The following is a 56150-nucleotide window of genomic DNA, read 5'->3' on the forward strand; positions in this document are numbered from 1 at the left end:
TCGGCGGTCCTCCCGGGCAGCCTGACCCCCACTGCGCCGACCGGCCGGCTCGGCCGCCCGGCGTGACTAGACTCGCAGGTGGCGTCGAGCGGGGGAGCATGTCCAGGTGAGTTCGGACCAGCTCCTCGTCACACTGGACCGGGGCAGTTCGGTGCCGTTGCAGCAGCAGCTCTGCGACCAGATCAGCGGGTCCGTGCGGGCCGGCCGGCTGCGCCCCGGCGACACGGTGCCGCCCAGCCGCGAGCTGGCGCACCAGCTCGGGGTCTCCCGGACGGTGGTCACCCGGGCGTACGAGCTGCTGCGGGCCAACGGGGTCCTCACCTCGCGACGCGGTTCCGGCACACGGGTCAGCGCCGCCCTCACCGACGCGCCGCCGCCGGCCCAGCGCGCCGCCCGCGCGCATCTGCGGCCCGAACCCCCACTGCCCACCGACGCCGGCAGTCCGCTGTGGAAGCCGTGGGAACCGGCCCCGATGAACCGGCCGGACGGGACGTACGACTTCCGGCACGGCACCCCGGCGCTGGCCAGCTTCCCGGTGGCCCGGTGGCGGCAGTCGCTCGCCGACGCGGTGAGCCGGGCCGACGCCGTGGCCCTGGGCTACGGGCCGGCCGAGGGCGCGCCGGCGTTGCGTGCCCAGATCACCGCGCTGCTGCGGCGCAGTCGCGCGCTGGACGCAACCCGGGAGAACACGGTGGTGACCAGCGGCGCCACCCAGGCCATGGACATCCTGGTCCGGCTGCTCGTCGGCCCCGACGACGTGGTGGTCATCGAGGACCCGAGCCACACCGTGCTGCGGCAGATCTTCGGCTACTCGCGGGCCGCGGTGGTGCCGGTCGGCGTCGACGACGAGGGTTTGCGGGTTGACGAGATCGAGTGCCGGGTCCGCGCGCACGGCCTCGACCCGGCCCGGGTACGCCTGGTCTACGTCACCCCGTCGCACCAGTTCCCGACCGGATTCATCATGTCCGAGCGGCGGCGGCGAGCGCTGCTGCGCTGGGCCCGCGAACACGGCGCCACGGTGCTGGAGGACGACTACCACAACGAGTTCACCTTCGCGCAGGAGCGGTTGCCGTCGCTCGCCGCCGACCCGCAGGACGCGGACGTGGTCTACGTCGGCAGCTTCAGCAAGACCCTCTTCCCCTCGCTGCGCATCGGGTACGCGGTGTTGCCGCCGCACCTCGTCCGGTCGTTCCTGGGCGTCAAGTGGATCACCGACCGGTTGACCCCGACGCTGACCCAGGAGGCGCTGGCCGAGTTCATCTCCTCCGGCGCGTACGCCCGGCACATCGGCCGGATGGACCGCCTCTACCGGCAGCGACGCGCCCGGCTGCTGGAGGCGCTGTACGAGCACTTCGGCGCGGGGGTACAGATCTCCGGCACGGCGGCCGGGCTGCACGTGCTGGTGACCCTGGGCGGCGCGCCCGACGTCGGCGAGGCCGAGATCGTGCGCGCCGCCGCCGCGCGGGGCGTACGGGTCTATCCGGCCTCGGGCTACTTCGTCACCCGCCCGCCGATCGAGCCGACGTTCCTGATCGGGTACGCGGCGCTGCCCACCGCCCGGATCACCGAGGGAGTGGCGCTGCTGGCCGCGGCGGTGCGGGACGTGACGGCTCGGTGAAGCGAGGCCTGTGGAACCGGGCATGCTGGGCGTACGGGACGGTGCAGTCGAAGACGGCCTTCGCCGTACGTCCGTCGGCCGACAGCGACGGGGAGTAGCCGGTGTGCTGGCTCGGGTCGAGTGGGAAGCCCTCCCGGTCCGGCAGCACGAGCAGGTCCTGGTCGGCCTGGAAGCGGGTGACCATCGCCCACCACAGGTCCTGGTCGGATTCGATGTCGACGTCCTCGCCCACGCACAGCACCAGCTTGGCCATCCGGAACTGCTCCAGCACCGCCTCGGCGGCGGCGCGTACCGCGAGGTCGTCCTCCGGGCCGCGCTTGGCCGGCCACTGGAGCACCACCATGAGCTGGCCACCGCCCGCGGTGTGGCAGTGCGCCGCCAGGGCCGGCGTCCCCCGACGACGCAGCAGGTCCAGCACCGCGGCCTCCATCCCGAAGCCGAGCAGCACCGACTGTTCGTGCCCGGGCCCGGAGACGGCCTGCAGGATCGGGCTCTCCCGGGCGGTGATCGCGGTGACCTGGATCAGCGGCAACGAGGGGTGCGCCCGACCCTGGTAGCCGAGGAACTCCGGCGTGGCCACCGAGCCGTGCGCGCTCTCCGGCACCCGGTCGGCCCGCAACTCGCCCTCGATGACGTACTCGGCGTGCGCGATGAACTCGGCGTCCACGGTGGCACAGGGCAGCAGTTCCACCGGCTGACCGGCGAGCGCGCCGGCCACCGCCAGCTCGTCGACCTCGGGCGGGACCAGCGAGGTGGGGCAGCAGGAGGACAGCAGCACCGCCGGGCTCAGCCCGAGGTGGATCGCGATCGGTAGCGGGCGCCCCCGGCGCAGAGCGGCCTGGTGCGCGAGCTCCAGGTCCCGTCCGGGCACCATCCAGATGGTCAGCGTGTCGGGCCCCTGCACGCACATCCGGTGCACGGACAGGTTGCGGACCCCGGTGTCCGGGTCGGTGGCGAGCACCGCGCCGAGGGTCAGGTAGGGCCCGGCGTCCTCGTCGGTGAGCACCGGCACCGGCAGCGCCGTCAGGTCCACCGGCAGCGTCTCGCGCGGCCAGCGGGACGCATCGGGGGCGGGCACCGGCGGGCGGGGGGCGGCCACCGCGTCGAGCAGCCGGTGCGGCAGCTCGGCCGGCGTGCAGCCGAGCAGGCCGGCGGCGCGTCGGCGGGTGCCGTAGAGGCCCATCAGCACCGCCCGGGTCGAGCCGTGGTCGGGGCGTACCCGGTCGAACAGCACCGCCGGTCCGGCGCCGGTGGGCGGGGCGGCCGGCGCGCCCGCCCAGCGGGCGTAGTGCGCGGAGACGCCGTAGCGGGCGGGTAGCTCCGTGGCGACGCGGACCAGCTCGCCCGGTAGCGGGTCGAGGCTGGCCAGGGCGTGCCGCAGGTCCACGGGCGGGCGGTGGCTCATCACTTCTCCGCCACTGGCCCGGCGGCGCGGCGGGCCCGCAGCATGTCGAGCTGCATCCGGGTCAGCTCGTCGATGAGCGCACGGTAGGTGCCGACCGCGACCTCGGGCGGAATGCCCTGCCGGGACGCCAGGTCGTGCACCCGGCCGAGCACCTGCCGTGCCCGCTCGGGTGACCGGACGGTCGCCTCGTCCGTCTTGTGGGCGGTCAACTCCTGCACCACCCGGGTCCGCTCGGCCAGCAGGGCGACGATGCGCTTGTCGAGCGCGTCGATGGCGACCCGCAGCTCGGCGATCCGGGCCGGGCCGTCGGCGCCGCCGGCCGGCGAGGAGCCGGCCGGCGGCGCGATCAGGTGCTCGTCGCTCACGGCTGCGGGACCTCGTCGATGACGAAGACGACCGTGGGCTCGGCGTCGCTGCCCTGGGACCGGTGCTCCTCGTCGTCGGGGATGACGAAGCCCATGCCGGGTCGGCACGGCACCGACCGGTCCCGGAAGTGGATGGTGAACTCGCCCTGCAGGACGTAGCCGGTGTGCCCGCGCAGGCACCAGTGGTGCTCGTCGAAGCCCGGCGGCAACTCCAGCAGGCGCAGGCGCTGACCCCCGACGTACGAGATCTTGACGCGCCCCTCGGCGCCCGGCTTGTCCCACCTCTCCCACTCGGTGGCCGGGAAGTCGATGCCGACCGGCGCGGCGACCTGCTCAGTGGACATTCTCGATATCTCCTCTGGTGTGGGCGGGTTCGGCGCGGCGGGGCCGCGGAACGCGTTCGTTGCGGTCGCGGCGCGGGAGGACCGGCCCACCGTCGACCCGCTGGTGCTGCTTGAGCAGCTGCACCATGTCGAGCATCCGGTGCACCATCCGCTCCAGCGCGTCGACGCCCTCGACGTCGGTGAGGCCGGGAGCGCCCGTGGTGTTGCGCAACAGGACGGGGAACCCGCTGCCCACCAGGATCATCCGGTTGAGCAGCAGGTTGTTGACGATCTGGTTGTGCACCGAGGAGTCGCTGTATCGACGCCCGGTCACGATGATGCCGCCGACCTTGTCGGCCAGCGGCCGGGTGAAACGCAGGTAGCCGACGCCCGCCCGCTCGATGAAGACCTGCATGAGGTGGGCGAGGCCGAAGCCGTGCACCGGAGCCGCGTAGATCAGCCCGTCGGCGCTGGCCATCTGCTCCACCAGGGCGGGGACGTCGTCGTCCACCTGGCAGGGCAGCGTACGGCTGTTGCAGTCGCCGCACGGGCTGCACGGCGAGATGCGGTGCTCCCGTAGGGCGATGGTGCGCAGTATCGCGCCGCGCTCGGCGATCAGCTTGCCCGCGTACGCGACGGCGTGGTCGGTGTTGCCACCGGCCCGCTCCGATCCGTTGATGGCGAGGATGGTCGCTGCTTCGCTGTGCAATGGCACCCCCGGTGCTCGTCTCCGCAGGGGGTGGACGCCGTGGTGGCGCCCACCCCCGGCGAGGTCAGTCCGTCAGTTTTCCGGCGAAGTAGTCGATGTAGGCCTGCATGTCGAAGTGGCCGTGCCCGGAGAGGGAGAAGACGATCGCCTTCGACTCGCCCGTCTCCCGGCAGCGCAGCGCCTCGTCCACCGCCACCCGGACGGCGTGGGTGGACTCGGGCGCCGGCACGATCCCCTCGCTGCGGGCGAACAGCACGCCGGCCTCGAAGCAGGCGGTCTGCGGCACCGCCCGCGCCTCGATGAGGTCGATGTCCCGCAGTGCGCTGACGATCGGGGCCATGCCGTGGTAGCGCAGACCACCGGCGTGGATCGCCGGCGGGTGGAAGTCGTGGCCCAGGGTGTGCATCTTGGCCAGCGGGGTGAGCCCGGCGGTGTCGCCGAAGTCGTAGTCGTAGCTGCCCTGGGTCAGCGACGGGCAGGAGGCCGGCTCCACCGCGATGAACCGCACGGTCGGGCCACCGCCCAACTGGCGTCGCACGAACGGCAGGGCCAGTCCGGCGAAGTTGGAGCCGCCGCCGGCCGCGCCGACCACGATGTCCGGGTAGTCGTCGGCCATCGCGAGCTGGAGCAGCGCCTCCTGCCCGATGATCGTCTGGTGCATCAGCACCAGGTTGAGCACCGAGCCGAGGGCGTACTTGGCGGCGCCGCCGCTGGACATCGCCGCCTCCACCGCCTCGGAGATGGCCAGGCCGAGGCTGCCGGTGGAGTCCGGGTCGGCGGCGAGGGCCGCCCGGCCCGCTTCGGTACGGTCGCTCGGGCTCGCGGTGACCGACGCGCCGAACGTCTCCATCAGCCCCCGGCGGTACGGCTTCTGGTCGTAGCTGATCCGCACCATGAAGACCTCGCACTCGAGGCCGAAGTACGCGCACGCCATCGAGAGCGAGCTGCCCCACTGGCCGGCGCCGGTCTCGGTGGTGAGCCGCTGCACGCCGTCGAGCTTGCTGTAGTACGCCTGCGGCACGGCGGTGTTCGGCTTGTGGCTGCCGGCGGGGCTGACCCCCTCGTACTTGAAGTAGATCCGGGCCGGCGTGTCGAGGGCCTGCTCCAGGCGACGGGCGCGCACGAGCGGACTGGGCCGCCACTGCCGGTAGATGTCGAGCACCGGGCCGGGGATGTCCACGTCCCGCTCGGTGGTGAACTCCTGCTCGATCATGCCGGTGGCGAAGAGGGGTTCGAGGTCCGCCGCGGTGATGGGTTCCCGGGTGCCGGGGTGCAGCATCGGGGGCAGCCCCTTGGGCAGGTCGGGAACCACGTTGTACCAGGTCGTCGGAATGTCACTCTCGGGCAGCACGAACTTCGTCGCGGTCATGGCCTCTTCCGATGCGGGGTGGGGTGTCAGGGACTTGCGGTGGCCGGTTCGGCGAGTGCCGGCGCGGGCCGGACGGCCGGTCGGATCCGCAGCACTGCGAACGCGACCATGCCGACCACCGGGGTCAGCAGGAGCAGCAGGAGGACGGGGTGGTGTCCCTGGGTCTGCCAGACGAAGCCGAGACCCATCGGCACGACGAGCCGGGCCGAGCTGAGCACGAAGGCGTTCAGGGCCATGAAGCCGCTGACGCGGTGCTCCGCCACGTGGTCGGCGATGTAGGTGGGCACCACCACCGACGCGATGATCTCGCCGAGGGTCCAGACCACTGTGGAGAGCAGCACGGCGGGCAACGAGAACGCGAACACCAGGACGGCCATCCCGGTCGACCAGAGCAGGCCCGCCACGATCAGCAGGACCCGGGTCGAGTACGCCTTGATCCGCTTCTCGATCAGCAGGCTGGCGCTGACCACGACGACGCTGTTGATGGTGTAGACCGCGCCGACCAGCGCCACCGACGAGTGCAGCACCGTGGTGACCGCGAGGGGCAGCGTGTACTCCAGGCCGATCAGCGGCGCGACGTAGCAGAACGAGACGAGCACCAGCACCGCCACGTCGATGTCGCGCAGCAGTCCGGCACGGCCGGTGCTCGCGGTCGTCGACGCCGTCGGGGCACGCCTGGTGTCCGCCGGTACGAAGAGCCAGATGGTGGCCGCCGCGAGCAGCCCGAGCAGGATGTTCCCGGCGAACATCAGCTGGTAGGAGAACGCCGCCGCGAACCCGCCGAGCAGCGGGCCCACCCCCATGCCGAGGTTGTTGGCGAGGTAGCTGACCGTGTACGCGAAGGGCCGCTCACCGGGCTCGGTCAGGTCGGCGATGAGCGTGTTCGCGGCCGGTGAGAACATCCCCATCCCGACCAGCGCGACGAAGAGCAGCGCCGCGTACGTCCAGGTGGGGCCGTCGAGCAGGGCGAGGCCCAGGTAACCGACAGCGTTGAGCAGCAGGCTCGTCACCAGCGCGGCGCGTCGCCCGGCGCGGGCGCAGATCGGGCCGCTGAGCAGACTGCCGGCGAGCAGGCCCGTGCTGCCCACGGAGATCAGCACGCCCGCCTCGCCGGTGCTGAGGTGCCGGCTCTGCACGAGGTAGACCGCGAGCAGCGGGAACACGAACATGCCGGCCCGGTTGATGAACGAGGCGTAGACAAGCATCCGCAGCGGACGCGGCAGTGCCCGGAACCGGGTCAGCCACATGACGGCTCCCCCACCGGCTCGGTGTGCACCTCGAAGGAATCCCGGATGACCTTGAACCGGGCGCGGACGTCGTCGAAGTCCCGGCCCTCGCAGACGTACCAGCCGAGCACGTCGTTGGAGGCGGTCGGCACGGCGAGCACGTCGCCCACGGCCTTCCACACGTCCGCGTCGCGTACCGAGTCGAGCGCCCGCAGCTCGTCGGCAGTGGTGATCGCGGTGATCCGGCCGTACCTGTCGGAGCACAGGTATTCGGTGCCGATCTCCGGGCCGAGGGTGGTCGTCGGCACGTGCTCCGGGTCCAGTTCCAGGCGGCACCACTCCCCCGCCAGGTTGATGCCCCGGCCGGCCTGGATGGCGGGGACGATCGAGCCACCGCCGGCCCGTGCGGCCGCCTCGCCGAAGACCACCTCACCGTCGTCGCGGAGGAAGAACTCCACGTGCGCCACGCCGGTACGCATCCCGAAGCCGCGCAGGACCGTGGCGCTGGCGGCCAGGATGCGCCGCTCCGCCGGGGTCAGGTCGTGCTTGCGGGAGACCGTGCCGCCGGGCTCGTCGCGGAACTCCAGGACGGAGTACGTGTAGCGGGAGAGCTGCTCGAAGACGACCTCGCCGTCGCGCAGCAGCGAGTCGACGTGGTACTCGGCCCCCCGGACGTACTCCTCCACCCGGTAGTCGTGCCGGTCGTCGGCGATCAGCGGCCACACCCGGGCCAGGTCCTCGGCGGAGTCCACCCGGTGGGTGTCGCCGCAGGCCCAACCGGCGTACGGCTTGATCACCACCGGCCAGCCCACCTCGGCGGCGAACTCGGCGACCGCGCCGACCGTCTCGGGGCGACAGGAGCGGGCCACCGGCACGCCCAGCTCGCTGGCCCGGCGGTGCATCACGTTCTTGTCCCGGAAGGTCAGGGCCTCCTCCGGGTCGAGCCCCTCGATGCCGTGGTCGCGGCGGCAGTGCGCTGCGGTCAGCACGTCACCCTCGAAGAGCGGGAAGATGCGCCGCACCGGGTGCGTGGCGACGATCGTCGCGACGACCGAGCGGACGGCAGCGGTGTCGTCGAGGTCGGCGTGGTAGCAGGGCAGGTCGGCGGCCTCGGCAGCCGGCTGCCCGGTCGGCAGCAGCGCCACGGTGGCCACGCCCCGCTCGGCGGCGGCGGCCACCACGCTGCGGAACTGGGCCGCGTACCGGCCGGCCGCCGGTCGGTAGATGACCAGGATCGCGCGGTTCACGACCGGCTCCCACTGTCGCTGCCGACCGGGCCCGCGGTGCGCAGGACGGCGCTTGTCGTCGCGCCGTCGAGCACCGCCTCCTGCCGCGTGCCGTCGGACAGGTCGTTCAGGGCGGCGGCGAGCCGGGCCAGCGCGTCGACCACCTCCGCGCGGCCGCCGGGGTGGGCCGACTCGACGGTGAGCAGCAGCCGGTGCCGGCCCGCGTCGGTGCGGACCAGGTGCCCCTGCCGCCAGTTCCAGCGCCGGGAGTGGGCTCGCCCGTCCGCGTCGGCGTAGACGACCTCGCCCGGTTCGGGCCGCTCCGGCGCGTCGGGCGCGCCGAGGGGCAGGAACGTCTCGGTGCCGTCGGCCGGGCGGACGACCAGGTAGGTGATGCCGTCGACCGCGCACGAGGCCACCGGCAGCGCCGCGTCGAGCGAGACGGCGTTGCAGAGGTCGACCAGGGCGTTGATCCGGGGCAGCCGGTCACCCTTGGCGACCCGTCGGGCGATCGACTCGGCGGCGCAGGGGAACCGGTTCGGGTTCACCCCGACCGTCCGGTACGCCTCCCGCCACGCGGCGATGCCCGGCAACTCGGCCACCCCCGCCCTGTCCAGGCCGGCCGCGTGCAGCGTGTCCTCCGCGGCGGTCAGCAGCGCCGACACGGTGGGTGGCGCCGGGGCGACCTCGACCGCCGACACGGCGAGCACGCCGAGCACGTAGTCCGGCACTGCGGTCAGCACCCGGTCGTCGATGCGGACGGTGAGGGTGTCCGCACCGTCGCTGAGCTGGGTCATCGTGATCCTCGTGAGGTTCGGGTCCGATTGTCGGTCCGACCGTACGCAGCGCGACGACCACCGGGTGTGGCCAATCCGGGGTGATCCGGTGAGGCCAATCCGGCGGTCGTCGGCGGGTCGTCGCGACTGTCGGCACGGGCCCGCGCGCCGAGCAGCGTGGTGCCCACCGCCAGCACGCAGAGCGCGGCGCCGACCGGCCCGAGCAGGTCGAGGGCGTCCGCGCCGCCGTGGCGCAGCAGCCGGTTACCCAGGAAGCCGCCGAGGGCGATGCCCACGAACGTGGCCGAGGAGTTGAGGGACAGCAGCAGCGGCCCGGAGGTCGGCGCGACAGTGAAGAGCCGGTGTTGCTGGGCCGGCTGCGTGGCCATCGCGGTGACGCCCCACGCCGCCATGGCCAGCGCGGCCGGCAGCAGCGCCTGCCGGGTCAGCGGCAGTGTGACAAGCACCAGGGCGAGCCCGGTGATCGAGACCACGAGCACCGGCAGACCACCCCAGCGGTCGGTGGCCCGCCCGCCGAGCACCGTCCCGGCGACCGCCGGCACACCGAAGACGAGCAGCAGCACCGCGAGCAGGGTTCCGTCGCCGTCGGTGGCCGGCGCGAGCAGCGCCCCGACGTACGTCAGGGCGAGGTAGCCGCCGGTCATGAAGAGCGCGGTGGTGAGTACCGCCAACCCGACGCGGCTCTCGCGCGCCGGGGCGAGCCGGGCGGCAAGCGACGGGCCGGGCGGCAGCGCCAGCCTCGGCAGGCCGACAAGCACCGCCACCGCGCAGGCGGCGCCGAGGGCGGCGAGCAGCCAGAAGGTGGCCCGCCACTGGAGGTCGGCGGCGAGCCAGGTGCCGAACGGCACCCCGACCACGGTGGCCGCGGACAGGCCGCCGAGCACCACCGCCATGGCACGGCCACGCCGCTCGGGCGGCGCCGAGGCGGCCGCCGACGCGGTGGCGGCCGGCACGTAGAGCGCCGCGCTGACCGCCGTGAGGACGCGGGCCAGCAGCAGCAGCGGCAGGTCCGGCGCGAGCGCGGAGGCGACGTTGCCCACTGTGAACCCGACAAGCGAGACCACCAGCACGGTACGTCGCGGCACCCGGCCGGTCAGCGCGCCGAGCACCGGGGCGGCGAGGGCGTACGCGAGGGCGAAGACGGTGCTCACCCAGCCGGCCGAGGCGACGCTCACCCGCAGCGTACGGGCCACCTCGGGCAGCACCCCCGCGACGACGAAGGTGTCGGTGCCGATGGCGAACGCCCCGACGGCGAGCAGCGGGACGACAGGCACGGACCGCCGCATCACGCCACCCCCGCCGGCTGCCCGGCGCGGTAGCGGACGGCGTCCCCGGCGACGACCTGGCCGCCCAGCAGCACCAGCTCGATCGCCTCCGGCCGGCCCAGCACCGTGATGTCCTCGGCCGGGTCGCCGTCGGTGACCACCAGGTCGGCCAGCCGACCCGGCTGCACCGTGCCCGCCTCGTCGCCGCGCCCGGCCAGCCGCGCGCCGTTGGCCGTGGCCCAGGTCAGCACCACAGGCGCCGGGATACCGGCCATCGTCACGTACGTCTCCAGCTCCTCGGCGTACCGGCCGTGTGGGGTCCACGCGAACCCGAAGTCGTCACCGGCCACGATCGGGATGCCCATGTCCACCATCAGCGGAAGGATGCGCAGGGTGTTCTCCACCTCGGCCTGGAACTCGAGCGTCTCCAGGTACTCCGGGGTCTTGCCGTGCTGCGTGCCGGTGGTGAGCAGCCGGTACGGCTGGTGCAGGCTCGGCACCACGAAGATGCCCCGCTCGGCGATCGCCTCCAGGGCCGCGTCGTCGGCGTACGTGGCGTGGTCGATCACGTCGACCCCGGCGGCGATGGCGTTGCGGATGCCACCCAGCCCGCGCGAGTGGGCGCGGATCCGGACTCCCCGCTCGTGTGCCGCCCGCGCCGCGATCACCAGCTCCTCGGCCGTGAACAGCAGCTCGTGCGAGCGCCCGTTGGGAAACGTGTCGTCGCCTGTGGAGAAGACCTTGATGATCTCCGCGCCCTGTTTGACCTCGGTGTCGACGTACTCGATCAGCTCTTCCGGGGTGTCGGCCAGCCGCATGAGATCGCTCGGGATGCGTTGCTTGACCGCCGGGTTGCGGCGCTCCGGCGGACCGGACACCATCAGGTCCCGGCTGCACGGGGTGATGCGCGGGCCGGGCAGCTGCCCAGCGTCGATCGCCCGGCGCAGCGCCATGTCGATTCCGGACACCGAGCCGGCGCCGACGAACGCGGTGTAGCCCAGCCGCAGCATCGCCGCCGCGTTGGCGGCGGCGCCGAGGGTGACCTCCGGGATCGTGTACTTGAAGAGCATCTCCCGGCCGTCGAGCACGTTCAGGTACGCGATGTGGGTGTGGCCGAGCGTCATCCCCGGCATGACCGTCCGGCCGTCGAGGTCCAGGACGTCGATGTCCGGGTCGTGCAGGGGCGCCTGCGCCTCGGGCAGGACGGCCACGATGCGCTCGCCGTCGAGCAGCACGCTGTGGTGCGGTCGGGAGGCCACGCCCAGTCCTTCCTGGACCGTGGCGCGGTGCAGCAGCATTCGTCGGGACACGAGGTGTCTCTCCGGTTCTCTCGGTGTCTGGTGTCAGCGGCGGCCGAACAGGGTCCACACGATCTCGGCGCCCGGGCGGCGGGCCACCCACCGCAGGCCGTGGCCGTCGACCCCGGGCGCGTTGGTCACGGCGAGGTCGGCGCCGCCGGCCGCGAGGATCTCGGCGGCGTGCTGGGTGGAGTCGGCGTCGACCCACCGGACCTCCCGGTCCCGCAGGCCCGGTGGCGCGAGGTCGGTGAAGATCCGCCGGACCTCCCAGAGGGCGGCCACGGCGAGTTGGCCACCGGACTGGTCCGGCCCGCGGTCCGGGTGGGCCGCGATGCCGTACTCCGGGGTGGCCTGCGCGAAGTAGGCCTCCAACCGCAGGTCGCGGTGCCAGTGGAAGCGGGTGAGCCCCTGATAGGCGCTCGGCACGAGGGCCTGGTCGACCCGCCGGTCCACGAGCGCCGCGAGCACCGCGTCGAAGGTGTCGGACAGCTCGACACGCAGCCCGTGCCGCTCGGCGAGGAACACCGCGGTCAGGTGGCTGGACGTTCCGGGCGGGCCGAGCGTGGCCAGCGTGGTGCCGGGCCGACTCGCCCAGCCGTCCACCACGCTGCGCCAGCGCCGCCCGTACGCCTCGGCGAGCGGCCCGGGCAGCGCCGGCACCCGCTCGTCGGCGACGGTCTCAGGTGGTGTAGCCACGGTTGCCCGCCATCCGCTGCGCCACCTGGGTCTCGTGGTCGGCCTCGACCCGTCGGTCGATGATCCGGGCGGCCTTCCAGCTCACGAAGGCACCGGTGCTGACGATCGGGTCGAGCCCGTCGGTCAGCTCCACCTCGACGGGCACGCCGAGCGCGGCGGCGGCCCGCTCCCGGACGCCGTCGGTCACCCCGGCGGGGTCGTCGACAAGTTCCTTGAGCAGTTCCAGGCGGACGGTCAACCGGTCACCGCCGGCGGCCGGGTCGTGGTCGATCACCACCTGGTAGCCGCCCGAGCCGGTGACCCCGGAGAGGACTGCCATCTCGATCTGGCCGGCGGTGAAGCGCCGCCCGCCCAGCTCGATGCGGTCCAGGGTGCGGCCGACGATCTGCACGAGGTCGCCGGCCATCTCGCAGTCGCAGTCGGACGCCTCGACGATCACCGCGTCGCCGGTGCGGTAGCGAACGAGCGGCTTCACCCCGTCGACAAGCATGGTGACGGTGAGTTCCCCGCTGCCGCGCGGGCCGTGCGACGCGCCCGTCTCCGGGTCCACCACCTCGATCAGGTAGTTGGTCTGGGAGAGGTGCATCCGCTTGTTCCGGCAGGCGGTGGCGATGACGAACGCCTCCTGCGAGCCGTACAGGATGTTGTAGACGTCCGCGCCCCAGACGGACTCCAGGTTGCGAGCCAGCGCCGGGGTGCACATCTCGCCGGTGACGAAGAGCAGCTTGACGGCGAAGTCCTCGCGCAGCCGGTAGCCGTAGTGCTCGGCCGCCTTGGCGAGCATCATGGCCACGCCCGGCGTGCAGCAGACGACCTCCAGCTCCAGGTCCTTCATGAGCTGCAACGCCTTGGCGAAGCCGATCACCGGCGAGTACGGCCAGATCTTCGCGTTGAGCGAGCCGACGTTGCGCGCGATGTCACCGAGGGTGTCGCCGAAGGAGTGCACCTCGGTCGGGCCCATCAGCCCGATCCGCGGCGCGTGGTCGCCGAAGTGGTGACGGAAGATCGACGCCCACGACTCGGTGACGTGGGCGTTGCTGGCCACCACCTCCCGGCCGTCGCGCGGGCACGGGGTCGCGCGGCCCGTCGTGCCCGTCGTCTCGTAGAAGAAGACTCCGTCGGCCAGCGGCCGGCTGAGCACGTCGAGCATCTCCTCGCGCAGGTGCGTCTTCGTCGTGAAGGGCAGCCGGTCGAGGGTCGCCGGTGTGATCGTGGCGAGGTCGACGTCGGCCAGGTGCCGGGCGTAGAACGGCGAGCCGGTGCTCACCTGGTCGAGCACCGTCCGCAGTTGGCGATCCCGCCAGGCGTCCAGGTCGGCGGGAGTGAGGGTGCGGTCGTAGAAGGACTTGTGCAGGGCCAGGTAGTCGACGGCGAAGTCAGCCGCCGGTCCGGTGGTCGGAAGCCACATGGTCGGGATCCTCTCCAGGGTGAGCCGGCCGCGGTGCGAATCGGCGGGCGGGCGGTGACGCGACCTCAGTGCAGGCCGCCGTTGACGTCCAGCACCGTGGCGGTGACGTAGCTGCTGGCCGGGTCGGCGAGCCAGGCGACGGCCGCGGCGATCTCGGCGGGTGTGCCGAACCGGCCGACGGGGATCCGGGCCCGGTAGTCGTCTCGACGCCGCGCCGGGATCCGAGCGGCCATCGGGGTCTCGACCAGGCCGGGAGCGACCGCGTTGACCCGGATCCGGTGCTCGGCGAGCGCCCGGCCGAGGCTGTGGGTGAGCGCGATGCACGCGCCCTTCGACGCCCCGTACGCCGCGTCCGGACTGCCGGACTGCCCGCTGATCGAGGCGACGTTCACCACCGTGCCCGGCCGGTCGGCGCCGATCAGGGCGCGGGCGAACGCCTGTGTACAGAAGAACGCCGCGCCCACGTTGACGTCGAACACCTGCGCGTACGTCTTCGGGTCGTAGTCGAGGAACGCTCGGGCGTGGTAGACGCCGGCGTTGTTCACCAGCACCGTGGGCAGCCCGAACCGCTCGTGGATGCCCGCGAAGAGCTGCTGCACCTGCTCCGGCACGGCCACGTCGGCGACAAGCGACGCGTACGCCGTCGGATCCCCGGCAGGGTCGACGTCCACGCCGAGCACCCGGTGCCCGGACGCGGTCAGGGCCGCCGTGACGGCCCGACCGATGCCGCCCGCCGCGCCGGTGACCACGGCGAGGGGCGACGATTCGTCGGTCATGACGCTCCCGCCGTCAGCGCCGCCGACGCGCCACGCAGGAAGTTGTCGAACAGCCGCAGCCCGTCCTCGGTGAGCACACTCTCCGGGTGGAACTGCACCCCCTCGACCGCGAGGGCCCGGTGTCGTACCCCCATCACGTAGCCGTCGTCGGACGACCGCGCGGTGACGTGCAGGGCCAGCGGCGGCGGGTCCGCGACGATGAGCGAGTGGTAGCGGGTCACGGTGAGCGGGGCTGGCGCGCCGTCGAAGACCCCCCGACCGTCGTGCGTGACGACGCTTGTCTTGCCGTGCATCAGGTGCTTGGCCACCGCGATCGTCCCGCCGTAGGCGAGACCGATGGCCTGGTGGCCGAGGCAGACGCCGAGCAGCGGGACGTGGCCGGCGAAGGCGCGCACCAGCTCCACGTGCCCGGACTCGGCGGGGTGACCCGGCCCCGGGCCGAGCACCACCGCGTCCGGTCGCAGGGCCGCGAGCTCGTCGCTGGTCCGCGTCCGGGAGCGGACCACAATGGTCCGCGCGCCGAGCGTCCGCAGGTACTGGTCGATGATGTGGGTGAAACTGTCGTACGCGTCGACGAGCAGGACCTTCACGACAGCAGCTCCGCACCGGTCAGGGCCCAGTAGGTGGCGCTCATCTTGGCCAGCGTCTCCCGCCACTCGTCGCCGGGTGTGGAGTCGGCCACCACACCGGCGGACGCCTGGGTGCGGTAGCGGCGGCCGTCGTGCACGGCGGTGCGGATGCAGAGCGCGAGGACCGCGTACCCGCGGACGTCCACCAGCCCGACGGCGCCCGCGTAGACGCCCCGGGGCTCGTCCTCCAGGCCGTCGATGATCTCCATCGCCCGCAGCTTCGGCGCGCCGGTCATGGTGCCGGCCGGGAAGGTGGCGCAGATCGCCGCCCACACGTCGGCGTCGTCGGCGAGCTGGCCGGAGACGGTGGAGACCAGGTGGTGCACGTACGCGAACGGCTCGACGTCGAACATGGCGTCGACGCTGAGCGTGCCGGGCACGCAGACCCGGCCGATGTCGTTGCGGCACAGGTCGACGAGCATGACGTGCTCGGCGCGTTCCTTCTCGCTGGCGGCCAGCTCGGCCACCCGCCGGCGGTCGGTCTCCGGGTCGGCGGCCCGGGGCGCGGTGCCGGCGATCGGCCGCATCGACAGCCGGCCCTGTTCGATGCGCAGGAACAGTTCCGGGCTCGCCCCGATGACGGTCCGGCCGGCCCACGGGGTCAGGTACATGTACGGCGACGGGTTGCGGTGGCGCAGCCGCCGGTAGACCTCGAGCGGCGTGAGCGTGGTCTCCACGTCGATCCGGTGGCCGATCTGGATCTGGTAGCTGTCCCCGACCTCGATGTGGCGCAGGCACTGCTTCACCCGGGCGGCGAACGTCTCCTCGTCGACGGTGTCCCGGACGAGGCTGGGCGCGGGGGCGGCCGGGATCTTCGGATCATTGACCGGCAACTCCGGCAGGCTGAGCGCACCGTCCTCCGTCGGCAGGTGCGGGCCGGTAGCCGAGAGCCGCCGCACCGTGCCGGCCCGCAGGTCCCACCAGACGGTGTGCCGGAACAGCGCGAGCGTGCAGCGGGGGATGTCGTCGACCACCCGGTCGACGGAGAGCTCGTCCATGTCCCGCGCGGCCTCGTACGCGAGGGTGGTGAGGAAACCGAAGGCGAAGCTGTCGGCGGGGACGCTGGTGCGTACCGCGAACGCCCGCTGCACGGCCCGGACGGCGGCCCACACCTCGGGCGGCCCGGCGACCGGCCAGACCCGCTGGGCGCCGAGGTGCCGGACCGGCTCGCCCAGGACGGCGGTCAGGACGGCGGCCAGGGCGTCGCCGAGCGCGCCGTCGGCGGTCACCTCCAGTCGGTCGGCGATGAACCGCACCTCGGCGAGAAGGCCCCAGCCGACGGCTGCGGCATAACGGTCCTGAGCGGGACCGTCCAGACTTTCGAAGAGATACAGATCGTTGTCGGCGCAAATTTCCGCGAGTGCCGTATAGAGCGACAATGGATCGACCGACGGCAGTGTGAGAGATGTCACCTCGATGGGAATTGAGTCGGCCAATGGTGTACGGGTGGCCGCCACCGAATGCGACCTGATGGGCCACGTGATGAGCTCGGTTGACAATAGGGACACTTGCGGAACCCCCTCTGAACAGCCCGATTTCCGCGCCATCGTTGGCGCGGAGCCCGCCGACGACGCGGCAGGTCGGACCCTTCCCCCCCAGACGAAGGACTCGCACGACCACGCTGACACCGGCAGTGGAGACGTCCGCATTGGACATTCTCGGAACGTACGCCCTGATTCGCCGGTCAGTGAGTGGTTGCGCGCCCGGCCAACACTTTCCACAGGCACAGATCATGCTGTCCATACCACTTCGACTATCTCGGAGCGGACCACTTGTCCCTGAATCTAAGCCTGTCAATTGACGCGCAATCACGTGAAACGCTGGCGGTGCAGCTCCGTAACGCATTCCGTACGCAGATCGAGGAGGGGGCGCTGCGTCCGGGCACCCGCGTGCCGTCGAGTCGGCAGCTCGCCGCCGATCTCGGGGTGTCCCGCAGTGTGGTCGTCGAGGCGTACGAACAGCTCTGCGCCGAGGGCTACCTCGTCTCCCAGCACGGCTCGGGCACGTCAGTGGCCGCGGCGGCGCGTACCGATGTCGGCTCGGCGCTCACCCCGGACGACCGCACACCCGCCGCGCCCGTCTGCGACCTGCGCACCGGCGGCCTGCACGACTCCACCTTCCCCCGCCAGGACTGGATCCGCGCGGTCAGCGCGGTGGTCACCTCGGCCGGCCGCCGCGAGCTGGGGTACGCCCCACCGTCGGGCCTGCCGGTCGTCCGGCACACCCTCGCCGGTTACCTCGGCCGGGTACGTGGCGTACGCAGCCGACCCGAGCACCTCATGATCACTTCAGGCTTCGCGCAGGGGCTCGCGCTGCTCTGCCGAGAGCTACGCGACCGGGGCCACGACACCCTGGGGGTGGAGGACCCGGGGCACCCTGGCGAGTGGGAGTTCATCGCCGAGGCCGGACTGCGCCCGGTGGGCATCCCGGTGGACGGCGACGGCATCCGGGTCGACGTGCTGGCCGCGAGCGGGGTCCGCGCCGCGCTGGTCACCCCGGCGAGCCAGTTCCCGACCGGGGCCACGCTCAGCGCGCAACGCCGGGCGCACCTCGTCGCCTGGGCCGAGGAGGTGGACGGCTACCTCATCGAGGACGACTTCGACGCCGCCCTGGTCGCCCCGGCGCAGCGGATGCCGGCGCTACAGAGCCTCGCGCCGGACCGGGTCATCTACGCCGGCAGCGCCAGCAAGGTCCTCGCCCCGGCGCTGCGCCTCGGCTGGCTGGCCACACCACCCGACCTCACCGCGGGCGTGGAGAGGGTCCGCGCCGGCTGGGACATCGGCTGCTCCGGTCTGGAGCAACTCGCCTTCGCCCGGCTGATCGACACCGGCGCCTTCGACAGGCACCTGCGCCGACTCGGCGCCGACGTCCAGAAACGCCGTCAGGCGGTGCAGCAGTTCGTCGCCCGCCACCTGCCCGACGTCAGCGTCCTCGGTCAGCACGGCGGGCTCCAGGCGTACCTGGTGCTGCCCGCGCGGTGCGCCGAGGAGCCGTTGGTGCAGGCGGCCCGCCGTCGGTCGGTGCTGGTCCGCGGTGGCCGCTTCTACGCCCTGCGCGCGGACGGCAGGCCGCCGGCGCTGGTCGTCGGCTACTCCGGGGTACGCGGCCCCGAGCTGGTCCGGGGTCTGGGCGGGATCGCGGCGGCGTACCGGGAGACGACCGGCCGCGGCGGTTGATCACTGGTTGCGCCCGGCCGGGTCGGCTCGCGCACCATGAACACGTCGATCGGGTCCTCGGTCTCGACGGTGAAGCCGTGCCGCTCGTAGAACCGCCGGGCCGCACTGCCCCGCAGCACGTTCAACCGGACCCGGGCGCCGTCGCGGTCGCACCGCTCCAGCAGCCCGCGCAGCACTGCCGCACCGATCCCGCCGCCCTGCAGATGGGGTGCCAGGTAGAAGTGCTCCAGCCAGTGGGCGTCGTCGGCCGGCCGCAGCGACACGCAGCCGGCGAACGCGCCGCCCACCTCGATCACCCAGGTGTGCGCGGGCGCGAAGCCGTCCCGCAGCCGTTGGCGCACCCGCTGCTCGTCGTAGCGTCCGAGCCGTTCCAGATCCGCCCGCAGCACCACGGCCCGCAGCTCGGCCACGGCCTCGACGTCCGCGGCCGACGCCTGCCGAACCGCCCAGTCCCCCATGATCGCCAGGCTACGCCGGGACCGCCTGCCCGCTGGCGTCACGTCAACTGGTGGCCCGGACCGCCTCGATGATCGACTCGGCGACCTCGCCCGGCCGGGCCACCGTCATCGCGTGCGAGCCACCGACGACCTCACGCTGGCCGCGCGGGGCAGCCCGCTCGGCCATGAACCGGTGCACGGCGGCCGGGATGTTCTTGTCGGCGTCGCCGAAGACGAACCAGCTCGGCAGGGATCGCCAGGCAGGATCGCCGGTGAGCCCGTCGCTCAGGGCCTGCTCGGTGATCGGCCGCTGGGTCCGGGCCATCAGCGCGGCGACGTCGGCCGACGAGTCCGCGGCGAACTGCGCGTGATAGGCGTCCTGGCCGATCGCCATCTCGTTGCCGCCGGACGACAGCGGATACTGCACCAGAGTGTCGGCGAGCGTGCTGCCGGGAAACTTCCCGGACAGCGACAACCCCGACTCACCGGTGTCCGGGGCGAAGGCGTTGACGTACACGAGGGCCCGCACCGAGGTCTCACCCGCCGCGGCCTGCGTGATGACCATGCCTCCGTAGGAATGACCGACGAGGACGACAGGGCCGCCGGTCCCGCGTGCCACATCCCGCACGTACGCGGCGTCGCCCGCGACGCTGCGCAGCGGGTTGGCGGCGGCCACTACGTTGTACGCGGCGCCCAGCCGCTCGATCACGCCGTTCCAACTCGACGAGTCGGCGAACGCGCCGTGCACGAGGACGATGGTGGGCTCCGGATCGGGCATGACACGCACTCCCTTGCTCCGTGACAGTGTTCATCCGCCGGCCGCGCCGACGGGGCTGATTACCCGTTCCGTGGCCGTGAAACGTCAGGTCCCACCGCGCAAGCCCTCTGGTGTTCCGTAATCGGCTTGTGCCCGGTGTCGAGGGCTGCTTCCCTGTCGCCCGTGACCGAACTTCGAACGGCGCGACTGCGCCTGCACGCCATCGACGCGGCGGAGGGCCAACGCATCGTCGCCCGACGTCCCGAGGCCGACGACGCCTGGGCCGACGACTATCCGTTCGACGGCGACATCTACGGGGTCCGGGCCTTCCTCGACGCCACGGCCGCTCACGGGGACCAGCGTCCCTTCGGGCACTACCGGATCACCCGGGCCACCGACGGGAAGGCCGTCGGTGGCATCGGCTTCAAGGGTCAGCCGGACGACGGATGCGTCGAGGTCGGCTACGGCCTCTCCCCGTCCGCGCGTGGTCACGGTTACGCGGCGGAGGCACTCGCGGCCCTGCTGGACGTCGCGGCCGGTCACGGGCTGTCCCGCGTGGTCGCCGACACCACCGCGGACAACGTCGCCTCCCAGCGGACGCTCGAACGCGCCGGGTTCCGCCGCCTGGCCAACAGCGGCGACCTCCACCGGTACGAGGTCCTCCTCGACGCGACCGGGCGACCGATTCGGACGCGGTAGCCCGGCCCTCCTCCTCCGCTGTGCCGCACCCGCCGGACGGGAACCCCCGACGACCGGAACATCTTGACACCCGTCGATGTTAGCGCCAACACTTAGGGCCGTTACCTGGGCGCAACGCCCTCGTCATAATCCCGACCCGCGGGCGCTGCTTCCCAGCGGGTGCCGCGGGTCGATCGCCGCTCCCGCGGCCGGTCGACTCTCGCGCACAGACGTCACGGAGGACAGATGCCGCTGCGACTCCACCGCACCGAGGCAGCCACCCGCCGACCCACCGGCGCCTGGCGTACCGGTCGCGGAGGCTCCCGAGGCCCACGAGCGGCCCTGGCGGCGGTGCTGGTGGTGTTCGCCGTGGCGGCGGGCCTGCCGATGGCCGGGCCCGCGCACGCCGCGCCCGCCGTCACCTATACCAATCCGCTGGCGAACCAGCGGGCCGACCCGCACATCTTCCGGCACACCGACGGCTACTACTACCTGACCGCGACCGTGCCGCAGTACGACCGGATCGTGCTGCGTCGGGCGACCACCCTGCAGGGGTTGGCGACGGCGTCGGAGACGACGATCTGGAGCAGGCACACCAGCGGAGAGATGGGCGCCCACATCTGGGCGCCGGAGATCCACTTCATAAACAACAGGTGGTACGTCTACTTCGCGGCGGGCCGGACCGACGACGTGTGGCGCATCCGGATGTACGTGCTGGAGAACGCCAACGCCAATCCGCTTACCGGTTCCTGGACCGAACGCGGCCGGATCACGACGCCCTGGGACACGTTCAGCCTGGACGCCTCGACCTTCGTGGCCAATGGGGTGCGCTACCTGACCTGGGCGCAGCAGGAGCCGGGAATCTCCACCAACTCGAACGTCTACCTTGCCCGGATGGGCGCCAACCCGTGGCAGATCACCGGCACGGTGACCCGGCTCGTCGTGCCGACGTACGACTGGGAGACCCGCGGCTACCGCGTCGCCGAGGGGCCCGCCGTCATCCAGCGCGACGGCCGTCTCTTCCTGACCTACTCGGCCAGCGCCACGGACGCCAACTACTGCCTCGGGATGTTGAGCGCCTCCGCCAGCGCGAACCTGCTCGACGCCGCGGCCTGGAGCAAGAGCCCCAACCCGGTGTTCACCACCAACGCGTCCACCGGCCAGTACGGCCCCGGCCACAACTCGTTCACCGTCTCCGAGGACGGGCAGAGCGACATCCTCGTCTACCACGACCGCAACTACCGCGACATCAGCGGTGATCCACTCAACGATCCGAACCGCCGGACCAGACTGCAGAAGCTGTACTGGAACGCCGACGGCACCCCCAACTTCGGCATCCCGGTGCCCGACGGGGCAACCCCGGTCCGGCTGCGGTCGCACGACCTGGCCACCAGCTACATCCGGCACTACGACTACCGGGCCCGGGTCGAGCCGAACGTCACGAACCTCGCCGACTCCCAGTTCCGCATCGTCGGCGGCCTCGCCGGCGCAGGATCGGTGTCGCTGGAGTCGACCAACTTCCCGGGCTACTACCTGCGTCACTACGGCTTCGCCCTGTCCATCGCGCGCAACGACGGGTCGTCGGTCTTCTCCAGCGACGCGAGCTTCCAGCGCCGAGCGGGCCTGGCCGACAGCGCCGGGCTCTCCCTGGAGTCGCAGAACTACCCGGGCCGGTACGTGCGCCACCGCGACGGCCTGCTCTACCTGGAAGCGGTCGGTACGAGCGCCGAGCGCGCCTCGGCCACCTTCCACCTGGAATAGCCGCCCATCGCGGACCGGCACGTTGTCGGTCCGTCCCCTACCCCGACACCGTCGGCTGCCGGTCATCGCGACCCGCCGACGCCGATTGGAGCACCCGATGACCTGGCGACCCACCATTGCCGTACTGGCCGGTCTGTGTCTCGCGACCGCCGCCGCCCCGCTGCCCGCCGGTGCGGCCGCCGGTTCTGTGAGCGCTCACACCACGGCCGCCGCCGCGCTCGCCGGCCCGCCCGGCACACCGCCCGGCGCCTGCCCGACGGGCGCCGTTTACGGCTCGCCGCTGCCGTCGGGCTCCCTGACCGCGACGAAGATCCGGAGTGGATTCAACTTCCTCGAAGGGCCTGTCTGGGTCGCCGACGGCGGCTACTTGCTCTTCTCCGACATGGCCAACGGCACCGGGCCCTACAACGTCCAGCCGTCCACGATCCGCCGGTTCACTCCGCCGTCGACCTTCGACACGTTCATCGCCAACGCCGGCAGCAACGGTCTGGCGCTCAGCGCCGACGGCCAGCAGATCATCGCGGCCACCCACGACCAGCGGAGCGTGTCCGCGTACCGGTTGAGCGACCGCAGCCGCAGCACCGTCGCGGCGAACTACCAGGGCCGGGCGTTCAACTCGCCCAACGACGTCGCGGTCCGCTCCGATGGCGTCACCTACTTCACCGACCCCAACTTCCAGCGCGGCAACCGTCCGGACCAGATGAACGGGCGTACCAGCGTCTTCCGCGTCGCCAACGGTCAGGTGTCCCTGGTGGACAACCAACTGCGCCAGCCCAACGGCATCGCGCTCTCGCCGGACGGCGCCACGCTGTACGTGGGCGCCTACTCGGAGAACAAGATCTACAAGTACGTCGTCCAGCCCGACGGCAGCATCGGCGCGCGCAGCGTCTTCGTGAACTACATCGGCGGTCCGGACGGCGTCACGATCGACTGCGCCGGCAACGTGTACTGGGCCGCGGGCGGGGACTCCCTGGTCCACGTCTACTCCCCCACGGGCGCCCAGCTCGGCACGATCCGGCCCGGCTTCTCCGGTACGACGAACGTGGCCTTCGGCGGGCCCGACCGGCAGACGCTCTACATCACCTCGGGTCCGTGGGGCGACTCCGGCCTCTACAGCGTGCGGCTCAACGTCCCGGGCTACCCGTACTGAGGGGCGACCACCGGCGTCGTCTGCGGCACGCGGTGAACGGCCGCTGTCCGTAGACTTCGCCGGTGCAGATGATCTCCACACAGCCTGCCCCCCTGTCGACGGACGCCGGCGTCCTGCGGGACGCCATCGCGCGGGCACGAACCGGTCTGGTCGACCGGGAGGTGGTCGCCGAGGTCGTCGTGCTGTGCGCGGTCGCCGGCGAGCACGTGCTCGTCATCGGCGCGCCGGGCACCGCCAAGTCCGAGGCCGTACGCCGAACGGCCGACCAGCTCGGCGGCCGGTACTTCGAGTACCTGCTCGGACGATTCACCGAGCCGAGTGAGATCTTCGGCCCGGTCGACCTGCGCCGGCTGCGTGAGGGGTTGGTGGAGTTCGAGACGGCGGGCATGCTGCCCGAGGCCGAGGTGGCGTTCCTGGACGAGGTCTTCCTCGGGTCGACGGCCGTCCTCAACACCCTGTTGGGGATTCTGAACGAACGGGTGTTCCGGCGCGGATCGACGCACCTGTCGTGCCCGCTGCGGGTCTGCGTCGGCGCCGCCAACAGCCTGCCCGACGACCCAGCCCTCGCCGCGTTCGCGGACCGGTTCCTGGCTCGCGTCTTCGTCACTCCGGTCGTCGACGCGCGACTCGACGAGCTGCTGGAGGTGGGATGGGGCGCGGGTTCCCGGCCGTCCGATCCAGTGGGATCACTGCTGCCGGCGGTGGACCGCCTGTCGCGCGCGGCCCGGGACTCTGACCTGACCGGTGTACGAGGCCCGCTGGCTGCCGCGCTCCGTCGGATGCGGCAGGCGGGTGTGCCGCTCAGCGACCGCCGGGCGGTGCGCTCGCAGCGTCTGGTGGCCGCCGCGGCGGCACTGGACGGCCGCACCGCGGCCACCGTCGACGACCTCTGGGTGCTTCCACTGATCGCGCCGACCCTCGACGCGCAGGCGTCCGCCCGGGACGTGCTGTCGGACCTGGTGGAGCAGGGACGCAACGGCAGTCTGGTGTACGCGGCGGAGGAGTTCGCCCGGGGCCAGCAGGCGCGTGCCGCCCGGCTGGTCGAGACCGGCCGTCGCCTGCTCGACGAGGTGGGCAGCGGGCCGTTGGCGTACGACGACCGGTTGCGCGTCGAAGCCACGCTGCGGGAGATCGACGCCGGGTTCGTCCTGGCCGACGCCCCGCAGGCGCTACAGGACACGCGCGGCCTCCTGGTCGCCGCGATCCAGGCATGAGCACACCTCCGCTGCCGCTGCGGTGGCATCGGCGTGCCACCCCGCTGGACGCGGCAGCCGTGGCCGCGTCCGGGACGGTGGTGGCCGGGCTGCGCACGGACACGCTGCTACGCGTGGCCGCCGGCGCGCGCCTGCGCGCCTGCGCCGGGCGAGACCAGAGCTGGCTGGTCGTGCTCGGCGACCAGGTGGACCTGCCGTGGGCCGACGGGGCCGTCTACCTCGGCTGGGACGGTGGCGTGCTGGTGCCGACGCTCGCCGAGCCCTCGCCGTGCGCCGACCTGCTGCGCGAGCCGCTGCGCCGCCACAGCGACCCGCAGGCCGGCCTGATCGCACTGCTACCCGGCCTGGTCCTGGCCGGCCCGCTGCCCCGGGAGCCGCTCGACCCCGCGCGGCTGGGGTCGACATGACCGGTCGCCTGACCCTTCCGGCGTCACTGGCTCCCTGGGCGCCGGCGCTGTCCACTCTGACGAGCGACGTGGCGCTCGCCCTGGGTCCGCTGGTCCGTCAGATCGACCACCTGTGCACCGCGCCCGAGGACGGCTCGTCCGACGACGGCCAACCCGACGGATACTCCGGGCTGGCGTCCCGCGGCACCATCGAGCGGCTGCTCCCGTCGCAGTTGCTGCTGATGCGGGAGCTACCGGACGAGTTCGTCCGCCGCGCCGCGGGCGGGGAGTTGCTGTACCTGGCGCCGGCCACACGCGCCGCCGCTGTGCGTGGACGGGTGGTCGCCCTCGTCGACACCGGCCCGGGGCAGCTCGGCGCCGCCCGACTGGTCCAGCTCGCCGCGCTCGTCGTGCTGCATCGACGGGCTGCAGCGCAGGGGCGCTCGTTGGTGATCGGACTGCTCGGTGAACGGACGGGCGACTGGCGCGACGGTGACCTGGGCAGCCAGCTCGCCGGCTGGCTGGCCGCCCGCCGCGCCGCCGACCCGAGCCCGTCGACAGTGCGGGAATGGTTGGAGCATCTCGACGCGGCCGATCAGGCGTGGCTGCTGACCGGGCCGCACCTGGCCGACCACCTTCCCGACCGCAGCCGGGTGCTGGTCAGTCACGAGCAGGAGTGGGACGTCGACGGGGTGAGCGTCGTACGGGTCGTCGTCGGCGAACGGCACCTCGATCTCCCGCTGCCGCGCGGCGAGGTCGCGCTGCGGGTCCTGCGCGGCAGCGGCTTCCGCGACGCCACCGACGGCGTCGACGCCGGTGCCGGTCCGCTGCGCGTGCCGACGTTCCCGAGCGCCGCGCCCTACCTGATCGCGCGTGGCCACGGCCCGACCGAGGTCGTCTCGGTCCGGGTGCCGGCCGGACGGCCGCGACGACATCAACTGCCCGGTCCGGCGCTGGCAGCCGCCTGGTTGGGTCGCCGGCTCGTGGTCCTGACCTGCGTCGACGAGACGCTACGAGTGGTCGTGATCGGTAAGGCGCTGGGCCGGCTGCAGGACCTCGCGGTGCCCTTGGCGACTGTCGGCGTATCGGCCGACGAGGTCGAGCGGGCTGCGGAAGGGGCACTGTCGCCACTGCACTTCCAGCGTGGCGACCTGCTCTGCGCGGTCGGCGGCGGCTGGTGGAGCCTGTCCACCACGGGCAACCACCGGCTGTCGTCGTACGTGACGGTCGCCCCCGGCAGGCAGCTCGACGTCCCCCGCGTGGCCTGGCGGGCCGGCGCCCACCTCGAGGTCACGGAACTGACCGGCACGACACCGATTCCCGCCAGCGCCCAGGTCGTCCTCGGCGGCGGGTCGAGGATCGCCTGGTCGCTGGACGCCACCACCTGGCGCCTCCACGACGCGTCCGGCCACGTCGGCGACGTGCAGGTTCCGGAGGAGACCACTGTCATCGGCGTGGTCGACCTCGACGGCCCGCAGTTGGTGACCCTGTCCAGTGGCGGCCTGGTCGTGCGTCTCGTCTCGCCGGATCGGACCCGGACACTCACCCGCTGGTCGGGCGGAACCGGTGCGCCAGCACTGCATCCGAGCGAGCCCTGGCTGGCCGTACCGCGCCCGGACGGGCTGATCGAGATCGCCGACCTCGCCGCGGACCACGTCCTGCGCACCGTCCGGAGCACCGGATGAGCGCGTTCCGTGGCCAACTCCCGGCACGCGCTTTTCTGCTCGACGTACGCCTCATCGGGTGGGCCGAGGCGCGGCGACGTGTCGTCGAGACCTGGCAGCCCGGCGCGGCGCTTGTCGAACTGCCCGGTGACGCGTGGCTTCTGACGTTCGACCAGGCGATCGAGGTACGCGCGGAACTGGCTCCCGGCCTCGTCCTCGTCGACACGGGCGGAGTCCTGCACCCCAGCGGCACGACCCCCGGGGACGCCGAGCCCGGGGACGTGCTGATCCCGCGCGCGGGCGCGACGACCAGGCTCAGCCGGGCCGACCTGGCACCCGTCGACCGCGATTCCTGGATCGACCTGACCAGCCTGCGTGTCGAGCCACTCACGACACTGGACCGCCCGGTCGTCGCGGCGGCGGCGCCAGCGCCCTGGCAACCACCCCCGCCCGCACCCGACCTGCGCGCGGTGGCCGGTGTCGCGTCGCCGCCGCGGCGGACCCGCCGGCTGCTGGCCGCGTCCACCCCACCGACACGTCGAATTCGACTCTCCGGCCCCGCCGCCGGGAAGCTCGTCGCGGTCGGCGCGGCGCTTCTCGTGTTCGGTCTCGCCGTGCTCGTCGCGGCACCGCTGCGGGCGGTGGTCATCGGCGCCGGGACGGCTCTGCTGTACGGCCTGACCGGGGCTATCGCCTCGGGCAATGCCCACTCGACGGGCGGTGACGTCGCACCGGCCGGTCGCGGCACGTCGTCGGGTGGCCGGTGGAGCGCGCTGCTCACCCGACTCGTGCTGGCCATCAGCGCCGCCCGGCTGGCGACCAACGCGCAGCACCGCTACGTCCGGCGGCTCAGCGCCGCATTCGAACGCCGGGACTGGGACGCCGCCCTGCGTGCGGCGATCTCGGTGAGCGGCGGCGGCGGACGCCCGACACTTCGGCTGCCCCGGCCACGCACCGGCGATCTCCTACCGCACCCCCATCTCGCGGGCGGGCCGGCGATCCCGCTCCACGCCGGAGCCCAGGCGCACCTGCGCACGCTCTACCAGCAGGCGGCCACGGAGCTCGACCGCGCCGGACGTGTCGAGGAGTCCGCGTTCATCCTCGCGGATCTGCTCGACCAGCCGGCCGCGGCGGTCGCACTGCTGGAGCGGCACCGCAGGTACCGACTCGCCGCCCTGCTCGCGGAGGGACGGGACCTCGATCCGGACCTGGGGGTGCGGCTGTGGTGGCAGCTGGGCGACCGCGACCGGGCGCTGCGGGTGGCGCGGGCCCGGGGCGCATTCGCCGGGGCCGTCGAGCGCCTGGCCCGCGTCGACGCCGAGGCGGCCCGCCAGTTACGCGCCGAGTGGGTACGGGCACGGCAGGCAGCCGACGATCATGTCGGTGCCGTCGAGGCGGCCTGGCCCGACGAGGAGCTGCGCCCGCTCGTGGTGCCGAACATCCAGGCCGGCATGGCGCTCGGCGGCCACACCGCGGGGCACCTGTTGGCGCATCTCGTCACCTGGCGTCCGGACGCCGACACCGTGGCCAGCGCGGTCGCGCTGCTGAACGGCCGGGACCCGGAGCTGGGGCCGGCACGGGGCGGCTTCGTGGCGGCGCTCGCCGAGCTGGGCTGCGCCGACCAGGCCCGGGACCGTCACCTCTGCACCGCCGCGCTGCGGCTCCTGGTCCGTGAGGCAGCCGACGATCCCGACGGGGATGCCGGCGAACGCCGTCGGATCGCGGGCCGGCTCCGCAACCGGGCAGACCGGCTGGCCGCCACCGACCTGCCACCGCTGCCGGTGGGACGGACGCCCGCGCGGGGCGGCCGGGTCGACATCACGGCGGCCGGCGAGGCCGGACAACTGCCGCTGCACGACGCGGTCCTGTTGTCCGGCCGGACCATCCTGACCGCGCACGGCGACTTCGGCGTACGCCTCATCGGCCTGGACGGCCGGACCCGCGCCAGGTGGGACGTACCCGCGCATCAGCTCGTGGTCGCCGATCACGGCGCCAACCTCCTGCTCGTCGCGCGGCGCGGTCCCTCCAGTGAACTCCGCGTCCTGGATCTGAGCACGCGGCGGCTGCGGCCGCCGGTCGCCGTCGCCGCGCACCGGGTGCTGCCCAGCTATGACGGCGCGCTCGTCACCGTCGTCGACGACGACGGCCTCGCATTCGTCGACCTGACGGCCGACGCCCCCCGCGTCGCCTGGCGCGAGCTGGACGCCGGCAGCGTGGTGCTGGACGTCGCCCGGAGCCCCACCAGCCTCGCCGCACTGGTCCGGCTCACCCACCAGCCGGGCTCCGGCGCGGTGAGCACCGAGGTGTGGCGCTGGAGCCTGCCCTCGCTCATGTTGCGCGACCGTCGAGTCGTCGACCTCGACGGCCTCAGCAGCGCCGGTGTGCTCGCGTCCTCGACGCTGGTGACGACCCGTCACGACGAGCACGCCGACACCTATCACGTCACGGGGCACGGTGCGGCCGGGCTGACCCTGGACGCGAAGCCGACGCTGCTGGCCAGCGGCGGGTTGTCGGCTCTGCGGCTCGACGGCCCGTTCGACACCACAGTGGAGACCGCCGACGGCGCCCTCCGCGTCGTCTTTCCACAGGCCGTCGGCGCGATCGGCCTGCGGGAGCACGCCGGCGCCCTGACCGTCTGGGAGCAGAACGGCAGGTTGGTGGTCATCGACCGCGTGCGCGGCCAGGCGGTCACCCGGCTGCGGACCCGCCTCTAGGACCTGTGTCAAAGCCCCTGGCCGGCCCTGCCTCCCAGACCGGCCGTTGGGGGTCGTCGTTGCGCACGATGATGTCGACGTGATCGATCGGGCGGACCGTCGCGTTGTAGAGCTGCTGCGCGGGGATGTAGCGCTCACGCCAGCGCCGTTCGACCTCGACCCGGGACGACACCCGACGCTCGCGGACCACGGCACGATCCACTGTCGCGTCGAGCGCGGTCGACACGAAGACGCGCAGGTCCCACCGATCGATCAGTTCCGGGCGCATGAGGAAGACGCCGTCGAAGAGCAGCACCGCGTCGGCCGGGGCGGTCGTGACCGGCGGGGACACCACGGCATCCGCGGTGTGGTCGTAGACGGCGGGTTGGAAGCGTCGGTCTCCACCCGGGCCGAGCGGGTCCAGCAGAACCCGGTTCAGCGCCCCGTGATCGTGGGTGTCGACGTAGCAGCCTTCGGCCGAGTACTCGCCGCGCCGATAGCGCTGCGCCCGGGGGAAGAGGAAATCGTCGATCGTGGCACGGATGACGTCGCGGCCCCGGTCGCGCAGGATGCCGGCCAGCTCGTCGGCGAGGGTGGTCTTGCCGGCGGCGGGTGGTCCGTCGATGGCGACCCGCGTCGGGTGCGCGACGGCGACGGCTCCGACCGCGTCGGCCAGGCGGCCGAGCACCTCACCCCCGGTGCCGTGTGCCATGCCACCCCGCTCATCTGCGCTGCGAACCCGGGTGAGTTTACACTCACGTTCCGTGCCGATGTCTGGAGACGACCGCCGATGAGAGGCCGCTACGACAACCTCACGCGGATCCGCGCGCTGGACCCGCAGCGCGACTACCTGGACATCTACCAGACCATGCTGCGCCACGAGTTCCCGTGGGACATGAAGCTCGGGCTCAACCTCGCCTTCAACCGATCCTTCTCCGTCCCCGCCATCGCCGCCGTGCACACCGCCACCGGCGAGCTGACCGACCGCACGCAGAAGCGCATCGACGACACCGGCCTGCTGATGTACGAGATGGTGCTCAACGGTTTCGACAAACCCCGTGGCCGCGACGCGCTGCGCCGCGTCAACCAGATCCACCGCCCGTACGACATCGGCAACGACGACTTCCGCTACGTCCTCGGCTGCCTGGTGGTGATCCCGACGCGGTGGTTGCAGACGTACGGCTGGCGTCCGCCCTGCTGCCACGAGCGGCAGGCGACGTACCTGTTCTACCGCGAGCTCGGGCGACGGATGGGCATCACGGACATCCCCGGGTCGTACGCCGAGTTCGAGACCTGGTTCGACGCCCACGACGCGGCTCACCTGCAGCCCAACGAGGACGCAGCGGCCATCGAGCGGGCCACCCGCATGCTGATGCTCGCCCGACTTCCCCGGCCGCTCGCGCCCCTGGGAAACGCCCTGGTCAGCGCCATGTACGACGCGCCGCTGCGACGCGCGACGCGGGTCGACACGCCACCGTGGCCGGTCCGGGCCGGCCTGCACGCGGCGCTGAAGACGCGCTCGCGGCTGCAACGGTGGTGCGGATCGCCGCGCGTGACCCCGCTGTTCGCCGAGGGCATCAGCACCAGGAGCTACCCCGACGGGTACGAGATCAGCCACCTCGGCCCGCACCACGATCGCGCCCCCGAGTAGCGGGGAACGGTAGACCGATGTGAGCGCCTTCCGCCGAGACCGAGACCGTCATCCCTGGAGGAAGCCGCCACCGCAGCAGGCCACCACGTAGACCAGGACGGAGACCACGATCCAGACCACGTCGGCGCTCTGGTTGCCGGCGGCGGCCTGCTGCCCGGTCCCAGGGGAGACGGCAGGCGGCACCTGTGGTGCGCCTCCGGTCGACCTCGACGGTCCCGGGAAGGCGGGCGTCCCGGGTGCGTACGCCGAGGGCGGCCACGCCGGCCAGTACTCCCGGTTGGCGGCCTTGAGCAGTAGGTAGAGGACCGTGCAGACCAGCCACCCGTACTGGAGGGCGGTGTCGGCACGCTGTCGCGCGGGGAGCGCGATCAGGGCGAGCCCGACGGTGAGGGCTGCGGCGAGGGCAGCCACCCGGGCCGTCCAGGGATGCCGGACGAACAGGGCCAGCAGGAGCAGCGGAACGAGCAGGATGGCGATGCCGGCCACCGGGGTGCCGGAGCCGCCGAGCTGGAGATCGCCGGCTTCGCCGAGTCGGTTCAGGAAACCGTCCGCCCCGAGGCCGACGAGGACCGTCACCAGGCTGACCGCCGCGATCAGCATCTTCACCTGGAGCAGGCGACGGCGTGTGCGACGTTCGTCGTCGGGGTGCCGGTAGCCGCCGGGGCCGTACCGTCGCCGCCGTACCAGCTCGTCGACAGTGGCGACGATGACGACGAACAGCTGGGCGTACAGGAAGCTCCACAGCGAGACCACCCAGCCGTACCCGCCGTCGTGGCCGCTGCCGGCGTAGATGACCCCGATCAGGGCGCTGGCCACCACAGTGGACGCGAAGCCGAGCGGCCAGGCCACCGGGGGTACGCCCGCGATGCCGCGTTTACCGACGATCAGCAGCAGCAGGAGTGGGGGCAGTCCGAGGAAGGCTACCGACGACCACTGCACGGCCAGCGAGGCCCTGCCGTTCGAGTCGAACCGGGTCAGCCAGGTGAAGGCCGCCGTCGCCGCCAGCCAGCCGAGGGCCGCGATCAGTAGCGCGAGCCAGGGGACGCGTCGTCGGAGCAGATCGAAGGCCCGCTCGATGCTGCCGAAGATCAGATCCATCTGACGCCCCGTCGACCGTCCCGCCCGTGCCTAGCCGAGCACAGTAAAGCAGCGGCGGGTGGGAACGGTTGACCCGCCGAAGGCGGGTGGTGGCTCCCGCGGATCGGGTCCCGTGTTCGTCCCAGGGTCTGAAATCCTATTTACCCAGTAGGAATAGTTGGTTAGCGTGAGAGCCGTGATCAGCCAGCTGAATCCCCTCGACGGCACCGCGGTGGCGGTGTCGCGGGGATGTTGCCGTGGCTGGACCACCGCTCGCGGCTGCTGCCGCTGACCACGCGTTCCTGACTTCTCCCTGTCGCCACGCCGTCGCCTCGACGACGAGCCGCAGCGTGTCCGCGACCCCATCAACGGCCGCTCGACGCCGCGCCGGGTCTCCGCCTGCCCGGGGACAGCGCGCGCCCTGGTCGTTCCCGCCCAGGAGGACCGTCATGACCGTCACCGCCGAACCAGCCACCACCATCGATCCGGACACCTTCCGTGCCCTGCTGCGCCGGCAGGCCGCATCGGTCACCGTGATCACCGCCGCGGGAGACCCACCGGTCGGGTTCACCGCCACGTCGTTCACGTCGGTGTCCCTGCGCCCGCCGCTGGTGTCGTTCTGCCTCGCCCGGTCGTCGTCGAGTTGGCCGACCGTCGCAGGCGCGGAGCACGTCGCGGTGCACCTGCTCGGCGCCGAGCAGCGGGAGGTCGCGCGCACGTTCGCCACCAGCGGCATCGACCGCTTCGCCGCGCACTCCGGCTGGCGGCCCGGCCCGTACGGAGTGCCACTGCTCGACCAGCCGGTCGCCTGGCTGCTGTGCCGGGTGACCGAGCGGGTGCTCGCCGGTGATCACGCGATCGTGCTCGCCGAACCGGTGACCAGTGGTCACGGCGACGGCGCCCCGCTGCTCTACCACATGGGGCGGTACGCCGCCCTGCAACCGTCCACGAAGGAGTCGTAAGTGAAGTCGTCACGCCATGTCGATCGCCGCGCGTTCCTGTCGGCCACCCTCGGCGCCGTCGCGCTGGGCCTGACCGCCTGCGCCGGCGAGGAGACGCCGAAGGCCGCGCTGGCCGCCGGCGCGCCGCTGCCGGAATCCGTGCCGAAGGGCACGAAGCTGGTCGTGGGCGACAAGGAGCACCAGAAGGCACTGGAGTACTCCGGCGAGGTGGAGAAGTTCACGTTCCAGGTGGAGTTCGCCAACATCAGCGGCGGTCCGCAGACCCTGGAGGCGTTCCGTGCGAAGGCCCTGGACATCGGGGCCGTCGCTGACATCCCACCGATCCACTCCCACTGGACCGGCATACCCACGAAGATCGTCGCCTCCAAGTTCCGCCAGGACCCGCTGAACCACGCCATCTACCGGCTGGGCGTCGCCCCCGGGGTCGCCGTCACCACCCTCGCCGACGTCCGCGGCAAGAAGATCGCGTACAGCCCCGGGCAGGCGCAGGGCGCGCTGGTGCTGCGGGTCCTGCACCAGGCCGGGCTGAGCAAGCGGGACGTCAAGCTCGTCGAGCTGCCCAGCACCGACGACACCTACGCGACGGCGCTCGCCAGCCGCCAGGTCGAGGTGGCGCCGCTCGGCGGGGTGCAGATCCCGCGGTACGCGGCGAAGTACGCCCGCGACGGCGCCACCACGATCCCGCACGGCCTGCGCGACGACCCCGGTCACCTGTACGCACCTGTCACCGTGCTCGCCGACCCGGCGAAGGCCGCAGCGATCCAGGAGTACGTGGCTGCGTGGGCGCGGGCCTGGCGGTGGCGGGAGGCCAACCCGCAGGAGTGGATCGACAGGTACTACGTCAAGAACCAGGGCCTCACCGCCGACGACGGCAGGTGGTTGGTGGAGAACGCCGGCGTGGCCGACATCCCGCCGACCTGGACCGAGTCCATCGCCCGGCATCAGGAGACGATCGACCTGCTGGCGAAGGAGACCGGCAACAAGCCACTGCGGGCCGAGGACCTGTACGACAGGCGGTACGAGTCGGTCGCCGCCGACGCGCTCGCCCCCGGAGGCGCCCGATGACCGCCTCCCTCCTCACCCGACCCCACACCACGACGGCCACCCCCACGCGCAAGCCGAGGCGCCGGCTCAGGCCGGGCCGCCCCATCCCGTTCGGGTCGGCGCTCGGTCCGCTGTTGTTGCTGGCCGGATGGACGGCCGGCTCGGCGACCGGCTGGCTCGACCCGCGTACCTTCTCGGCGCCGTGGACCGTGGTGACGACGGCCGGTGACCTCATCGCGGACGGCCGCCTGCAGGACAACCTCACCGTGTCGGCCCAGCGGGCCGCGCTCGGCCTGGCCTTCGGCACCGTGATCGGCACGCTGCTGGCCCTGGTCGCGGGGCTGAGCAGATGGGGTGAGGCGATCCTCGACGGCCCGATCCAGATCAAGCGGGCCATCCCGGCCCTCGCGCTGGTGCCGCTGCTCATCCTCTGGCTCGGCATCGGTGAGCAGATGAAGGTCACCACGATCATGCTCGGCGTGCTGGTGCCCGTCTACATCCACACCCACAACGGGCTGCGCACCATCGACAGCCGCTATGTCGAGCTGGGCGACTCCCTGCGCCTGTCGCGGGCCGTCTTCCTGCGCCGCATCGTGTTGCCCGGCGCGCTCCCCGGCTTCCTGCTGGGCATGCGGTTCGCGGTCGTGGGCGCCTGGTTGGCCCTCGTGGTGGTCGAGCAGATCAACTCGACGAGCGGCATCGGCTACATGATGGACCTGGCCCGTCAGTACGGCCAGACCGACGTGATCATCGTCGGGCTCGTCCTGTACGGGCTGCTCGGGCTGTTGTCCGACGGTCTCGTCCGACTCGTGCAGAGGAGGACGCTGTCGTGGCGACGCACGTTGGCGGACTGACCGGAACCCGACCGGTACGGGTCCAGGGGCTGGTGCGCGGTTTCGGCGACCGGACCGTGCTGGACGACCTCGATGTGGAGATCGGCGCCGGGGAGTTCGTGGCGCTGCTGGGACGCAGCGGCTCGGGCAAGAGCACCCTGCTGCGGGCGCTCGCCGGCCTGGACGACGACCGGACCGGTGCGGGTGTCGTCGACGTACCGGAGAACTCCTCGGTCGTCTTCCAGGACGCCCGGCTGCTGCCGTGGCAACGCGTCCTGGACAACGTCATCCTCGGCCTGCGCGGGCCGGACGCACCCGGTCGCGGCCGCGCGGCCCTCGCCGAGGTCGGGCTCGCCGGCCGGGAACGGGCCTGGCCCAGCGAGCTCTCCGGTGGCGAGCAGCAGCGGGTGGCGCTGGCCCGGGCCCTGGTGTCCGAGCCGGAGCTGCTGCTGGCCGACGAACCGTTCGGCGCGCTGGACGCGCTGACCCGGCTGCGCATGCACGGCCTGCTGCGCGAACTGTGCACCCGGCACCGGCCGGCGGTGCTGCTCGTCACGCACGACGTCGACGAGGCCGTCACGCTCGCCGACCGGGTGTTGCTGCTCGACGCGGGCCGCATCGCGATCGACCTCGCCATCGACCTGCCGACGCCGCGCTCGCACCGGCAGCCGCAGTTCCTCGCCTACCGGGAGTCCCTGTTGCGGGCGCTCGGCGTCGACCCGACGGAAGGATGACCATGCTGCACCTCAACGCGTTCCTGATGGGTGTCGGCCACCACGAGGCGGCCTGGCGGCTCCCGCAGAGCGATCCGTTCGCGCAGACCGACGTCGCGCACTTCACGCGCCTGGCCCGCATCGCCGAGCGCGGCAAACTCGACTCGCTCTTCCTCGCCGACAGCCCGGTGCTTTGGAACAGCATCGGCCGGCGGCCGGGCGGCACCCTCGAACCGACAGTGCTGCTCACCGCGCTGGCCGGCGCGACCAGCCACATCGGGCTGATCGCGACCGCCTCGACGACGTACAACGAGCCGTTCAACCTGGCCCGCCGGTTCGCGTCGCTGGACCACGTCAGCGGCGGCCGGGCCGGCTGGAACATCGTCACCACGGCCGGCGAACAGGCGGCCCGCAACTTCAACCTGGACGCGCTGCCCGCCCACCGGGAGCGGTACGAGCGGGCCGCCGAGTTCATCGAGGTGTCGCGCAAGCTCTGGGACAGCTGGGACGACCGCGCGCCGCTCGGTGACAAGGAGGCCGGGCGGTGGGGCGACGACGACCTGCTCTATCCGCCGGAGCACGTGGGACGGCACTTCCGGGTCGCCGGCGCGCTCAACGTCCCCCGCTCACCGCAGGGCTACCCGCTGCTGGTGCAGGCCGGGTCGTCCGAGGACGGCAAGGAGTTGGCGGCCCGCTACGCCGAGGCCGTCTTCACCGCCCAGCAGACCCTCACCGAGGCGCAGGCCTTCTACCGCGACCTCAAGCAACGCGCCGCCCAGGCGGGCCGCGATCCGCAGACCATCAAGATCCTTCCCGGCATCGTGCCGGCGATCGGGTCCACCGAGGCGGAGGCCCGCGCGCTGGAGGACGAGCTGGACCGGCTGATCAAACCCGAGTACGCCCGGCAGCAGCTCGCCACCACCCTGCGGGTCACGCCGGAGGACCTCGACCTGGACAAGGAACTCCCCGTCGACCTGCCCAGCGAGGACGAGATCGAGGGCGCGAAGAGCCGGTACACGCTCATCGTCGGCCTGGCCCGGCGGGAGCGGCTGACCGTACGCCAGTTGATCGGTCGGCTCGGCGGCGGACGCGGTCACCGCACCTTCGCCGGCACTCCCGAGCAGGTCGCCGATGCCATCGAGGAGTGGTACCGCGCCGGCGCGGCGGACGGCTTCAACATCATGCCGCCGGTGCTGCCGTCCGGGCTGGAGGTCTTCGTCGACCACGTCGTGCCCCTCCTGCAACGGCGCGGGCTGTTCCGTACCGAGTACACCGGCACGACCCTGCGGGATCACTACGGCCTGCCCCGCCCGGCCAACCAGCACGCGCGGCAACTCGCCGCGACCGCTCGCTGACGTCACTCGAGAGGACAATCGATGGTGGACCACAGGCCCTTCGGGCACACCGGCGTACGGGTCAGCGCGCTCACGCTGGGCGCGATGAACTTCGGTCAACGGGGCAACCCGGACCACGAGGACAGCATCCGGATCATCCACCGGGCACTCGACGAGGGCATCACCTCGATCGACACCGCGGACGTCTACTCCGACGGTGAGTCGGAGGAGATCGTGGGCAAGGCGCTCGCCGGTGGGCGACGCGAGGACGTCTTCCTCGCCACCAAGTTCCACGGCCAGGTCGGCGACAATCCGCAGCACCGGGGCAACTCCCGCCGCTGGATCGTCCGCGCGGTGGACAACAGCCTGCGCCGCCTGCGCACCGACTGGATCGACCTGTATCAGGCGCACCGGCCGGAGCCGGGCACGGACTTCGACGAGACGCTGGGCGCCCTCACCGACCTGGTACGCCAGGGCAAGATCCGCTACCTCGGCACCTCCACGTTCGAGCCGTCGGCCATCGTGGAGGGCCAGTGGATCGCGCAGCGGCGCGGCCGGGAGCGGGTGGTTAGCGAACAGCCCCCGTACTCCATCCTGGCCCGTGGTGTGGAACGCGAAGTCCTGCCCGTCGCCCAGCGCCACGGCCTGGCGGTGATCCCGTGGAGCCCACTGGCCGGCGGCTGGCTGTCCGGGCGCTACCACGCGGGGCTCGACGCCCCGATCTCCCGCCGCGCCGACCGGCTCCCGGCCCGGTTCGATCCGCGACTGCCGGCCAACGCCGCCAAGCTGGTCGCCGTCGAGAAGCTGTCCGCCCTCGCCGACGAGGCCGGGCTGTCCCTGATCCACCTGGCGATCGCGTTCGTCCTGGAGCACCCGGCGGTCACGTCGGCGATCATCGGGCCGCGCACCCTGGCGCACCTGGAGTCCCAGCTCGGCGCCACGAAGGTGACGCTGTCCGCGGACGTGCTGGACCGCATCGACGCCATCGTCGCGCCCGGCACCACGCTCAACCCCGCCGACGCCGGCTACCAGCCGCCCGCGCTGACCGATCCGGCGTACCGCCGTCGCGGCGGGTCGTCGACGCCGCCGGCCCGGGTGACCCCGTGAGCGACGGACCGGCACAAACCACGCCGACCCCGCACCGAACCTCCGAAAGGAAAACCCCCACCATGGCCCTGCTCACCCGTCGTGGCTGGCGCCGCGGCGCGGCCGGGATCGCCGCCGCCGCGCTGACCGCCGGCATCTCCCTCGCCGCGCCGGCCACCGCCGCCACCGCCGCGATCGACACCACCCTCGAGTGGTACGACGTCACCGCGACCGCCGTCGCGACCGGCACCCGACCGCAGGTGACAAACAACCGCGCGTGGGCGATCAGCTGGCTCGCCGCGGCCCGCGCGGTCCGGACCGCGCCCGCCTCGCCTGCCTACCAGGACGCCGCGCTGGCGTCCGCCGTGCACACCGCGCTGAGCGCCCTGATCCCGGACGCCACGCCCACGCTCGACGCGGCGCTGCGCACCACGCTCGACCGGATCCCCGACGGCCGCGCCAAGGACCGTGGGCACGCCGCCGGCCAGCGCGAAGCCCTCTCGCTAGTCGCCGAGCGGTCCGGCGACGGGCTCGACCCCGCCTCCGTCAACACGCCCTACCCCGCTCCCCCGGCCGCACCGGGGATCTGGCAGCCCACCCCACCGAGCTTCACTGCCGCCCAACAGGCCGGAAACCGGTTCGCCACGCCGTTCCTGCTCGACCGCGCGGACCGGTACCGCCTCGGGCCGCCGCCGACGCTGGGATCGGCGCGCTACCGCGCCGACATCGCCGAGGTCCGGGCCTACGGCGCGGCCGACAGCACGGTACGCACACCGCGGCAGACCGACACGGCGACGTTCTGGCTCGGCTCCTCGCTGACCCTCTACACAGGCATCCTCCGCGCCGCACTCGCCCAGTCCCCCCGATCGACCGCCGGGCGGGCGGCTCTCGTGGCCGTCTTCCACGTCGCCCTCGTCGACACCCAGATCGCGACCTCCGACACCAAGTACGCCTACCTGCGCTGGCGGCCGGTCACCGCGATCCGGGCCGACGGCGACCCCGGCTGGACGCCGCTGCACGACACCCCCGCTCACCCGGACTATCCCAGCGGGCACAACACCTACGCCGGGGCCGCCGAAGGGGTGCTCACCGCCCTGACCGGGGCCCGGGCACGGGAGGCGTACACCATCTCCAGCCCCACCCAACCCGGCGTCACCCGCACCTACACCGACTGGCATCGGCCCACGCAGGACAACATCGACGCCCGCGTGTGGTCGGGAATCCACACCCGTACGGCCGACGAGGCCGGCGTCCGGCTCGGCCGGGACGTCGCCGCGCACACCGTCCGCACCGCGGCCCGCCTGTTCGCCTGATCCTGCGCACCGGCGGGGCGGCACGTCGCCGCCCCGCCGGCCACGCCCGGTTCCACCTCCAGGAAGGCCGTCGCTGATGAGCGCTCAATTCCTCTGGTACATCCCGAATCAGGTCGAGCCCGGCCATCGCGGCGACGACGTCGTCGAGCACCACAACAGCCTGCAGACCCTCACCAGCCACGCCCGAGCCCTTGAAGAACACGGGTGGGACGGCGCGCTCCTCGGCACCGGCTGGGGACGACCCGACACCTTCACCGTCGCCACCGCGCTGGCCGCCCGGACGACGACGTTCCAGCCGCTGATCGCGATCCGCCCGGGCTACTGGCGGCCCGCCAACTTCGCCTCCGCCGCCGCGACGCTCGATCACCTCAGCGGCGGCCGCGTCCTGATCAACATCGTCTCGGGCAAGGACAACCTGGCGGCGTACGGCGACGGCGAGGGCGACCAGGCCCACCGCTACGCCCGCACCCGCGAGTTCCTCCAGCTCGTGCGCAGACTCTGGACCGAGGAGAACGTCACCTACCGGGGCGAGCACTTCCGCGTCACCGGCTCCACCGTGGCGCTGCGGCCGGTCGTCCGAGGCGATCGCCGGCATCCCCGGCTCTACTTCGGTGGCGCCTCCCCCGCCGCCGAGGAGGTGGCCGCCACCGAGGCCGACGTCCAACTCTTCTGGGGCGAGCCGCTCGACGGCGTTGCCGAGCGGATCGAGCGCCTCCGGCTGCTCGGCGAGAAGCTGGGGCGCGAGCACGCCCCGCTGGAGTTCGGGCTACGGATCACCACTGTGGTGCGCGACACCACCGAACAGGCGTGGGCCGACGCCGAAGCCAAGGTGGCACAGATGGCCGCGGGCCACGGCGTCGCCGGGCGGGACCGGACCTGGCGGGCCGCCGTCGGTCAGCAGCGGCTGCTCGACCTCGCCGCCCGCGGTGACGTGCTCGACGACAACCTCTACACCGCACCCGGCAGGTACGGCGGCGGCGGCGCGGGCACCACCTGGCTGGTCGGCTCCGCCGAGGATGTGGCGAGGTCGCTGCGGAGGTACCAGGCGCTGGGAGTCACCCACTTCGTGCTCTCCGACACGCCCTACCTTCCGGAGATCAGACGCCAGGGCGACCACCTGCTGCCGCTGCTGCGCGACTGAGCCGGGCTGCCCGCGGGCCGGAAGCGTTGGACGCGGTGCGGGGAGGCCGGATCACTGTCACCCCACCGCCGCCGCGTCCGACGCACCGGCCGGCTCACGCACGGCGGCGAAGCGCAGCCGGTGGTAATCGGCGTACCAGCGACCGTCGCGCAGCAGCGTCGGCGCGGCCAACTCGTTGATCCGCGCCAGGACGGCCTCGCGCCGGTCCGCCGGCACATGGCCGATCAGGGACGCGCCGAACATGACAACCCAGTCGGCGACGCCGCGCGGACAGTCGGTCAGCTCGGTGGGCCGAGCGAAGTAGTCCATCCGCAGCACCTGGAAGCCGTGCTCCTCCAGCAGGGTGGCGTACTGCCCGGGGCTCGGGAAGTACCAGGGCATCCGCACGCCCTCGGTCAGGCCCAGCTCGGCGAGGGCGGTACGGACGGCGGCGAGGATCCCGGCCACATTGTGTGCGCCGCCGAACTCCGCGACGAAACGCCCACCGGGACGCAGCGCGCGACGGACCGCGGCGACGACCTCCGCCGGACGGGTCATCCAGTGCAGCGCGGCGTTGGAGAACACCGCGTCGACCTGCTCGTCGATCCGGAAGTCGTGGCCATCCGCGAGCAGCACGCCCGATCCCAACCGGCCGGTGGCCGCGGCGACCATGGCGGGGTCACCGTCGACAGCGATCACCCGGGCACCGCGCGCCGCGATCGTGGCGGCCAGCTCACCGGGTCCGCACCCCAGGTCGAGGACGGTCTCGCCGGGCAGCGGGGCGAGCAGATCGACGACACCGCCGGCCAGCGCGGACACGTAGCCGAACTGACTGTCGTAGCGGTCGGCGTCCCACCCGGTTGAGGGCTGGGACTCGTGGACGGAGTGCTGTGTCATCGCGTCATCCTCGATCGATCTGCTGAAGGCTCTGCCCGGCCGACGCCCACACCCCCGGGACGTCGGCGTCGAGCCGGGCGAGCGTGAACCGGCTTCACCTCGCTCCGGTCACGGTAAGCCCACCGGCCGCGCCGCCGCGCGGACGCGACCGGGTGGCTGAACGTGAATCTCGCCTGAGCCGACGGTTCTCCCCCTAGGTTCGGTGCGCAGGACGCAGTCGAACCGGGGAGAGACGTGGACAGCTATCCGGCGATCGAGGATCACGGACTCATCGGCGACCTGCAGACCGCCGCGCTGGTGACGTGTGACGGAACGGTCGACTGGTTCTGCGCGCCACGCTTCGACTCGCCGAGCATCTTCGCGGCCCTGCTGGACAAGGACAAGGGCGGCTACTTCCGCATCGCGCCACACGACGTCCGGTACGTCACCAAACAGCTCTACCTCCCCGGCACCCCCATCCTGATCACCCGGTTCATCAGCGCCGACGGGGTGGCCGAGGTGATGGACTTCATGCCTGTCACCGGCGAGCGGGCCACCGACGCGCACCGCCTGGTCCGCATCGTCACCATGGTCCGCGGCAGCATGCGCTTCCGGGTGGAGTGCCGGCCCCGGTTCGACTACGCCCGGGAGGAGCATCAACTGGAGCGCCACCGCAACGGCTACGTCTTTCGCGGCCGTACGGCATCGCTGACCTTCAACCCGGTCGACCCCACACGGCGGTTGATCTCCGAACATGGCGACATCCACCTGGAGGGCGGCGACCTCGTCGCGTACGGCACCCTGAACGAGGGCGACACCGGCGGCGTGGTCCTGGAAACCGGCGCCACCGAGCCGCGGGTCATCCCGGCGGACGAGATCCAGGGCATGTTCGAGTGGACCCGGGACTACTGGCGGCGCTGGCTGGAACGCTCCCGCTACACCGGCCGCTGGCGGGAGATGGTCGAGCGTTCCGCCATCACGTTGAAACTCATGACGTACGCCCCCACCGGCGCGATGATCGCCGCGCCCACCGCCGCGCTGCCCGAGCTGGTCGGTGGCACCCGCAACTGGGACTACCGCTACACCTGGGTCCGCGACACGTCGTTCTCGGTGCACGCGCTGCTCGGCCTCGGCTTCACCGAGGAGGTCAGCCGGTACATGGACTGGTTGGACGAGCGGATCCGCGAGGCCGGCGACCTCCAGGATCCACTGAAGATCATGTACCGGGTGGACGGCTCGTCCGACCTGCACGAGGAGGTCCTCGACCACCTGGAGGGCTACCGCGGCTCGCGGCCGGTCCGGATCGGCAACGGCGCGGCCGACCAACTCCAGCTCGACATCCACGGCGAGGCGCTCTACGCCATGCATCTCGCCGACGAGCAGGGCATCCGCGTCTCGCACCAGGTGTGGAAGAGCACCGTCCGACTCGTCGACTGGCTCTGCACCCACTGGGATCAGGCCGACGCCGGCATCTGGGAGAGCCGCCACCACCCCCGCAACTACACCTTCGGGCGGGTGATGTCCTGGGTCGCGCTGGACCGGGCCGTCCGCCTCGCCATGCGGACCGGCCGGCCCGGCGACATCGCCGGCTGGACGGCGCAACGCAACCGCATCTACGATCAGGTCATGGCCCGCGGCTACGACCGGGGCCGCGGCACCTTCGTGCAGGCGTACGGCGAGACCGTGCTGGACGCGGCGTTGCTCGCCATGCCGTCGGTAGGCTTCGTCACGCCGAGTGACCCACTGTGGCAGTCGACCCTGCACGCGATCGAACGCGAACTCGTCTCCGACAGCCTGGTCCACCGCTACGACCCGGTCCACTCCCCCGACGGCCTCCCCGGCCACGAGGGCACCTTCAACATGTGCACCTTCTGGTACGTCGAGGCGCTGGCCCGTTCCGGCCGCCTCGACGACGCCCGACTCACGTTCGAGAAGATGTTCACCTTCAGCAACCACCTCGGCCTCTACGCCGAGGAGATCGCCGCGACCGGGGAGCAGATCGGCAACTACCCCCAGGCGTTCAGTCACCTCTCGTTGATCAACTCAGCGCTGACGCTCAACGACCTGCTCGACACCGAGGCCGACGCCCGCAGGCGCCGGTAGCACGAGCACCGCGGCCGACGAGACCTCTCAGGCGACGGCGAGGGCCATGCGACGGACCGCCTCGGTGATCAGTTCCGGCGCGGTGGCCAGGTTCAGCCGGACGTGACCGCCACCGCCGGTGCCGAAGGTCGTACCGGAGTTGAGCGCCACCCGGCCACGGTCGAGGAACACGGCTGCGGGGTCGTCGCCGAGGCCCAGGGCGCGACAGTCGAGCCAGGCGAGATACGTGGCCTGACCGGGCTGATAGCGGATGGCCGGCAGGTGCTCGGCGAGCAGCGCGGCGAGGAGCCGACGGTTGTCGTCCAGGCCGGTCAACAGGGCGTCGAGCCACTCGCCGCCGTCGCGGAAAGCGGCGGTGTGGGCGATCACGCCGAGGTGGCTGGTGCCGATGCTGACCCCGATGGGGACGCGGCTGAGCTCCCCGGCCGCGGCCGGTCCGGCAACGAGGAGTCCACCGCGCAGGCCGGCCAGGTTCCACCCCTTGGAGGCGGACATCAGCGACAGACCGTTCTCCGCGCCGGGCACCGAGAGGTACGGCACGAACCGCGCTCCCTCAGCCACCACCGGAGCGTGGATCTCGTCGGCGACCACTCGCACCCCGTGCCGTTGGGCCAGACGGGCGACGGCTGTCAACTCGTCCCCGCTGTGCACGACGCCTGTCGGGTTGTGCGGGCTGCACAGCAGGTACGCCGCCGGCCGTCCACCGGCGCGTGCCTGCCGGAACGCGTCGTGAAGCGTGCCGAAGTCGATCCGCAGGTCCTCGCCGAGCGGCGCCTCCACGATCCGGCGGTCGGCGTGCGCCACGGACTCGTAGAACGGTGGGTAGACCGGGCAGTTGACGATTACCGCGTCCCCCGGCTCGGTGACCAGTCGCAGCGCCTCGACGACGCCGTGCATCACGTCGGGCACCAGCGCGGTGCGCTCCACGGCCAGCCCGTCCCAACCCCACCGCCGCCTGGCGAACTCCGCCAGGGCCTGCGGGTACGCCGTGCCGGCGGTGTAACCGGTGTCGCCGCGCGCGACGGCGTCGGTGATCGCGCGCGCGACCGGCTCGGCCAGCGGCACGTCCATCTCGGCCACCCAGAGCGGCAGCACGTCGTCGGGGTACTCCCGCCACTTGAGGCTCGTTCGTTGCCGGAGCTGGTCGATCGTGAGCTGGCGAAGGGGATTCACCGCGTTTCGAGCACCACTCAGCACACCACTCATGGCCGAAGCCTATTCGGCGAGCCTTCGTCGCGTCGGACGCCCTGCACGCCGCAGTCGACTACGCGGTGTCGCGCGTGGACCTCGTTCGCGCCTCGAGGGCGGTGATCACGCCGATCATGTCGATCGCGCCGTGGCCGCCCTCGACCGCTTCCTGATACAGCTCCCGACTCGCCCGCAGGAGGGGATGCGCCGTCCCCGTGGCCACGGCGGCGTCCTCGATGAGGCGAGCGTTCCGGAGGACGTCGGCGATCGCCGCCTGGGGGGCGAGGTCACCTTCGGTGAGCTTCAGCGCCTTGCCTCGGGAGACGACGGACGCCATCGGCCCGGATTCGAGCACGGCGCGCAGCACCTCCGTGTCCGCGCCGGTCTGCGCCGCGAAGTGGAACGTCTCGGCCAGACCCGTCACCATGGTGATCAGGAACGTGTTGACGGCGAGCTTCATCGACAGCGCCGCCGGCACTGGGCCGCACCGGAACCGCTGCGCGCACATCGCGTCGATGAGGGGTTCGACCTGCTCGATCGCCTCGTCGTCGCCGGCGAGCATGGCCACGAGCGTTCCCTCCGTGGCGGGTCCGCGCGACCCCGACACCGGCGCCTCGACGTACCGTCCGCCGGACTCGCCGACCTCCACGGCGAGCCCTTGGGAGTACGCGGTCGTGAAGGTGCCCATCCCGACGATGGTGTGCGCGCGTACCCGGCGGACGAACTCGTCGGTCCCCCGCCCGAGCACGGCGTCGACGGCCGCCTCGTCGCGCAGCATCAGGATGACTGTTTCCGCCGCGTCGAACACGCCCGCGAGGTCGTCGGCCGCGCGCGCTCCGGCGGCGACGAGTTCCGCGACGGGCCCGGGTGTACGTGCCCAGACGATCACGTCGACGCCCGCGTTGACGAGGTTCGTCGCCATGGGCACGCCCATGATGCCGAGCCCGACGAATCCCACCGTGCGAGCACTCATCCCGGCCACCTGCTTCCCGTCGCGCTGTCGGTCACGCTAGTGTCCACGTCCCACAACCGCGATGCCACGTTCGCCCTGGTGAGAAATCAGGCTGCCGGCTGTTTGTCACGAACGACCTTGGGTAGGCGCGCCCGATGAGCGGGCCAGACACGAACCTGAGCACTCGGTCGGACACCAGCCGCGCCGTGGCGTTCAGCGATGCCATCTTCGCCATCATCATCACGCTGCTGGTCCTGGACCTCCGGGTGCCCGACGTTCCACCCGGCCGCCTCCTGTCCGGCCTGCTCGACCAGTGGCCGTCGTACGTCGCGTATCTCGCGTCCTACTCGTACGTGGCCGTCGTCTGGCTCAACCACAAGGCGGCGTTCAACCGCATTCGAGAGGCCGATCGCGGCCTGCACTGGGTGAACCTGTTCGTGCTGTTCACCACGGCGCTGCTGCCGTTTCCGACGATTGTCGTGTCGCACGCGCTGCAGGAGCACAACAACGCAGACCAGCGGGTGGCCATCGCCTTCTACGCGCTGATCGGCGCGTTGCTGTGCGCGACGTGGCTGGCGTTCTACCACTACCTGGCCCGCAACCCCGACCTGTTGAAGGACCAGGGCAAGGGCGGCTTCTTCCACGTCGAGCGGTTCCGTGCCCTCGCCGGGGTGGTCCTGTACGTGCTCGCGGGGCTGGTCGGCTACCTGGTGGCGCCCTTGATCGGCCTGGTCATCTTCCTCCTCCTACCCGTCTTCTACGCCATCACCAGCGCCGGCCTGTACCAGTTTCCAGTGGCCCGCCGGATCACCCACCGCCCTCCGCCAACCGACTGAGGGCGAGCAGATCACCGTTCCACCCCGTGAACGCCCGGTACCTACAGCATCTCGAGTGGTTGCGGGCCGGCCGGCGGCGGGAACGCCGTGTCGAGTGCCGCCAGGTCCTCCTCGGTCAGCTGCACGTCGTGCGCTTCGGCGTTCTCCCGGGTGTGTTCGGCCTTGGACGATCGGGGGATGGCCGCGACCATCTCTTGGCGCAGCAGCCAGGCCAACGCGACCTGGGCGGCCGTGGCCTCGTGCCGCGCGGCGACCTCCGCGACCTGGGGGTGGCCGAGCAGTCGACCCTGCTCGATCGGGGAGTACGCCATCACCGGGATGCGGTGCTCGCGTAGCCACGGCAGCAGGTCGTACTCGGGACCGCGGCGGGTGAGGTTGTAGAGGATCTGATTCGTCGCGCAGGCGCTTCCGCCCGCATCGAGGAGATCGGTCATGTCCGAGAGATCGAAGTTGCTCACACCCCACTGCCCGATGTCGCCGGCGTCGACGAGTTCGGCGAACGCCTCGATCGTCTCCGCGAGTGGATGCGAGCCGCGCCAGTGCAGCAGGTAGAGATCGATGTGGTCGACGCCGAGTCGTTGCAGGCTGCGACGGCAGGCCTGCACCGTTCCCCGTCGACTGGCGTTGGACGGCACCACCTTGTCGACGAGAAAGACGTCGGCGCGTCGTCCGGCGATCGCCTCGCCGACGAGTTCCTCGGAAGCGCCGTCACCGTACATCTCCGCGGTGTCGATCATGGTCATGCCCAGGTCAAGCCCGGCGCGCAGGGCGGCCATCTCGTCCTGTCGTCTCTCGGGGCGGTCGCCGAGGTACCAGGTTCCCTGGCCCAGCGCGGGCATGGTCTGACCGGAGGGCAGCTCGATCGCGCCGATAGCGAGAGTCATGTCGACCTTTCCGGAGGCTCGAATGCCGTCAGGTGCCTGCGTTACCCGCTGGGACAGGCAGAACACCCTCGCAGCCGCCACCTTTCGCGCGCCGACGCGGGCAGGTGAGCGCCCTGGTGCGGCATTCGGTGGCCGTTTGCTGCTGCCCGTACCCGGGAAGGCGACCGCGAGCGAGACGCCGCCGACGGGGCGGCGCCGCGAAGGGAGGCCGCACACGATGGCACAGAGCCAGCAGCCGTTGACCGGCAAGCGAGTCGCTTGCCTCGCCGCCGACGGGGTCGAGGACGTGGAGTACACCCAGTCCCGGGCCGCCGCGGAGCAGGCAGGAGCCGAGGTTCACCTGATCTCGTTGCAGTCCGGCGAGATCCAGTCGATGAACCAGGACATCAATCCGGCCAACCACTATCGGGTGGACCGGACCGTGGACGAGGCCAATGCGGCCGACTACGACGCCCTGTTGCTACCGGGCGGGACGGTCAACCCCGACCGGCTCCGGATGAACCCGCAGGCGATGGACTTCGTCCGGGCGTTCTTCCAGCAACAGAAGCCGGTGGCGGCGATCTGCCACGGCCCCTGGTCGTTGGTCGAGACCGGCATGGTCAACGGCCGGACCGTCACCTCGTTCCCCAGCCTGCGCACCGACATCCGCAATGCGGGCGGCAACTGGGTGGACCAACAGGTGCAGGTCGACAACGGCCTGGTCACCAGCCGCAACCCCAGCGACCTTCCGGCCTTCTGCGCCAGGATGGTCGAGGAGTTCGCCCAGGGGGAACACGTACGCCAGATGGCGACAGCCTGATCCGCTGGGCCCAGGGCCGGGAGGAGCAGGCCGCGGGAACCCACTGAGCGCCAGAATCAGCCCTACCCAGACCACCCTTTATGAAAGGGTTTGTACCTGACGGCGCCAATCATCGGCGGCACTCACAGGAGCAGGTCAAGCGACAGGGGCGGACATGAGGTGGCTGATCGGCGGAGCGGCAGTGGTGGCCGGCGGGATGCTCGCCCGGCGCCTTCTCGGCGCGACGGGCCAGAGCAACGATCGCCGGCAACAGGGTCCGGTACGGCGGCGCGGGCCGCGGTGGCACGTGGCGACGGTGAACCGACCAGCCAGTGACGTCGCCCCGGGCGGGCGCCTCCCCGAGCCGCTGGCCGGGCTTGGCGACGCCGTCGAGGTCCAGCTCCGGCCCGCCGCCGGCGACCGAGGGACCGAGATCGCGGTACGGCTGCGCGACGGTGCCCGAGTCCCTGCCGCCACCGCGGCCCGACGGGTCACCGGCCGAGATCCCGAGCAGGCGATCCGGGCCGCGCTGCGAGAGTCGAAGCAGCTGATCGAGACCAGTGAGGTCCTGCACCCGGACTATCCACCCACCACCGAGCCGACTCCGATGAACAAGCCACTGCGGATGGCCACCCAACAGGGTCGGCGGGAGGGACGACTGTGAAGGCGCTGGTCTGGGAGGGAGCCAACGAGCTCGCGGTGCGGCAGGTTCCGGACCCGCAGATGCGCAACGAGCAGGACATCATTGTCCGGGTCCGTCGGACGGTGACCTGTGGTTCGGACCTGCACCTGCTCGGGGGGTACATCCCGTTCATGGAACGTGGCGATGTCCTCGGGCACGAGTTCCTCGGCGACGTCGTCGAGGTCGGTCCGCAGGTACGCAAGCACAAGGTGGGCGACCGGGTCGTCGTCTGCTCGTTCGTCTCCTGCGGCAAGTGCTGGTACTGCCAGCACCAACAGTTCTCGTTGTGCGACAACGGCAACACGAACCCGATGATCACCGAGAACGTCTGGGGTGCCGCGCCCGGCGGCTGCTACGGCTATTCGCACGCGCTCGGGGGCTTCGCCGGCAGCCACGCCGAATACATTCGCGTTCCGTACGCCGACCAGGGCGCCTTCACCGTCCCGGACGAGGTGAGCGACGAGCGTGCGCTGTTCGCCTCCGACGCCGCGCCGACCGGCTGGATGGGCGCCGACCTTGGCGGGGTCAAACCGGGTGATGTCGTGGCGGTGTGGGGCGCCGGTGGGGTGGGGCAGATGGCGGCCCGCGCCTCCGTGCTGCTCGGTGCCGACCGGGTGATCGTCATCGACCGACTCGACAACCGGCTCGAGATGGCCCGGACGCACCTCGGCGTCGAGACGCTGAACTACGAGCAGCAGGACGTCAGCGGCGAGTTGCTGGAGCGCAGTGGCGGCCGGGGCCCGGACGTGTGCATCGAGGCAGTCGGTATGGAGTCGCACAGCAGCGGCCCACAATTCTTGTACGACCAGGTAAAGCAGCAGTTGCGGATCGAGTCCGACCGGCCGATCGCCGCCCGGGAGGCGATCTACAACTGCCGCAAGGGCGGCAGTGTGTTCGTGCTGGGCGTGTTCGCCGGCCTGGTGGACAAGTTTCCGCTCGGAGCGGTGATGAACAAGGGGCTGACGCTGCGCGGCGCACAGCAGCACGGACAGCGCTACATTCCCATGCTGCTGGAACGGATGGCCCGCGGCGAACTCGTCACGGAGCATCTCGCGACGCACACCATGTCGTTGGACGAGGCGCCGCGCGGCTACGAGATGTTCAAAAAGAAGATCGATGGCTGCGTACGGGCCGTCTTCCAGCCCACCAGCTGAGCGGCTCGACTCGGGCCGATGCCCACTCAGCTTCCGCTGTGGGGCTGCCCGTGCTTCTCGTCCCGCCAGCCGTCGGGTTCGGGATGGTAGCCGTAGGCGGCGGCGCGGACCGTCTCCTCGTTCTCCAGCCCGGAGCCGATCGCGCCACCCACGGTGGCCAGTGAGCTGGTGATCCAGGCAAGTGTCAGGTAGTCGGCGAAGTCGACCGGCCGCTGAAGAGTCTGTTCCAGCACGGACGTGTCGATCAGCAGCGCCCCGACGAGCACCGTTCCCACGAACAACACCACGTAGGACACCGCCGTGGCCAGCGTGAGAGTGAGGACCGTACCCAGGTTGAACAGCCGAGCCAGCTCGACAGGCGTCCCATGGTCCGGCTTCTCCCACAGGTCATGCGCGACGATCAGCCAGGCCACCAACGCGGCCAGCCCGAGCAGCATGATCACGGTAAGCCGGAGTCCGCCGAGCGCGTCACCCATCTGCCAGATGGTGTCCGTGGTGAGCGCGAACGCGGCCGTGCCGAACGCGCCTACCAGTAGCTTGGACAGGCCCAGCAGGGCGCGCCCCGGGCGGTTGGCGCGGACCATTCCGGTCAACAGCCGCGCCCGGCCGAGCAGCCCCGAGGCGACGTAGCTCAGTTCCCCGCCGTCGGTCTCGCCGACCACCTTGTGAATGGCGGGAATTCGGCGTGCCATCTCGCCCGGCGCCCAGCCCGCCGGCTGCACCCGCTGGTCGGAAGCGTCGGTCAGCACCCGGCTCACCAGGTCCGGGACGGCCGCCCGGGCCGCGCGCAGCTGATGCAGTCCCAGCGCGGGCAGGGACACTACCGCGACTCGGCGCCGGGCCGAGGTCTGCGCGACAAGCGGCATCCGCGCGGCGTGCAGTGGCAGATCGGTCAGGCATATCGCGATGTCCCAGTGGTCGTCGGCACGCCGTTGGGCAAGATCGTCGAGCAGCGCCTCAGCGCCGCCGTCGCGGCGCGGCGCCACCTCGCCCCAGCCCTCCCGGACAGTCCACCGCACGTCCACGTCCACCCGGTCGGCGAGTCGGGCGGCCAGCTCGGCGGTGAGCGGCGCGGCCACCCGGGCCGGGTGGTCAGGTGGGGTCGCCACCAGTCCGACGACGATCTCCGGGCGGTGCTCTTCACTGTGGGTCACCGGTGCTCCTCACCGCTAGCCGGGCTCGTCGTTCGTGGTCGCCGACGCTGGCCGTGGCAGAGGCCGTGAACCCCAGCAGCGCCCTAACCGCGACCGTCGGGGTGCAGCAGAACCTTGGTCCAACCGTCGTTGCGGGCATCGAAGTTCTGGTACCCCATTGGCGCCTCGTCCAACGTGAGCTCGTGGGACACCAGGAACGAGGGCTTGGCCTTGCCTGACGCGATGAGATTCATCAGCTGCCGGTTGTAGGCCTTCACGTTGCACTGCCCGGTGCCCATGCTCTGCCCCTTGAACCAGAACATGCCGTAGTCGAACGGCACCTTGCCCTGCTTCTGCAGCGGGTCCGGCGACCCGGGGTCCGCCGTGATGTACACACCGACCACGCCGATCGTGCCCCCGAACCGCACGGAGTGCACGAGGTTGTTCAACGTCAGCCCCGACCTCTCCTGGCCCTGCGGATCGTGCGCCTGGTAACCGACGGCCTCGCAGCCGCGGTCCGCGCCCATCCCGTTGGTCTGCTCCAGGATCTGGTCGACAGGTGATGCTGTGGAGTCGTCGATCGGGATGGCCCCGATCTGCTCCGCAAGACGCAGGCGGTCCGGATGGCGGTCAACCACCATCACCTTGTTGGCACCCTTGATGATCGCGGAGTAGGCGGCGAGCAGGCCGACCGGTCCGGCACCGTAGACCGCCACGTTGTCACCGGGCCGTACGCAGGCGAGTTCGGTCGCGTGCCAACCGGTCGGGAAGATGTCGGACAGCATGACGTAGTCCTTCTGCCTGCTCATGTCCCGAGCGTCCGGCGACAGGACCAGGCAGTTGAAGTCGGCCCAGGGCACCCGCAACAACTCCGCCTGACCGCCGCTGTAGGGACCCATGTCGGCGTAGCCGTACGCCGCGCCCGCCATTCCAGGCGCCGGGTTGGCCACCAGACAGAACGCGGTCAGGCCCTGGTTGCAGTTGGCGCAGAACCCGCATGAGACGTTGAACGGCAGGCACACCATGTCGCCGACCTTGACCAGATCGACCCCATCGCCGACCTCGATCACTTCGCCCATGTTCTCGTGGCCGAGCACCCGGCCCGGCTCCATGTCCGTGCGTCCGTCGTACATGTGCAGGTCGGAGCCGCAGATGTTCGTCGTCGTAATCCGGATCAGGGCATCCGTCGGTCGCTCGATCTTCGCGTCCGGAACTTCCTTGACGCTGACCGTCCTGGGGCCCTCGTACACAACAGCCTTCATCTGCTCCCCCGTGAAGAATCCGCCCACCGCGTGAGCACCGCCCTTGGTGGCGTTCACATCCTCGCAGAGCAATCCGACCCTTAAGACCGGTTTACACCACCCGGTCCGGCCCAGCCAGTTGGCCCAGGTGAGCGACTGGCGTTCCCGATATTCGCCTCTTTGGACCGGATCCGATGACACCCTGTACCGGTGAACGGCCTCTGATGCATACCGCGTTGATCGTGTTGGCTGCGCTGGCGGCGGCCGTGCTCGTGGACCTGGTCGCCGGCGTGCTGATCCGCCGAGTGGCCCGCGGCCGCTACCGGTGGTTGCTGGAACCGTTGCGGGACGCGTGTCGCCGCCCGGCGGCCGCGGTCCTGCTGTTCGGCGCGCTGCACTACGCGCTACCGCCCGGACCGGCCGATTGGCAGCGTCATCTGCGGCACGCCAGCCTGCTGGTGCTGATCGCCGCCAGCGCGTGGCTGCTGATCAGAACGTTGAGCGTCATCGAGACGGTGTCGTTCAGCAAGCTGCCGAGCGATCTGGTCACCAGCCGGCGCATCCGACGGGCCCGCACGCAGATCCGCCCCGTGCGGCGGCTCACCGTCGCCGTGGTCACGATCCTCGCGATCGGCCTGATCCTGATCACCTTTCGGCCGGTACGCCTCTTCGGCATCTCGGTGCTCACGTCGGCGGGCGTGGTCGGCGCGTTGATCGGTCTCTCCGCCCGAACGGCGCTCGGCAACGCGTTCGCCGGCGTCCAGGTCGCCTTCGCCGACGGTCTGCACGTCGGCGACGTACTGGTGGTGGACGGCGAGTGGGGCCGGGTCGAGGAGGTGAAGCTGACCAACGTGGTGATCCGACTCTGGGACGAGCGGATGCTCATCCTGCCGACCACCTACTTCACCGAGCGGCCGTTTCAGAACTGGACCCGGAACGAGTCCCGAGTCGTCGGCAAGGTCCAGATCCATGTCGACCACACCACCGACCTGGATGACCTGCGCCGGGAGGCGCGCCGGCTGGTCGAGTCCTCACCGCTGTGGGATCGCCGCCAGTGGGTGCTCCAGATGGTCGACTCCACCCCGCAGACGGTGGTCATCCAGGTACAGGCCTCGGCCGCCGACGGCGCCAGCGCCTGGGACCTGCGCTGCGACCTGCGCGAGGGACTGGTTCGCTACCTGCGCGACAGTCATCCGCAGTGGCTGCCCCGCGCCCGCAACCAGTACCAACCCTGACCGAGCGCCGCATCACCCGAGCACATCGAGGGGCTGTCAGCACGAACCCGCTACAGGCGCGGCCCAGCTCGGGAAAGGCGGCCACCTATCGGCCCGCGCACCCCTGAGCCAGCTGAACGACGGTGGCCCCGCCCCGTTCGGGCGCGCTCGCTCGGGTCGCGTCCGCACACGCCCGAGGTACGCGAATCCGGCATGGCGGCTTCCCGGCGTATCGCTCAACGACCTAATGCCTCCGGTCGGACTGTCGCGGCTCGCGTCCAATCGGAGCACAGCGCGGTCGGCAGCATCGGTCGGATGGGCGGCAGGCGTGGGCGGGTAAGCCTGGCGCGGCGATAGGGTGACGCGATGTTCTCCGTCGGAACGCGTGACGCGATCCGGGAGCGGTTGCTCACTTCAGCCGCAGGTGACCCCGCCGTCGTCGGGGCCGCCATCACCGGATCCCAGGCCGTCGACGGTGGCGACCGATGGTCGGACATCGACCTCGCGTTCGGTATCGACGGACCGCTGGATGCGGCGATGCGCCACTGGACGGACCTGCTCTACCGCGACTTCGCCGCCGTCCATCACTGGGACGTGCCGTCCGGCTCGACCGTGTATCGGGTGTTCCTGCTTCCCGACATGCTCGAAGTGGACCTCGGGTTCACTCCGGCCGCCGAGTTCGGCCCGCGCGGCCCGACCTGGCGTACCGTCTTCGGGCAACCCGCAGAGGCGACGGAGGAGCCCACCCCCTCTCTGCGGACTCTTGCCGGGTTGGGTTGGCACCACGCCCTGCACGCGCGGACATCCATCAAGCGTCACCGCCGGTGGCAGGCCGAGCAGTGGATCGGCGCCCTCCGCGGCCAGGTTCTCGCCCTGGCCTGCCTGCGCCTCGGTCACCCCACCAGCTACGCGAAGGGCGTACACCTCCTTCCCCCGGAGGTGACCGCGCCGCTGGACGCCACCCTCGTCCGTGCGCTCGACGACGCCGAACTCACCCGCGCCCTCGCCGCCGCGACGGCGGCGCTGATCGCGGAACTCACGCTCGCGGATGCGGCCCTGGCAGCCCGACTCGCCGCCACCCTCAGCGGCCGTACGCCTCCAACAGCCGCAACCACACCTCGCTGACCGTCGGGTACGCCGGAACCGCATGCCACAAACGGTCCAGCGGGACCTCACCGACGATGGCGATCGTCGCGGCGTGGATCAGTTCCGCCACGTCCGGCCCGACGAGAGTGAGTCCGACGATCACCTTCCGGTCCTCGTCGACGACCATCCGGGCGTGTCCCTGGTAGCCATCCGCGTGCAGAGCGGACCCGGCGACGGCACCCAGGTCGTAGTCCACGACCCGGATGCGCAGCCCCGCCGCCTCGGCCGCAGCCGCCGTCAGGCCCACCGACGCGACCTCCGGGTCGGTGAACACCACCTGCGGCACCGCGCGCTCGTCCGCCGTCGCCACGTGCCGGCCCCAGGGACCGTCCTCGACCGTGGCGCCCGTCGCCCGGGCCACGATCACGTCGCCCACCGCCCGCGCCTGATACTTGCCCTGATGGGTCAGCAGCACTCGCCGGTTCACGTCGCCCGCGGCGTACAGCCACTCTCCCCCGCCGACGACGCGCAAGGTGTCGTCGACCGCTAGCCACGCACCGGGGGCAAGCCCGATGCGGTCGAGGCCGATGTCCTGTGTGTTAGGTGTACGACCAACCGCCACCAGCACCTCGTCGGCCTCGATCTCCTCGCCGGAGGTGGTCTCGATGCGGACGGTTCCGTCGTCGTCGCGCCGGACGGACGCGGCCTCCGCGCCGAGGCGTACCGAGACACCGGCCTCGCGCAGCGAAGCCGTGACCCGCTCACCGGCGAACGGCTCCGCCGACGGCAACACGCCATCGCGCACCAGCATCGTCACCGCCGATCCGAGTGCGGCGAACGCGGTCGCCATCTCGGCCGCCACCACACCGCCGCCGATGATCGCCAGTCGACGGGGAACCGACCGGGCCGAAGCGGCCTCACGGCTGGACCACGGGGCCGCCGCACGAAGACCCGGGATGTCCGGCACCAGAGCGCTGCTGCCGGTCGCGACGACCACCGCGTGCCGCGCGGTCAGCGTCGTGGTGACGCCGTCGACGCCTGTCACCTCGACAACCCGGGCGGAGCTGATCCGTCCATGACCACGGTGCAGCGCGATGCCTGCCGACTCCAGCCAGGACACCTGCCCGTCGTCCTGCCAGTGCGACGCGAAGGAGTCCCGCCGGGCCAGCACCGCAGCCGCGTCCAGCTCTCCCGTCACCGCCTCACGCGCACCCGGCAGTTGGCGAGCCGCCCGCAACGCGGACGCGCTGCGCAGCAACGCCTTGGTCGGCATGCAGGCCCAGTACGAGCACTCGCCACCGACCAACTCCCGCTCGACGATGGCAGCGGTCAGCCCACCCCGCACGACCCGGTCGGCGACGTTCTCCCCGACCGGACCGGCACCAATCACCACGACGTCGTACTCGATGGCTGTCATGTCAGTTGCCCTTCGCCGCACGGCCGAGCCGGACCGCCGCGATGAGGAAGAAGATCGCGCCGGGAATCGCGTAGCCGGCCGCGTTTGTCAGCGACGGGTGATCCGCGGAGGCGCCAACGATGAAGGACCCACCGGCCAGAACCGAGATGCCACCGCTGATGATCATCGGCCACTGGCCGCCCATCCTCCGACGGGTGACCCCGACGATCAACTGCACCAGACCGGCGACGATCGCCCAGGCGCCCCAGACGCGGAGGACAGCGGGTACACCCGACGCGGCCGCGACACCCACTCCGACCGCCGAGATCAGGCTCACCGCGATGTTCACGTACAGCAGGGTCGGCGAGCCGGTGGTCCGCGACGAACGAAGGTCGTAGATGGCGGCGCCCACGTCGAACAGCGGGTAGAGCACGAACAGCGTCACCGCGAGCGGGCCGATCTCTTTGG

At 71.8% G+C, this 56150-nt stretch carries 53 protein-coding genes (2 of these 53 only partly in view); 26 read left to right on the plus strand and 27 right to left on the minus strand.

Annotated features, from left to right (window positions below):
* Together AB0K10_RS25170 and AB0K10_RS25175 are read left to right on the plus strand one after the other, a co-directional pair.
* On the plus strand, window positions 1–25 hold the final stretch of the coding sequence (locus AB0K10_RS25170; RefSeq protein WP_363687296.1) for a MarR family transcriptional regulator. 470 nt of this gene lie to the left of the window's left edge; 25 of the gene's 495 nt are visible here — the last part of the coding sequence; the start codon falls outside the window, past its left edge; the stop codon is at window positions 23–25.
* A gap of 81 nt (window positions 26–106) precedes the next feature.
* Window positions 107–1618, plus strand: a complete 1512-nt coding sequence (locus tag AB0K10_RS25175) for a PLP-dependent aminotransferase family protein (RefSeq protein WP_363687298.1) — start codon at window positions 107–109, stop codon at window positions 1616–1618.
* Here the strand turns inward: AB0K10_RS25175 and AB0K10_RS25180 are convergent.
* The 15 genes from AB0K10_RS25180 to AB0K10_RS25250 all read right to left on the minus strand — a co-directional run bounded on the left by AB0K10_RS25180 (window position 1563) and on the right by AB0K10_RS25250 (window position 16522).
* A complete protein-coding gene (locus AB0K10_RS25180; protein WP_363687300.1) occupies window positions 1563–3023 on the minus strand; it encodes a UbiD family decarboxylase in 1461 nt (486 codons plus the stop codon). The two genes, AB0K10_RS25175 and AB0K10_RS25180, sit on opposite strands and share 56 nt — an antisense overlap.
* Entirely contained in the window at window positions 3023–3388 is a 366-nt protein-coding gene (locus AB0K10_RS25185; RefSeq protein ID WP_363687301.1) for a chorismate mutase, read from the minus strand. Before AB0K10_RS25185 ends, AB0K10_RS25180 begins: the two co-directional genes overlap by 1 nt.
* Window positions 3385–3732, minus strand: coding sequence for a cupin domain-containing protein (locus tag AB0K10_RS25190; RefSeq protein ID WP_363687303.1), 348 nt, complete (start codon window positions 3730–3732; stop codon window positions 3385–3387). The genes AB0K10_RS25185 and AB0K10_RS25190 overlap by 4 nt, the downstream gene beginning before the upstream one ends.
* Complete coding sequence (locus tag AB0K10_RS25195; protein ID WP_363687305.1) at window positions 3722–4426, minus strand: flavodoxin family protein; 705 nt, start codon at window positions 4424–4426, stop codon at window positions 3722–3724. The genes AB0K10_RS25190 and AB0K10_RS25195 overlap by 11 nt, the downstream gene beginning before the upstream one ends.
* Window positions 4427–4484: 58 nt before the next feature.
* Window positions 4485–5789 carry a TrpB-like pyridoxal phosphate-dependent enzyme gene (locus tag AB0K10_RS25200; RefSeq protein WP_363687307.1) on the minus strand — a complete coding sequence of 435 codons (1305 nt, stop codon included), beginning with the start codon at window positions 5787–5789 and terminating at the stop codon, window positions 4485–4487.
* A 26-nt stretch (window positions 5790–5815) separates the two neighbouring features.
* Window positions 5816–7036, minus strand: a complete 1221-nt coding sequence (locus tag AB0K10_RS25205) for an MFS transporter (protein ID WP_363687309.1) — start codon at window positions 7034–7036, stop codon at window positions 5816–5818.
* Window positions 7027–8262 carry an ATP-grasp domain-containing protein gene (locus tag AB0K10_RS25210; RefSeq protein WP_363687311.1) on the minus strand — a complete coding sequence of 412 codons (1236 nt, stop codon included), beginning with the start codon at window positions 8260–8262 and terminating at the stop codon, window positions 7027–7029. Before AB0K10_RS25210 ends, AB0K10_RS25205 begins: the two co-directional genes overlap by 10 nt.
* Window positions 8259–9038, minus strand: coding sequence for a phenylalanine--tRNA ligase beta subunit-related protein (locus AB0K10_RS25215; protein WP_363687313.1), 780 nt, complete (start codon window positions 9036–9038; stop codon window positions 8259–8261). The genes AB0K10_RS25210 and AB0K10_RS25215 overlap by 4 nt, the downstream gene beginning before the upstream one ends.
* Window positions 9035–10324 (minus strand): MFS transporter, encoded by a 1290-nt coding sequence (locus tag AB0K10_RS25220; RefSeq protein ID WP_363687315.1) that lies wholly within the window; start codon window positions 10322–10324, stop codon window positions 9035–9037. The genes AB0K10_RS25215 and AB0K10_RS25220 overlap by 4 nt, the downstream gene beginning before the upstream one ends.
* Window positions 10324–11613 (minus strand): amidohydrolase family protein, encoded by a 1290-nt coding sequence (locus AB0K10_RS25225; protein ID WP_363687317.1) that lies wholly within the window; start codon window positions 11611–11613, stop codon window positions 10324–10326. The genes AB0K10_RS25220 and AB0K10_RS25225 overlap by 1 nt, the downstream gene beginning before the upstream one ends.
* 33 nt (window positions 11614–11646) lie before the next feature.
* Window positions 11647–12297, minus strand: a complete 651-nt coding sequence (locus tag AB0K10_RS25230) for a prephenate dehydratase (protein WP_363687318.1) — start codon at window positions 12295–12297, stop codon at window positions 11647–11649.
* The gene (locus tag AB0K10_RS25235; RefSeq protein WP_363687320.1) at window positions 12281–13705 is read right to left on the minus strand and encodes a phenylacetate--CoA ligase family protein; all 1425 of its coding nucleotides are present in this window, start codon (window positions 13703–13705) and stop codon (window positions 12281–12283) included. The genes AB0K10_RS25230 and AB0K10_RS25235 overlap by 17 nt, the downstream gene beginning before the upstream one ends.
* 65 nt (window positions 13706–13770) lie before the next feature.
* The gene (locus tag AB0K10_RS25240; RefSeq protein WP_363687322.1) at window positions 13771–14481 is read right to left on the minus strand and encodes an SDR family oxidoreductase; all 711 of its coding nucleotides are present in this window, start codon (window positions 14479–14481) and stop codon (window positions 13771–13773) included.
* Window positions 14478–15071: an aminodeoxychorismate/anthranilate synthase component II gene (locus tag AB0K10_RS25245; RefSeq protein ID WP_363687324.1), complete on the minus strand. Its 594-nt coding sequence runs from the start codon at window positions 15069–15071 to the stop codon at window positions 14478–14480. The genes AB0K10_RS25240 and AB0K10_RS25245 overlap by 4 nt, the downstream gene beginning before the upstream one ends.
* Window positions 15068–16522 (minus strand): anthranilate synthase component I family protein, encoded by a 1455-nt coding sequence (locus AB0K10_RS25250; RefSeq protein ID WP_363687326.1) that lies wholly within the window; start codon window positions 16520–16522, stop codon window positions 15068–15070. The genes AB0K10_RS25245 and AB0K10_RS25250 overlap by 4 nt, the downstream gene beginning before the upstream one ends.
* 414 nt (window positions 16523–16936) lie before the next feature.
* On the opposite strand from AB0K10_RS25250, the gene AB0K10_RS25255 reads away from it, so the two are divergent.
* The gene (locus tag AB0K10_RS25255; protein WP_363687328.1) at window positions 16937–18286 is read left to right on the plus strand and encodes a PLP-dependent aminotransferase family protein; all 1350 of its coding nucleotides are present in this window, start codon (window positions 16937–16939) and stop codon (window positions 18284–18286) included.
* Here the strand turns inward: AB0K10_RS25255 and AB0K10_RS25260 are convergent.
* Window positions 18199–18744: a GNAT family N-acetyltransferase gene (locus AB0K10_RS25260; RefSeq protein WP_363687330.1), complete on the minus strand. Its 546-nt coding sequence runs from the start codon at window positions 18742–18744 to the stop codon at window positions 18199–18201. The two genes, AB0K10_RS25255 and AB0K10_RS25260, sit on opposite strands and share 88 nt — an antisense overlap.
* Before the next feature lie 43 nt (window positions 18745–18787).
* Window positions 18788–19501, minus strand: a complete 714-nt coding sequence (locus AB0K10_RS25265; protein WP_363687332.1) for an alpha/beta hydrolase — start codon at window positions 19499–19501, stop codon at window positions 18788–18790.
* 162 nt (window positions 19502–19663) lie between these two features.
* Between AB0K10_RS25265 and AB0K10_RS25270 the strand changes: the two genes are divergently transcribed.
* The 7 genes from AB0K10_RS25270 (at window position 19664) to AB0K10_RS25300 (ending at window position 29047) form a co-directional block, all read left to right on the plus strand.
* On the plus strand, window positions 19664–20179 hold the full coding sequence (locus tag AB0K10_RS25270) for a GNAT family protein (RefSeq protein ID WP_363687334.1): 516 nt from the start codon (window positions 19664–19666) through the stop codon (window positions 20177–20179).
* Between the two features lie 225 nt (window positions 20180–20404).
* Window positions 20405–21919, plus strand: a complete 1515-nt coding sequence (locus AB0K10_RS25275) for a family 43 glycosylhydrolase (protein WP_363687336.1) — start codon at window positions 20405–20407, stop codon at window positions 21917–21919.
* 97 nt (window positions 21920–22016) lie between these two features.
* The gene (locus tag AB0K10_RS25280) at window positions 22017–23069 is read left to right on the plus strand and encodes an SMP-30/gluconolactonase/LRE family protein (RefSeq protein WP_363687338.1); all 1053 of its coding nucleotides are present in this window, start codon (window positions 22017–22019) and stop codon (window positions 23067–23069) included.
* 68 nt (window positions 23070–23137) lie between these two features.
* Window positions 23138–24283: an AAA family ATPase gene (locus AB0K10_RS25285; protein WP_363687416.1), complete on the plus strand. Its 1146-nt coding sequence runs from the start codon at window positions 23138–23140 to the stop codon at window positions 24281–24283.
* Window positions 24280–24690 (plus strand): hypothetical protein, encoded by a 411-nt coding sequence (locus AB0K10_RS25290; RefSeq protein ID WP_363687340.1) that lies wholly within the window; start codon window positions 24280–24282, stop codon window positions 24688–24690. The genes AB0K10_RS25285 and AB0K10_RS25290 overlap by 4 nt, the downstream gene beginning before the upstream one ends.
* A complete protein-coding gene (locus AB0K10_RS25295; RefSeq protein ID WP_363687342.1) occupies window positions 24687–26354 on the plus strand; it encodes a hypothetical protein in 1668 nt (555 codons plus the stop codon). The genes AB0K10_RS25290 and AB0K10_RS25295 overlap by 4 nt, the downstream gene beginning before the upstream one ends.
* A complete protein-coding gene (locus AB0K10_RS25300) occupies window positions 26351–29047 on the plus strand; it encodes a bpX6 domain-containing protein (RefSeq protein ID WP_363687344.1) in 2697 nt (898 codons plus the stop codon). Before AB0K10_RS25295 ends, AB0K10_RS25300 begins: the two co-directional genes overlap by 4 nt.
* Here the strand turns inward: AB0K10_RS25300 and AB0K10_RS25305 are convergent.
* Window positions 29022–29738: a uridylate kinase gene (locus AB0K10_RS25305; RefSeq protein WP_363687346.1), complete on the minus strand. Its 717-nt coding sequence runs from the start codon at window positions 29736–29738 to the stop codon at window positions 29022–29024. The genes AB0K10_RS25300 and AB0K10_RS25305 overlap by 26 nt on opposite strands.
* 78 nt (window positions 29739–29816) lie before the next feature.
* On the opposite strand from AB0K10_RS25305, the gene AB0K10_RS25310 reads away from it, so the two are divergent.
* Entirely contained in the window at window positions 29817–30677 is an 861-nt protein-coding gene (locus AB0K10_RS25310; protein WP_363687348.1) for an oxygenase MpaB family protein, read from the plus strand.
* Between the two features lie 48 nt (window positions 30678–30725).
* Here the strand turns inward: AB0K10_RS25310 and AB0K10_RS25315 are convergent, their stop codons facing one another.
* Window positions 30726–31775, minus strand: a complete 1050-nt coding sequence (locus tag AB0K10_RS25315; protein ID WP_363687350.1) for a hypothetical protein — start codon at window positions 31773–31775, stop codon at window positions 30726–30728.
* Between the two features lie 428 nt (window positions 31776–32203).
* Between AB0K10_RS25315 and AB0K10_RS25320 the strand changes: the two genes are divergently transcribed.
* From AB0K10_RS25320 to AB0K10_RS25355, 8 genes are all read left to right on the plus strand, one after another.
* Window positions 32204–32716, plus strand: coding sequence for a flavin reductase family protein (locus AB0K10_RS25320; protein ID WP_363687352.1), 513 nt, complete (start codon window positions 32204–32206; stop codon window positions 32714–32716).
* Window positions 32717–33781, plus strand: a complete 1065-nt coding sequence (locus AB0K10_RS25325; RefSeq protein WP_363687354.1) for an ABC transporter substrate-binding protein — start codon at window positions 32717–32719, stop codon at window positions 33779–33781.
* Complete coding sequence (locus AB0K10_RS25330) at window positions 33778–34614, plus strand: ABC transporter permease (protein WP_363687356.1); 837 nt, start codon at window positions 33778–33780, stop codon at window positions 34612–34614. Before AB0K10_RS25325 ends, AB0K10_RS25330 begins: the two co-directional genes overlap by 4 nt.
* On the plus strand, window positions 34590–35327 hold the full coding sequence (locus AB0K10_RS25335) for an ABC transporter ATP-binding protein (protein WP_363687358.1): 738 nt from the start codon (window positions 34590–34592) through the stop codon (window positions 35325–35327). Before AB0K10_RS25330 ends, AB0K10_RS25335 begins: the two co-directional genes overlap by 25 nt.
* Window positions 35328–35329: 2 nt before the next feature.
* Window positions 35330–36661 carry an LLM class flavin-dependent oxidoreductase gene (locus AB0K10_RS25340; RefSeq protein WP_363687360.1) on the plus strand — a complete coding sequence of 444 codons (1332 nt, stop codon included), beginning with the start codon at window positions 35330–35332 and terminating at the stop codon, window positions 36659–36661.
* 24 nt (window positions 36662–36685) lie between these two features.
* Entirely contained in the window at window positions 36686–37747 is a 1062-nt protein-coding gene (locus tag AB0K10_RS25345; RefSeq protein WP_363687418.1) for an aldo/keto reductase, read from the plus strand.
* 62 nt (window positions 37748–37809) lie between these two features.
* Entirely contained in the window at window positions 37810–39039 is a 1230-nt protein-coding gene (locus AB0K10_RS25350) for a vanadium-dependent haloperoxidase (RefSeq protein WP_363687362.1), read from the plus strand.
* A 76-nt stretch (window positions 39040–39115) separates the two neighbouring features.
* Window positions 39116–40180, plus strand: a complete 1065-nt coding sequence (locus tag AB0K10_RS25355; protein WP_363687364.1) for an LLM class flavin-dependent oxidoreductase — start codon at window positions 39116–39118, stop codon at window positions 40178–40180.
* Between the two features lie 57 nt (window positions 40181–40237).
* Here the strand turns inward: AB0K10_RS25355 and AB0K10_RS25360 are convergent, their stop codons facing one another.
* On the minus strand, window positions 40238–41056 hold the full coding sequence (locus AB0K10_RS25360) for a methyltransferase domain-containing protein (RefSeq protein WP_363687366.1): 819 nt from the start codon (window positions 41054–41056) through the stop codon (window positions 40238–40240).
* A gap of 234 nt (window positions 41057–41290) precedes the next feature.
* Between AB0K10_RS25360 and AB0K10_RS25365 the strand changes: the two genes are divergently transcribed.
* Entirely contained in the window at window positions 41291–43138 is a 1848-nt protein-coding gene (locus AB0K10_RS25365; protein WP_363687368.1) for a glycoside hydrolase family 15 protein, read from the plus strand.
* 27 nt (window positions 43139–43165) lie between these two features.
* On the opposite strand, the gene AB0K10_RS25370 is transcribed toward AB0K10_RS25365, so the two are convergent.
* Both AB0K10_RS25370 and AB0K10_RS25375 read right to left on the minus strand, forming a co-directional pair.
* Window positions 43166–44344: an aminotransferase class I/II-fold pyridoxal phosphate-dependent enzyme gene (locus tag AB0K10_RS25370; protein WP_363687370.1), complete on the minus strand. Its 1179-nt coding sequence runs from the start codon at window positions 44342–44344 to the stop codon at window positions 43166–43168.
* 58 nt (window positions 44345–44402) lie between these two features.
* Window positions 44403–45299, minus strand: a complete 897-nt coding sequence (locus tag AB0K10_RS25375) for an NAD(P)-dependent oxidoreductase (RefSeq protein WP_363687372.1) — start codon at window positions 45297–45299, stop codon at window positions 44403–44405.
* Window positions 45300–45433: 134 nt separating this feature from the next.
* Here AB0K10_RS25375 and AB0K10_RS25380 point away from each other — a divergent pair, with 134 nt between their 5' ends.
* Complete coding sequence (locus AB0K10_RS25380; protein ID WP_358157344.1) at window positions 45434–46114, plus strand: TMEM175 family protein; 681 nt, start codon at window positions 45434–45436, stop codon at window positions 46112–46114.
* Between the two features lie 41 nt (window positions 46115–46155).
* Here the strand turns inward: AB0K10_RS25380 and AB0K10_RS25385 are convergent, their stop codons facing one another.
* Window positions 46156–46998 carry an aldo/keto reductase gene (locus AB0K10_RS25385; RefSeq protein ID WP_363687374.1) on the minus strand — a complete coding sequence of 281 codons (843 nt, stop codon included), beginning with the start codon at window positions 46996–46998 and terminating at the stop codon, window positions 46156–46158.
* A 217-nt stretch (window positions 46999–47215) separates the two neighbouring features.
* On the opposite strand from AB0K10_RS25385, the gene AB0K10_RS25390 reads away from it, so the two are divergent.
* The 3 genes from AB0K10_RS25390 to AB0K10_RS25400 all read left to right on the plus strand — a co-directional run bounded on the left by AB0K10_RS25390 (window position 47216) and on the right by AB0K10_RS25400 (window position 49612).
* Window positions 47216–47797: a type 1 glutamine amidotransferase domain-containing protein gene (locus AB0K10_RS25390; protein ID WP_358105572.1), complete on the plus strand. Its 582-nt coding sequence runs from the start codon at window positions 47216–47218 to the stop codon at window positions 47795–47797.
* A 154-nt stretch (window positions 47798–47951) separates the two neighbouring features.
* Window positions 47952–48440, plus strand: a complete 489-nt coding sequence (locus AB0K10_RS25395; protein ID WP_358157335.1) for a hypothetical protein — start codon at window positions 47952–47954, stop codon at window positions 48438–48440.
* The gene (locus AB0K10_RS25400) at window positions 48437–49612 is read left to right on the plus strand and encodes a zinc-dependent alcohol dehydrogenase (RefSeq protein ID WP_358157332.1); all 1176 of its coding nucleotides are present in this window, start codon (window positions 48437–48439) and stop codon (window positions 49610–49612) included. The genes AB0K10_RS25395 and AB0K10_RS25400 overlap by 4 nt, the downstream gene beginning before the upstream one ends.
* A gap of 26 nt (window positions 49613–49638) precedes the next feature.
* Here the strand turns inward: AB0K10_RS25400 and AB0K10_RS25405 are convergent, their stop codons facing one another.
* The gene (locus AB0K10_RS25405) at window positions 49639–50766 is read right to left on the minus strand and encodes a hypothetical protein (protein ID WP_363687377.1); all 1128 of its coding nucleotides are present in this window, start codon (window positions 50764–50766) and stop codon (window positions 49639–49641) included.
* 83 nt (window positions 50767–50849) lie between these two features.
* The gene (locus AB0K10_RS25410) at window positions 50850–52187 is read right to left on the minus strand and encodes a glutathione-independent formaldehyde dehydrogenase (RefSeq protein WP_363687379.1); all 1338 of its coding nucleotides are present in this window, start codon (window positions 52185–52187) and stop codon (window positions 50850–50852) included.
* Between the two features lie 23 nt (window positions 52188–52210).
* Here AB0K10_RS25410 and AB0K10_RS25415 point away from each other — a divergent pair, with 23 nt between their 5' ends.
* Window positions 52211–53221: a mechanosensitive ion channel domain-containing protein gene (locus AB0K10_RS25415; RefSeq protein ID WP_363687381.1), complete on the plus strand. Its 1011-nt coding sequence runs from the start codon at window positions 52211–52213 to the stop codon at window positions 53219–53221.
* A 345-nt stretch (window positions 53222–53566) separates the two neighbouring features.
* Window positions 53567–54325 carry a hypothetical protein gene (locus AB0K10_RS25420; RefSeq protein ID WP_363687383.1) on the plus strand — a complete coding sequence of 253 codons (759 nt, stop codon included), beginning with the start codon at window positions 53567–53569 and terminating at the stop codon, window positions 54323–54325.
* Here the strand turns inward: AB0K10_RS25420 and AB0K10_RS25425 are convergent.
* Window positions 54282–55703: an NAD(P)/FAD-dependent oxidoreductase gene (locus AB0K10_RS25425; RefSeq protein WP_363687385.1), complete on the minus strand. Its 1422-nt coding sequence runs from the start codon at window positions 55701–55703 to the stop codon at window positions 54282–54284. The two genes, AB0K10_RS25420 and AB0K10_RS25425, sit on opposite strands and share 44 nt — an antisense overlap.
* A 1-nt stretch (window position 55704) precedes the next feature.
* Window positions 55705–56150: the 3' portion of a hypothetical protein gene (locus AB0K10_RS25430; RefSeq protein WP_363687387.1), read on the minus strand. 115 nt of this gene lie beyond the right edge of the window; the window shows 446 of its 561 coding nt (coding positions 116–561); its start codon lies off the right edge, out of view; its stop codon occupies window positions 55705–55707.

Origin of the sequence: Micromonospora sp. NPDC049274 (genome assembly GCF_040678875.1) — a bacterium.
Classification (GTDB): Bacteria; Actinomycetota; Actinomycetes; order Mycobacteriales; family Micromonosporaceae; genus Micromonospora.

What these genes read in the sequence shown, in the direction of transcription:
- AB0K10_RS25180 (WP_363687300.1), bottom strand. Translation starts at nt 3,023, where the DNA reads ATGAGCCACCGCCCGCCCGTGGACCTGCGGCACGCCCTGGCCAGCCTC.
- AB0K10_RS25190 (WP_363687303.1), bottom strand. Translation starts at nt 3,732, where the DNA reads ATGTCCACTGAGCAGGTCGCCGCGCCGGTCGGCATCGACTTCCCGGCC.
- AB0K10_RS25200 (WP_363687307.1), bottom strand. Translation starts at nt 5,789, where the DNA reads ATGACCGCGACGAAGTTCGTGCTGCCCGAGAGTGACATTCCGACGACC.
- AB0K10_RS25205 (WP_363687309.1), bottom strand. Translation starts at nt 7,036, where the DNA reads ATGTGGCTGACCCGGTTCCGGGCACTGCCGCGTCCGCTGCGGATGCTT.
- AB0K10_RS25215 (WP_363687313.1), bottom strand. Translation starts at nt 9,038, where the DNA reads ATGACCCAGCTCAGCGACGGTGCGGACACCCTCACCGTCCGCATCGAC.
- AB0K10_RS25220 (WP_363687315.1), bottom strand. Translation starts at nt 10,324, where the DNA reads ATGCGGCGGTCCGTGCCTGTCGTCCCGCTGCTCGCCGTCGGGGCGTTC.
- AB0K10_RS25235 (WP_363687320.1), bottom strand. Translation starts at nt 13,705, where the DNA reads ATGTGGCTTCCGACCACCGGACCGGCGGCTGACTTCGCCGTCGACTAC.
- AB0K10_RS25240 (WP_363687322.1), bottom strand. Translation starts at nt 14,481, where the DNA reads ATGACCGACGAATCGTCGCCCCTCGCCGTGGTCACCGGCGCGGCGGGC.
- AB0K10_RS25260 (WP_363687330.1), bottom strand. Translation starts at nt 18,744, where the DNA reads ATGGGGGACTGGGCGGTTCGGCAGGCGTCGGCCGCGGACGTCGAGGCC.
- AB0K10_RS25265 (WP_363687332.1), bottom strand. Translation starts at nt 19,501, where the DNA reads ATGCCCGATCCGGAGCCCACCATCGTCCTCGTGCACGGCGCGTTCGCC.
- AB0K10_RS25275 (WP_363687336.1), top strand. Translation starts at nt 20,405, where the DNA reads ATGCCGCTGCGACTCCACCGCACCGAGGCAGCCACCCGCCGACCCACC.
- AB0K10_RS25280 (WP_363687338.1), top strand. Translation starts at nt 22,017, where the DNA reads ATGACCTGGCGACCCACCATTGCCGTACTGGCCGGTCTGTGTCTCGCG.
- AB0K10_RS25285 (WP_363687416.1), top strand. Translation starts at nt 23,138, where the DNA reads ATGATCTCCACACAGCCTGCCCCCCTGTCGACGGACGCCGGCGTCCTG.
- AB0K10_RS25290 (WP_363687340.1), top strand. Translation starts at nt 24,280, where the DNA reads ATGAGCACACCTCCGCTGCCGCTGCGGTGGCATCGGCGTGCCACCCCG.
- AB0K10_RS25295 (WP_363687342.1), top strand. Translation starts at nt 24,687, where the DNA reads ATGACCGGTCGCCTGACCCTTCCGGCGTCACTGGCTCCCTGGGCGCCG.
- AB0K10_RS25300 (WP_363687344.1), top strand. Translation starts at nt 26,351, where the DNA reads ATGAGCGCGTTCCGTGGCCAACTCCCGGCACGCGCTTTTCTGCTCGAC.
- AB0K10_RS25305 (WP_363687346.1), bottom strand. Translation starts at nt 29,738, where the DNA reads ATGGCACACGGCACCGGGGGTGAGGTGCTCGGCCGCCTGGCCGACGCG.
- AB0K10_RS25310 (WP_363687348.1), top strand. Translation starts at nt 29,817, where the DNA reads ATGAGAGGCCGCTACGACAACCTCACGCGGATCCGCGCGCTGGACCCG.
- AB0K10_RS25315 (WP_363687350.1), bottom strand. Translation starts at nt 31,775, where the DNA reads ATGGATCTGATCTTCGGCAGCATCGAGCGGGCCTTCGATCTGCTCCGA.
- AB0K10_RS25320 (WP_363687352.1), top strand. Translation starts at nt 32,204, where the DNA reads ATGACCGTCACCGCCGAACCAGCCACCACCATCGATCCGGACACCTTC.
- AB0K10_RS25330 (WP_363687356.1), top strand. Translation starts at nt 33,778, where the DNA reads ATGACCGCCTCCCTCCTCACCCGACCCCACACCACGACGGCCACCCCC.
- AB0K10_RS25340 (WP_363687360.1), top strand. Translation starts at nt 35,330, where the DNA reads ATGCTGCACCTCAACGCGTTCCTGATGGGTGTCGGCCACCACGAGGCG.
- AB0K10_RS25350 (WP_363687362.1), top strand. Translation starts at nt 37,810, where the DNA reads ATGGCCCTGCTCACCCGTCGTGGCTGGCGCCGCGGCGCGGCCGGGATC.
- AB0K10_RS25355 (WP_363687364.1), top strand. Translation starts at nt 39,116, where the DNA reads ATGAGCGCTCAATTCCTCTGGTACATCCCGAATCAGGTCGAGCCCGGC.
- AB0K10_RS25360 (WP_363687366.1), bottom strand. Translation starts at nt 41,056, where the DNA reads ATGACACAGCACTCCGTCCACGAGTCCCAGCCCTCAACCGGGTGGGAC.
- AB0K10_RS25370 (WP_363687370.1), bottom strand. Translation starts at nt 44,344, where the DNA reads ATGAGTGGTGTGCTGAGTGGTGCTCGAAACGCGGTGAATCCCCTTCGC.
- AB0K10_RS25375 (WP_363687372.1), bottom strand. Translation starts at nt 45,299, where the DNA reads ATGAGTGCTCGCACGGTGGGATTCGTCGGGCTCGGCATCATGGGCGTG.
- AB0K10_RS25380 (WP_358157344.1), top strand. Translation starts at nt 45,434, where the DNA reads ATGAGCGGGCCAGACACGAACCTGAGCACTCGGTCGGACACCAGCCGC.
- AB0K10_RS25385 (WP_363687374.1), bottom strand. Translation starts at nt 46,998, where the DNA reads ATGACTCTCGCTATCGGCGCGATCGAGCTGCCCTCCGGTCAGACCATG.
- AB0K10_RS25390 (WP_358105572.1), top strand. Translation starts at nt 47,216, where the DNA reads ATGGCACAGAGCCAGCAGCCGTTGACCGGCAAGCGAGTCGCTTGCCTC.
- AB0K10_RS25395 (WP_358157335.1), top strand. Translation starts at nt 47,952, where the DNA reads ATGAGGTGGCTGATCGGCGGAGCGGCAGTGGTGGCCGGCGGGATGCTC.
- AB0K10_RS25415 (WP_363687381.1), top strand. Translation starts at nt 52,211, where the DNA reads ATGCATACCGCGTTGATCGTGTTGGCTGCGCTGGCGGCGGCCGTGCTC.
- AB0K10_RS25420 (WP_363687383.1), top strand. Translation starts at nt 53,567, where the DNA reads ATGTTCTCCGTCGGAACGCGTGACGCGATCCGGGAGCGGTTGCTCACT.
- AB0K10_RS25425 (WP_363687385.1), bottom strand. Translation starts at nt 55,703, where the DNA reads ATGACAGCCATCGAGTACGACGTCGTGGTGATTGGTGCCGGTCCGGTC.